General features: G+C 64.5%; 59 protein-coding genes (2 of these 59 only partly in view). 17 read left to right on the plus strand and 42 right to left on the minus strand.

Going from position 1 to position 55280, the window contains the following annotated elements; translation table 11 throughout:
• A protein-coding gene (gene glcC, locus BRO63_RS31215; protein ID WP_013396917.1) for a transcriptional regulator GlcC crosses the window boundary here: on the minus strand, window positions 1-375 show its start. The gene continues 390 nt to the left of window position 1, outside the view; the window shows 375 of its 765 coding nt (coding positions 1-375); it begins with the start codon at window positions 373-375; its stop codon lies off the left edge, out of view.
• Between the two features lie 239 nt (window positions 376-614).
• Between glcC and BRO63_RS31220 the strand changes: the two genes are divergently transcribed.
• The 3 genes from BRO63_RS31220 (at window position 615) to BRO63_RS31230 (ending at window position 4631) form a co-directional block, all read left to right on the plus strand.
• Window positions 615-2789, plus strand: a complete 2175-nt coding sequence (locus BRO63_RS31220; RefSeq protein WP_088143442.1) for a malate synthase G — start codon at window positions 615-617, stop codon at window positions 2787-2789.
• A 113-nt stretch (window positions 2790-2902) separates the two neighbouring features.
• Window positions 2903-3520 carry a TetR/AcrR family transcriptional regulator gene (locus tag BRO63_RS31225; protein ID WP_088143443.1) on the plus strand — a complete coding sequence of 206 codons (618 nt, stop codon included), beginning with the start codon at window positions 2903-2905 and terminating at the stop codon, window positions 3518-3520.
• Between the two features lie 250 nt (window positions 3521-3770).
• The gene (locus BRO63_RS31230; protein ID WP_088143488.1) at window positions 3771-4631 is read left to right on the plus strand and encodes a cysteine hydrolase; all 861 of its coding nucleotides are present in this window, start codon (window positions 3771-3773) and stop codon (window positions 4629-4631) included.
• 79 nt (window positions 4632-4710) lie between these two features.
• On the opposite strand, the gene BRO63_RS31235 is transcribed toward BRO63_RS31230, so the two are convergent.
• The 3 genes from BRO63_RS31235 to BRO63_RS31245 form a co-directional block, all read right to left on the minus strand.
• The gene (locus BRO63_RS31235; protein WP_088143444.1) at window positions 4711-5307 is read right to left on the minus strand and encodes a TetR/AcrR family transcriptional regulator; all 597 of its coding nucleotides are present in this window, start codon (window positions 5305-5307) and stop codon (window positions 4711-4713) included.
• A gap of 130 nt (window positions 5308-5437) precedes the next feature.
• A complete protein-coding gene (locus BRO63_RS31240) occupies window positions 5438-5743 on the minus strand; it encodes a DUF4148 domain-containing protein (protein WP_088143445.1) in 306 nt (101 codons plus the stop codon).
• Between the two features lie 84 nt (window positions 5744-5827).
• Window positions 5828-6133: a DUF4148 domain-containing protein gene (locus BRO63_RS31245; RefSeq protein WP_042795957.1), complete on the minus strand. Its 306-nt coding sequence runs from the start codon at window positions 6131-6133 to the stop codon at window positions 5828-5830.
• A 1020-nt stretch (window positions 6134-7153) separates the two neighbouring features.
• Between BRO63_RS31245 and BRO63_RS31250 the strand changes: the two genes are divergently transcribed.
• Entirely contained in the window at window positions 7154-9502 is a 2349-nt protein-coding gene (locus BRO63_RS31250; RefSeq protein ID WP_088143446.1) for a hypothetical protein, read from the plus strand.
• A 188-nt stretch (window positions 9503-9690) separates the two neighbouring features.
• Here BRO63_RS31250 and ssb read toward each other — a convergent pair whose 3' ends face one another.
• Both ssb and BRO63_RS31260 read right to left on the minus strand, forming a co-directional pair.
• Window positions 9691-10212 carry a single-stranded DNA-binding protein gene (gene ssb, locus BRO63_RS31255; protein ID WP_013396947.1) on the minus strand — a complete coding sequence of 174 codons (522 nt, stop codon included), beginning with the start codon at window positions 10210-10212 and terminating at the stop codon, window positions 9691-9693.
• Window positions 10213-10487: 275 nt separating this feature from the next.
• Window positions 10488-11705: an MFS transporter gene (locus BRO63_RS31260; RefSeq protein WP_088143447.1), complete on the minus strand. Its 1218-nt coding sequence runs from the start codon at window positions 11703-11705 to the stop codon at window positions 10488-10490.
• A 180-nt stretch (window positions 11706-11885) separates the two neighbouring features.
• On the opposite strand from BRO63_RS31260, the gene uvrA reads away from it, so the two are divergent.
• On the plus strand, window positions 11886-14747 hold the full coding sequence (gene uvrA, locus BRO63_RS31265; protein ID WP_088143448.1) for an excinuclease ABC subunit UvrA: 2862 nt from the start codon (window positions 11886-11888) through the stop codon (window positions 14745-14747).
• Between the two features lie 33 nt (window positions 14748-14780).
• Window positions 14781-15443: a glutathione S-transferase family protein gene (locus BRO63_RS31270; protein WP_088143449.1), complete on the plus strand. Its 663-nt coding sequence runs from the start codon at window positions 14781-14783 to the stop codon at window positions 15441-15443.
• A gap of 7 nt (window positions 15444-15450) precedes the next feature.
• Here the strand turns inward: BRO63_RS31270 and BRO63_RS31275 are convergent, their stop codons facing one another.
• Window positions 15451-16353, minus strand: coding sequence for a LysR family transcriptional regulator (locus BRO63_RS31275; protein ID WP_088143450.1), 903 nt, complete (start codon window positions 16351-16353; stop codon window positions 15451-15453).
• 128 nt (window positions 16354-16481) lie between these two features.
• On the opposite strand from BRO63_RS31275, the gene BRO63_RS31280 reads away from it, so the two are divergent.
• Together BRO63_RS31280 and BRO63_RS31285 are read left to right on the plus strand one after the other, a co-directional pair.
• Window positions 16482-17483, plus strand: a complete 1002-nt coding sequence (locus BRO63_RS31280) for a tripartite tricarboxylate transporter substrate binding protein (RefSeq protein ID WP_088143451.1) — start codon at window positions 16482-16484, stop codon at window positions 17481-17483.
• A 23-nt stretch (window positions 17484-17506) separates the two neighbouring features.
• A complete protein-coding gene (locus tag BRO63_RS31285; RefSeq protein WP_088143452.1) occupies window positions 17507-18700 on the plus strand; it encodes a M20 aminoacylase family protein in 1194 nt (397 codons plus the stop codon).
• Between the two features lie 33 nt (window positions 18701-18733).
• Here the strand turns inward: BRO63_RS31285 and BRO63_RS31290 are convergent, their stop codons facing one another.
• The 3 genes from BRO63_RS31290 to BRO63_RS31300 are packed head-to-tail and all read right to left on the minus strand — an operon-like array spanning window position 18734 to window position 21599.
• On the minus strand, window positions 18734-19861 hold the full coding sequence (locus tag BRO63_RS31290; protein WP_179215263.1) for a deoxyguanosinetriphosphate triphosphohydrolase: 1128 nt from the start codon (window positions 19859-19861) through the stop codon (window positions 18734-18736).
• A gap of 23 nt (window positions 19862-19884) precedes the next feature.
• Window positions 19885-20961 (minus strand): 3-dehydroquinate synthase, encoded by a 1077-nt coding sequence (gene aroB / locus BRO63_RS31295; protein WP_088143454.1) that lies wholly within the window; start codon window positions 20959-20961, stop codon window positions 19885-19887.
• Complete coding sequence (locus BRO63_RS31300; RefSeq protein WP_088143455.1) at window positions 20958-21599, minus strand: shikimate kinase; 642 nt, start codon at window positions 21597-21599, stop codon at window positions 20958-20960. The genes aroB and BRO63_RS31300 overlap by 4 nt, the downstream gene beginning before the upstream one ends.
• Window positions 21600-21713: 114 nt before the next feature.
• On the opposite strand from BRO63_RS31300, the gene BRO63_RS31305 reads away from it, so the two are divergent.
• Window positions 21714-24161, plus strand: a complete 2448-nt coding sequence (locus BRO63_RS31305) for a penicillin-binding protein 1A (protein ID WP_088143456.1) — start codon at window positions 21714-21716, stop codon at window positions 24159-24161.
• Window positions 24162-24220: 59 nt separating this feature from the next.
• Here the strand turns inward: BRO63_RS31305 and cyaY are convergent, their stop codons facing one another.
• On the minus strand, window positions 24221-24550 hold the full coding sequence (gene cyaY, locus BRO63_RS31310; RefSeq protein WP_056327082.1) for an iron donor protein CyaY: 330 nt from the start codon (window positions 24548-24550) through the stop codon (window positions 24221-24223).
• Window positions 24551-24604: 54 nt separating this feature from the next.
• On the opposite strand from cyaY, the gene lptM reads away from it, so the two are divergent.
• Together lptM and lysA are read left to right on the plus strand one after the other, a co-directional pair.
• Window positions 24605-24766, plus strand: coding sequence for an LPS translocon maturation chaperone LptM (lptM, locus tag BRO63_RS31315; RefSeq protein WP_256943442.1), 162 nt, complete (start codon window positions 24605-24607; stop codon window positions 24764-24766).
• Window positions 24763-26055, plus strand: a complete 1293-nt coding sequence (gene lysA / locus BRO63_RS31320) for a diaminopimelate decarboxylase (protein WP_088143458.1) — start codon at window positions 24763-24765, stop codon at window positions 26053-26055. The genes lptM and lysA overlap by 4 nt, the downstream gene beginning before the upstream one ends.
• A gap of 68 nt (window positions 26056-26123) precedes the next feature.
• Here the strand turns inward: lysA and ccsB are convergent, their stop codons facing one another.
• From ccsB to BRO63_RS31335, 3 genes are all read right to left on the minus strand, one after another.
• Window positions 26124-27491: a c-type cytochrome biogenesis protein CcsB gene (gene ccsB / locus BRO63_RS31325; RefSeq protein WP_256943443.1), complete on the minus strand. Its 1368-nt coding sequence runs from the start codon at window positions 27489-27491 to the stop codon at window positions 26124-26126.
• Window positions 27492-27508: 17 nt separating this feature from the next.
• Window positions 27509-29587 carry a cytochrome c biogenesis protein ResB gene (locus BRO63_RS31330; RefSeq protein WP_179215264.1) on the minus strand — a complete coding sequence of 693 codons (2079 nt, stop codon included), beginning with the start codon at window positions 29585-29587 and terminating at the stop codon, window positions 27509-27511.
• Between the two features lie 118 nt (window positions 29588-29705).
• Complete coding sequence (locus BRO63_RS31335; protein WP_041656906.1) at window positions 29706-30407, minus strand: c-type cytochrome; 702 nt, start codon at window positions 30405-30407, stop codon at window positions 29706-29708.
• On the opposite strand from BRO63_RS31335, the gene BRO63_RS34355 reads away from it, so the two are divergent.
• From BRO63_RS34355 to hemB, 3 genes are all read left to right on the plus strand, one after another.
• The gene (locus tag BRO63_RS34355) at window positions 30406-30558 is read left to right on the plus strand and encodes a hypothetical protein (protein WP_179215265.1); all 153 of its coding nucleotides are present in this window, start codon (window positions 30406-30408) and stop codon (window positions 30556-30558) included. The two genes, BRO63_RS31335 and BRO63_RS34355, sit on opposite strands and share 2 nt — an antisense overlap.
• Window positions 30559-30648: 90 nt before the next feature.
• Complete coding sequence (gene yihA, locus BRO63_RS31340) at window positions 30649-31272, plus strand: ribosome biogenesis GTP-binding protein YihA/YsxC (protein WP_008169015.1); 624 nt, start codon at window positions 30649-30651, stop codon at window positions 31270-31272.
• A complete protein-coding gene (gene hemB, locus BRO63_RS31345; protein ID WP_088143459.1) occupies window positions 31269-32285 on the plus strand; it encodes a porphobilinogen synthase in 1017 nt (338 codons plus the stop codon). The genes yihA and hemB overlap by 4 nt, the downstream gene beginning before the upstream one ends.
• A 57-nt stretch (window positions 32286-32342) precedes the next feature.
• Here the strand turns inward: hemB and BRO63_RS31350 are convergent, their stop codons facing one another.
• The 7 genes from BRO63_RS31350 to BRO63_RS31380 all read right to left on the minus strand — a co-directional run bounded on the left by BRO63_RS31350 (window position 32343) and on the right by BRO63_RS31380 (window position 40626).
• On the minus strand, window positions 32343-33227 hold the full coding sequence (locus tag BRO63_RS31350; RefSeq protein ID WP_088143491.1) for a DMT family transporter: 885 nt from the start codon (window positions 33225-33227) through the stop codon (window positions 32343-32345).
• Window positions 33228-33365: 138 nt separating this feature from the next.
• The gene (locus BRO63_RS31355; RefSeq protein WP_088143460.1) at window positions 33366-34076 is read right to left on the minus strand and encodes an ABC transporter ATP-binding protein; all 711 of its coding nucleotides are present in this window, start codon (window positions 34074-34076) and stop codon (window positions 33366-33368) included.
• Window positions 34077-34112: 36 nt separating this feature from the next.
• Window positions 34113-35885, minus strand: coding sequence for a branched-chain amino acid ABC transporter ATP-binding protein/permease (locus tag BRO63_RS31360; RefSeq protein WP_088143461.1), 1773 nt, complete (start codon window positions 35883-35885; stop codon window positions 34113-34115).
• Complete coding sequence (locus BRO63_RS31365) at window positions 35882-36805, minus strand: branched-chain amino acid ABC transporter permease (RefSeq protein ID WP_088143462.1); 924 nt, start codon at window positions 36803-36805, stop codon at window positions 35882-35884. Before BRO63_RS31365 ends, BRO63_RS31360 begins: the two co-directional genes overlap by 4 nt.
• 32 nt (window positions 36806-36837) lie before the next feature.
• Window positions 36838-38025: an ABC transporter substrate-binding protein gene (locus BRO63_RS31370; RefSeq protein ID WP_088143463.1), complete on the minus strand. Its 1188-nt coding sequence runs from the start codon at window positions 38023-38025 to the stop codon at window positions 36838-36840.
• A gap of 76 nt (window positions 38026-38101) precedes the next feature.
• The gene (locus tag BRO63_RS31375; protein WP_088143464.1) at window positions 38102-38869 is read right to left on the minus strand and encodes an SDR family NAD(P)-dependent oxidoreductase; all 768 of its coding nucleotides are present in this window, start codon (window positions 38867-38869) and stop codon (window positions 38102-38104) included.
• Window positions 38866-40626, minus strand: a complete 1761-nt coding sequence (locus BRO63_RS31380; protein WP_088143465.1) for an FAD-dependent oxidoreductase — start codon at window positions 40624-40626, stop codon at window positions 38866-38868. Before BRO63_RS31380 ends, BRO63_RS31375 begins: the two co-directional genes overlap by 4 nt.
• 153 nt (window positions 40627-40779) lie before the next feature.
• Here BRO63_RS31380 and BRO63_RS31385 point away from each other — a divergent pair, with 153 nt between their 5' ends.
• Window positions 40780-41628, plus strand: a complete 849-nt coding sequence (locus BRO63_RS31385; protein ID WP_088143466.1) for an IclR family transcriptional regulator — start codon at window positions 40780-40782, stop codon at window positions 41626-41628.
• 105 nt (window positions 41629-41733) lie between these two features.
• Here BRO63_RS31385 and dsbD read toward each other — a convergent pair whose 3' ends face one another.
• Window positions 41734-43623, minus strand: coding sequence for a protein-disulfide reductase DsbD (gene dsbD / locus BRO63_RS31390; protein ID WP_088143467.1), 1890 nt, complete (start codon window positions 43621-43623; stop codon window positions 41734-41736).
• Window positions 43623-43970: a divalent-cation tolerance protein CutA gene (gene cutA / locus BRO63_RS31395; protein ID WP_054457254.1), complete on the minus strand. Its 348-nt coding sequence runs from the start codon at window positions 43968-43970 to the stop codon at window positions 43623-43625. Before cutA ends, dsbD begins: the two co-directional genes overlap by 1 nt.
• 122 nt (window positions 43971-44092) lie before the next feature.
• On the opposite strand from cutA, the gene BRO63_RS31400 reads away from it, so the two are divergent.
• Window positions 44093-44530 (plus strand): HIT family protein, encoded by a 438-nt coding sequence (locus tag BRO63_RS31400; protein ID WP_088143492.1) that lies wholly within the window; start codon window positions 44093-44095, stop codon window positions 44528-44530.
• A gap of 72 nt (window positions 44531-44602) precedes the next feature.
• Here the strand turns inward: BRO63_RS31400 and rplQ are convergent, their stop codons facing one another.
• From rplQ to BRO63_RS31495, 19 genes are all read right to left on the minus strand, one after another.
• Window positions 44603-44995: a 50S ribosomal protein L17 gene (gene rplQ / locus BRO63_RS31405; RefSeq protein ID WP_088143468.1), complete on the minus strand. Its 393-nt coding sequence runs from the start codon at window positions 44993-44995 to the stop codon at window positions 44603-44605.
• A 184-nt stretch (window positions 44996-45179) separates the two neighbouring features.
• Window positions 45180-46166 (minus strand): DNA-directed RNA polymerase subunit alpha, encoded by a 987-nt coding sequence (locus BRO63_RS31410; RefSeq protein ID WP_006216514.1) that lies wholly within the window; start codon window positions 46164-46166, stop codon window positions 45180-45182.
• A gap of 215 nt (window positions 46167-46381) precedes the next feature.
• Window positions 46382-47005, minus strand: a complete 624-nt coding sequence (gene rpsD / locus BRO63_RS31415) for a 30S ribosomal protein S4 (RefSeq protein ID WP_088143469.1) — start codon at window positions 47003-47005, stop codon at window positions 46382-46384.
• A gap of 11 nt (window positions 47006-47016) precedes the next feature.
• A complete protein-coding gene (rpsK, locus tag BRO63_RS31420) occupies window positions 47017-47418 on the minus strand; it encodes a 30S ribosomal protein S11 (RefSeq protein ID WP_006216516.1) in 402 nt (133 codons plus the stop codon).
• A gap of 15 nt (window positions 47419-47433) precedes the next feature.
• Complete coding sequence (gene rpsM / locus BRO63_RS31425) at window positions 47434-47799, minus strand: 30S ribosomal protein S13 (RefSeq protein ID WP_006216517.1); 366 nt, start codon at window positions 47797-47799, stop codon at window positions 47434-47436.
• A gap of 43 nt (window positions 47800-47842) precedes the next feature.
• Window positions 47843-47956: a 50S ribosomal protein L36 gene (gene rpmJ / locus BRO63_RS31430; protein ID WP_003806928.1), complete on the minus strand. Its 114-nt coding sequence runs from the start codon at window positions 47954-47956 to the stop codon at window positions 47843-47845.
• Window positions 47957-47990: 34 nt separating this feature from the next.
• Window positions 47991-48209, minus strand: a complete 219-nt coding sequence (infA, locus tag BRO63_RS31435; RefSeq protein ID WP_003806927.1) for a translation initiation factor IF-1 — start codon at window positions 48207-48209, stop codon at window positions 47991-47993.
• 8 nt (window positions 48210-48217) lie between these two features.
• On the minus strand, window positions 48218-49543 hold the full coding sequence (secY, locus tag BRO63_RS31440) for a preprotein translocase subunit SecY (RefSeq protein ID WP_013397001.1): 1326 nt from the start codon (window positions 49541-49543) through the stop codon (window positions 48218-48220).
• Between the two features lie 14 nt (window positions 49544-49557).
• Window positions 49558-49998, minus strand: a complete 441-nt coding sequence (gene rplO, locus BRO63_RS31445; protein WP_013397002.1) for a 50S ribosomal protein L15 — start codon at window positions 49996-49998, stop codon at window positions 49558-49560.
• Between the two features lie 9 nt (window positions 49999-50007).
• Window positions 50008-50193, minus strand: a complete 186-nt coding sequence (rpmD, locus tag BRO63_RS31450; RefSeq protein ID WP_006216520.1) for a 50S ribosomal protein L30 — start codon at window positions 50191-50193, stop codon at window positions 50008-50010.
• Window positions 50194-50196: 3 nt separating this feature from the next.
• Window positions 50197-50718, minus strand: coding sequence for a 30S ribosomal protein S5 (gene rpsE / locus BRO63_RS31455; RefSeq protein ID WP_013397003.1), 522 nt, complete (start codon window positions 50716-50718; stop codon window positions 50197-50199).
• A gap of 15 nt (window positions 50719-50733) precedes the next feature.
• Window positions 50734-51099, minus strand: coding sequence for a 50S ribosomal protein L18 (gene rplR / locus BRO63_RS31460; RefSeq protein ID WP_013397004.1), 366 nt, complete (start codon window positions 51097-51099; stop codon window positions 50734-50736).
• A gap of 21 nt (window positions 51100-51120) precedes the next feature.
• Window positions 51121-51654 carry a 50S ribosomal protein L6 gene (gene rplF, locus BRO63_RS31465; RefSeq protein WP_088143470.1) on the minus strand — a complete coding sequence of 178 codons (534 nt, stop codon included), beginning with the start codon at window positions 51652-51654 and terminating at the stop codon, window positions 51121-51123.
• Window positions 51655-51666: 12 nt separating this feature from the next.
• Window positions 51667-52062: a 30S ribosomal protein S8 gene (rpsH, locus tag BRO63_RS31470; protein WP_006392029.1), complete on the minus strand. Its 396-nt coding sequence runs from the start codon at window positions 52060-52062 to the stop codon at window positions 51667-51669.
• Between the two features lie 10 nt (window positions 52063-52072).
• Window positions 52073-52378, minus strand: coding sequence for a 30S ribosomal protein S14 (gene rpsN / locus BRO63_RS31475; protein WP_006216527.1), 306 nt, complete (start codon window positions 52376-52378; stop codon window positions 52073-52075).
• A gap of 12 nt (window positions 52379-52390) precedes the next feature.
• Window positions 52391-52930, minus strand: coding sequence for a 50S ribosomal protein L5 (gene rplE, locus BRO63_RS31480; protein WP_054457265.1), 540 nt, complete (start codon window positions 52928-52930; stop codon window positions 52391-52393).
• A gap of 12 nt (window positions 52931-52942) precedes the next feature.
• Window positions 52943-53263: a 50S ribosomal protein L24 gene (gene rplX, locus BRO63_RS31485; protein ID WP_006389623.1), complete on the minus strand. Its 321-nt coding sequence runs from the start codon at window positions 53261-53263 to the stop codon at window positions 52943-52945.
• Between the two features lie 11 nt (window positions 53264-53274).
• Window positions 53275-53643 carry a 50S ribosomal protein L14 gene (rplN, locus tag BRO63_RS31490; protein ID WP_006216531.1) on the minus strand — a complete coding sequence of 123 codons (369 nt, stop codon included), beginning with the start codon at window positions 53641-53643 and terminating at the stop codon, window positions 53275-53277.
• Between the two features lie 352 nt (window positions 53644-53995).
• The gene (locus BRO63_RS31495) at window positions 53996-54748 is read right to left on the minus strand and encodes an aspartyl/asparaginyl beta-hydroxylase domain-containing protein (protein ID WP_088143493.1); all 753 of its coding nucleotides are present in this window, start codon (window positions 54746-54748) and stop codon (window positions 53996-53998) included.
• Between the two features lie 192 nt (window positions 54749-54940).
• Here BRO63_RS31495 and BRO63_RS31500 point away from each other — a divergent pair, with 192 nt between their 5' ends.
• Window positions 54941-55280, plus strand: the 5' portion of a protein-coding gene (locus BRO63_RS31500) for an NAD-dependent succinate-semialdehyde dehydrogenase (RefSeq protein WP_088143471.1). The gene runs 1088 nt beyond the window's last position; the window shows 340 of its 1428 coding nt (coding positions 1-340); it begins with the start codon at window positions 54941-54943; the stop codon falls past the right edge of the window.

The following is a 55280-nucleotide window of genomic DNA, read 5'->3' on the forward strand; positions in this document are numbered from 1 at the left end:
GATGAAGTCCGCCTCGGTGCCGCGTATGGCCGCCAGCCGGGCCGACTCGGCTTCCAGCAGCGAACGCACTTCCAGCAGGTCGTAGAGCGTGCGCGGCTGCGAATTGAACAAATGCATCAGCGGACCGGCATCCACCTTGGAGATGTGCGCCACATACGAACCCTTGCCCTGCGCGGTATGGATGATCTCGCGTGCGCGCAGCAGCTTCAGCCCTTCGCGCAAGGCGGTGCGCGACACGCCCAGCTTCTCGGTCAAGCGCCGTTCGGAAGGCAGCGCCTGGCCGGCCTTCAGCACCCCGTCCAGGATCAGGCGCTCGATCCGCTCGGCGACCTCGTCCGCCACCTGGCGGGGTTTTTCTTCAGTTTCCGCGTACATGCACTCTCCGCACCAGTGGTATGACCAAGTGCAGCTCCAATTCGAGCCCTTGCATCGCACCCCTGTAAGTAGCTGATATAAAACCATAAAAAATACGGCTTTGCCCATACGGCAGTGCACAAACTGGTATGACCAGTGGGTTTTGATATGGACATTGCGGCAGGCGCGAACGATGATGTCGGGACCAGATTTACGCCCGGCGCGCGGCGTCGGCCAGTCCCTTACCGCTAGAGAACCGCATGACTCAACGCATCCAGCACCACGGCCTGCAAGTGGCGGCCAATCTCAACCAATTCATCGAACAGGAAGCCCTGCCCGGCACCGGCCTGGATGCCGACGGCTTCTGGCAAGGCTTCGCGACCCTGGTGGACGACCTCGCTCCCAAGAACCGCACCCTTCTGGCCGAACGCGACCGCCTGCAGGCAGAGCTCGACGCCTGGCACCGCGCCCACCCCGGCCCCATCGCCGACCCGGCCGCCTACCGCAAATTCCTGGAAGGCATAGGCTACCTGCTGCCGCAACCCGCCAGCGTACGCGCCACCACCGACAACGTCGACACCGAAATCTCGCAGCAGGCCGGCCCGCAACTGGTCGTGCCCATGTCCAACTCGCGCTACGCGCTGAACGCCGCCAACGCGCGCTGGGGCAGCCTGTACGATGCGCTCTACGGCACCGACGCGATTCCCGCCACGCCCGGCGACACCGGCAGCGGCTACAACCCGGAACGCGGCGCCGCCGTCATCGCCCGCGCCCGCACCTTCCTCGATACCGCTGCCCCGTTGGCCCAGGGTTCGCATGCCGACGCCCGCGGCTATACCGTTGAAAACGGCCAATTGCGCGTGGCGCTGGCCAACGGCTCGACCGGCCTGAAGAATCCCGCGCAGTTCACCGGCTACCAGGGCGAGGCCTCCGCGCCCACGGCCATCCTGCTCAAGAACAACGGCCTGCACTTCGAAATCCAGATCGACCGCAGCCACAGCATCGGCGCCACCGACGCGGCCGGCGTCAAGGACGTGCTGGTGGAAGCCGCGCTCACCACCATCATGGACTGCGAGGACTCCATCGCCGCCGTGGATGCCGAGGACAAGGTCCACGTCTACCGCAACTGGCTGGGCCTGATGAAGGGCGATCTGACCGAAGAAGTCACCAAGGGCGGCAAGACCTTCACCCGCAAACTGAACGCCGACCGCGACTACACGCGTCCCGACGGCTCGCCGCTGACCCTGCACGGCCGTTCGCTCATGTTCGTGCGCAACGTCGGCCACCTGATGACCAACCCGGCCATCCTGGACCGCGAGGGCCGCGAGATTCCCGAAGGCATCCTGGACGCCGTGGTCACCAGCCTGGCCGCGCTGCAGGACCGCAAGCACAAGCTGAACTCGCGCACCGGCTCCGTCTACATCGTGAAGCCCAAGATGCACGGCCCCGTGGAAGCCGCCTTCGCCAGCGAGCTGTTCGATCGCGTCGAAGACCTGCTCAAGCTGCCGCGCAACACCCTGAAAATGGGCATCATGGACGAAGAGCGCCGCACCAGCATCAACCTCAAGGCCTGCATCGAAGCCGCCGCCGCGCGCGTGGCCTTCATCAACACGGGCTTCCTGGACCGCACCGGCGACGAAATGCATTCCAGCATGGAAGCCGGCCCGATGCTGCGCAAGGGCGACATGAAATCCACCGCCTGGATCGCCGCCTACGAACGCAACAACGTGCTGGTCGGCCTGGATGCCGGCCTGCGCGGCCGCGCCCAGATCGGCAAGGGCATGTGGGCCATGCCGGACCTGATGGCCGCGATGCTGGAACAGAAGATCGCCCATCCCAAGGCTGGCGCCAACACCGCCTGGGTGCCTTCGCCCACCGCCGCCACGCTGCATGCGCTGCACTACCACCAGGTCGACGTGCAGGCGGTTCAACAGGAACTGGAACGCACCAAGCTCGACAGCGTGCGCGACGATCTGCTGGGCGGCTTGCTGACCGTGCCTGTCGGTGACCCGTCCAAGTGGTCCGCGCAGGACATTCAGCAGGAACTCGACAACAACGTCCAGGGCATCCTGGGCTACGTGGTGCGCTGGATCGACCAAGGCGTGGGCTGCTCCAAGGTGCCGGACATCCACAACGTCGGTCTGATGGAAGACCGCGCCACGCTGCGCATCTCCAGCCAGCACATCGCCAACTGGCTGCGCCATGGCGTGACCAACCGCGAACAGGTCATGGAAACCTTCAAGCGCATGGCCAAGGTGGTCGACGGCCAGAACGCGGGCGACGCGCTCTACCGTCCGATGGCGGGTAACTTCGACACCTCGCTGGCGTTCAAGGCTGCCTGCGCGCTGGTGTTCGAAGGCCTGACCCAGCCCAACGGCTACACCGAGCCGCTGCTGCACAAGTACCGCCTGGAGTTCAAGGCCGCCCAGGCCTGATCCCGGCGCGCGTTGCCGCATCAAGACCGGACAGCATGGCTGTCCTTTTTTTTTGGGGCGCGACCCTGAAAAATAACGTCCATATATTCGCACGGTCGTGCTAAATTTGCCGCATGACTGCCAAAACCGAGAAAAGCGAGCTGACCTTCGCGGCCATCGTGGACGCGGCCCTGGACATGGCCGCGGCGCAAGGCATGGAAAGCCTGTCGCTCGGCCAGGTGGCCAAGCGGCTGGGCATCAGCAAGAGCGGCGTGTTCTCGCGCGTGGGCTCGCTGGAAGCCTTGCAGCAGGCGGTGCTGGACGAGTACGACCGCCGTTTCGTCGGGGCCGTGTTCACGCCAGCCATGGCCTATCCCCGCGGCCTGCCGCGGCTGAACGCCCTGGTCTCGCTCTGGATCGAGCGCGCCAGCAATGTCGAAACGCTGACCGGCTGCATCTATGTGGCCGGCGCCTTTGAATACGACGACGTCGAATCGCCGCTGCGCTCGGTGCTGGAAGGCAATTTGCGGCGCTGGCGCGCCGCCATGCTGCGCACGGTCAACCAGGCGCTGGAGGCCGGCCACGTCAGGCCGGACACGGATCCCGAACAGCTCGTGTTCGAGGTCTACAGCCTGATGATCGGGCTGATGCACGACGCTCGCTTCCTGCGGGACCCGAAGGCGCCCCAGCGCGTGCGGGCGGCTTATGAACGATTGATTTCCACGTACCGCAGTTTCAAGTATCTCGAGTAGTTGTATTTCCCAGCGCCGGCCTGTGCCGGCAATTCTTCACTTTAATTTCGCACGATCGTGCGAAATTATCCAGGAGCCTGACATGTGGATCGTTATCGCAGTGGTCGCAGTTTCAGCGGGGGCCAGCGTCTGGCTGCAGTGGCGCGCGTTGCTCAGGCAGTTGCCGGACTGTGCCGAGCATCTGGTACTTTTCTAGAATGACATGGCCATCCCGTTCTATATTTCGAGTTCGCCTGTCCCGAACGTCGTCATGCCGCGCTCCAATCATCTCCTGATCATCGATCCGCAGAATGACTTCTGCGATCTGCCTGAGTCCTACCTGCCCACGGATCCCGTGACGGGCGCGGCGCATGCGCCCGCCCTGCCGGTGGCCGGCGCGCACGCCGACATGCAGCGGTTGGCGCGCTTCATCGACGCCACCGCCCCCGCCCTCACGTCGATCACGGTGACGCTGGATTCGCACCATCGCCTGGACATCGCCCACCCGACCTTCTGGTCCACCGGCGACGGCCAGCCCGTGGCGCCGTACACGCAGATCACGGCGGCGCAGCTGCGCGCGGGCGCATACCGGCCGCGCCACGACGACGACCTGCCGCGCACCCTGTCCTACCTGGACGAACTGGAAGCGCGCGGCCGCTACACGCTGATGGTGTGGCCGCTGCATTGCGAGATCGGCACCTGGGGCCACAACGTCCACGCCGACGTGCGCGCTGCCTACAGCCGCTGGGAAGACGAACGCCAATTCATCGTGCGCAAGGTGCCCAAGGGCATGAACCCCTGGACCGAGCACTACAGCGCGCTGATGGCCGAAGTCCCAGACGCCGACGATCCGCGCAGCCAGCTCAACCGCGGCCTGCTGGATTCGCTGGACCGCGCCGAGCTCATTCTCATCGGCGGCCAGGCCGGCAGCCATTGCGTCAAGGCCACCGTCGAGCACCTGGCCGAGCACCTGCCCGGCCGCGACCTGTCGCGCCTGGTGTTGCTGACGGACTGCATGAGTCCCGTCGCCGGTTTCGAAGACGCGCAGGCAACATTCCAGCAACGCATGCGCGACCTGGGCATACAGGCGCGCACCAGCGTCGACATGGCGCGGGCGCTGCTCGCCGCCTGAGAACCCGCCGCGCAAAAGACAACGGCCGCCTGCTTGCGCATGGCGGCCGTGGCTGATGGGCTGCTTGGAGCGGGAACGCTCAGGCTGCGCCGCTGTGCTTGCCGTCGCACTCCACGTACAGGGCGCCGATGGCCTCGCACAACGCCGCGGGCTGTTGGAACAGGCGCGCCACCAATATGCAGCCTTGCACCGTCGCGAACACCGCGCGGCCGGCCGCCTCGGGCGTGCCGGAGAACTTCATCGTGCCCTGCGCCGCGCCTTCGGCCAGCACCCGGGCCAGCCAGGCTTCGTGCGCGCGGAAAAACCCTTGCAATGCGCCGCGCACGCGTTCGGGCAGCGAATTGACCTCGGCCGCCAGCATGCCGGCCAGACAGAGTTCGCCCGACCCGCAGGCGCGCGATTCCATCATCGACAGATATTGGTCGAGCTGCGCTTGCGCCGGCAGCGATGTGTCGATGCCGCGCATGGCTGCCAGCGCGCGAGCGCTGTAGGCTTCGACGGCCTCGTAGAGCAAGTCGTCCTTGCCCGGAAAGTAATAGTGGATGCTGGACGTCTTCACGCCCACGTGCTCAGCCAGGTCGCGGTAGCTGAAGCCGTTGCATCCGCGCGTGCGGATCAGCTTCTCGGCATGGGCCAGAAGCTGTTCGCGAGTGGTGTTGGAAGTAGGAGTGTCCATGGCTGAATATTACCTACTAATAGGTTGATTCGTCATCGGGCCCGGCAGCGTTGCCACTGCTCCAAAACCCTTGCGGACCCCGGCCGGGAATCATCCCGCCCCCCGGGATCCGCATGTACCGGCATGAAGCTCAGCCTTGCACGGGCGGGTAGTCCAGCTCGCCGCTGTCGGTCAGGCCATGCGCGCGGGCGGCAGCCAGTTCCTGCTGCACTTGCTTGCGGCTTTTGTCGCCGGCCGAGGCAAACATCGTCGCGGCGTAGCCTTCTTCGCCGGACACCAGTTCGCCATTGGCGCGGGCCTGGGCCAACTCTTGCTGCACCTGGGCGCGGGTCACCGTGCTTTCGGTGTTCAGGGGAGGCGGATAGTCCAGTTCGCCGGCTTGGGCGGCGCCGATGAAGGAAGCGGACAGGATCAGGGCGGATACGAGGGTCTTCATGGTGGATCTCCAGTAAGGATCAGGTGCTGCATCAGGGTTTCGATGGAGCTATCTACTTATAGATAGATATTAAGGGAAAAAAACTCAGCCTTGCACGGGCGGGTAAGCCAGTTCGGCGCTGTCGGTCAGGCCTTGGGCGCGGGCGGCGGCCAGTTCCTTCTGGACCTGGGCGCGGCTCTTGTCGCCGGAGGCGGCAAAAATCGTGGCGGCGTAGCCTTCTTCGCCAGATACCAGTTCGCCATTGGCGCGGGCCTGAGCCAGCTCTTGCTGCACTTGGGCGCGAGTTACCGTGCTTTCGGTGTTCAGGGCGGGCGGATAGTCCAGTTCGCCGGCTTGGGCGGCGCCGATGAAGGAAGCGGACAGGATCAGGGCGGATACGAGGGTCTTCATGGTGGATCTCCAGATAACGATTGCGTAGCGGTTCGAAAAACTATCTACTTATAGGTAGATGCCGAGGGAAATAAAAAAGCGGTCCTACTGTATTTCTGGTTTCGACGTCGGCGGGGGTTTGGTTTGCTGCGTCGATGGATGAATCTTATCTACTACTAGGTAGACAGCGCAAGGGGGTTTTATGAAACAAAATGATTCAGCCAACACCGGAGGCTTCATTTCGCCCTGCACCTGAATGGCGTCCCGCCCGCCCATCGGCCTTTGGACCGCCACTGCCCGCGCTACCGTCAGGGCAACAAAAAAACCCGCAAATCAGGAATTTACCGGGTTTTGCGGAAGCCTGATGCCAGGCTGCGGCTTAGAAGGGTTAGCGCTCCTTGCGACTGTCAATTTGCAGCCAACTCATTGTTTTATTTAAGCATTTTGTTTCCCACGGGGTTTTTGTCTAGTCCGGAAGGTTCCGACTTGTTGGTTGGCCAGATTGTGAGCTCCCCAACACCGGGCGGTCACTGGGAGCGGACTAGGACCTTCACTTCTGCAAGCACGTCGAGCGAGCCTCCTCCTTTGTGCAGACGTGGATGGGGATTAGTACCAGCCGACCCGCCGCTGGACGGATTCCAGCACATCAAACTCGAATAAACCCAGCTCGGCAAGGAGTGACAGAACGCCCACATCGAACAGCTCAACAGGCCCAGTCGGTATAAAAACTGTCCAAGTATCACGGTAACGGCCGAGGGCACGTCCAGCGCGACGTGGCGATTGCGCCAGCGCAGATTCGGCACGGCTTAAAGAGTTCGGCTGGGCTAGAGAATTACCATCGGAATTACCATCGGCCCTCGAATCGCAACATGCGTCCGCCCAGCAGGCTGAAATTCCTCGCGCCCCGAGAGGGCGCTCACGAAGCTCACCACTATAGGGATACCCCCCTCCTTTCCCATGTCGCCAATCTAATTTCCGTAAGCTAGACTAATTACGGATGGCACCGGCTCCAAGTAGCCCGGGATTCGCGCGGAGAACAATATGAAGCAGCTCCTGTGGGTTTCGATTATGGTCTGCTGCACGGTCGCGTACGCCGACCCAGATATTGATAAGCTTCTGGCGCTCTCAAATAATAACAACCAAAATATTATTGAGTATCCGATAATAATCGCTAGAGCCTATGACACGGAGGTCGCACTGGATGAAAATATTTCTGGGGCGACTCAGCAAAACAATACAATCACCCGATCCGTAAAGACCTCTCGCTCTCTCGAAATCAACAACACTGCCGACGATTCCTGGGAGCAGACCATTAAACGCTCGGCTGCCGCCGACGTGGGCGCCAACATAGGCAATGGTGGAAAAGGGTTTTCGCTAAAAGGCACCGCCTCCTACGCTGACGACGCCACATCGACGGCGAAACGTAGGTCCATACGGACGGAAATCAGCAAGGACAGCGAAGATCTGGACAGTCTGGAAAAAGTGCTGACGAACAAGACTGTCAGCTTCGACCCAAATTCGGGCAGGATTTCCACGGCGGTGAGACTTCAGAATATTTCAACCATCGGGGGCTACGTTGAAAATCTTCGCGTTTCGCTCAAAACAAAAAGCTTCGAAACTGGCACGGCCCAAGTGCTGGGGGCAGCATTTCTATGTAATAGCACGTCAAATTTGATTGACCTGAGTTGGACGACCGCAGGTGTATCCGCCAATAATGCATCGCAGACGCCAACACCAGCGCCCAACGCTGTCCTGCCGTCAACCACCCCACCGGCGTCCTGCAAAATCTCGGTCCCGCCTCAGGATCCCCTCGCGCCATATACAGACGTTCCAGTCTCCTTCATTAGGATTAACACGGGCAAGATACAGGACTTGCTGTCACAAGACGTCTGGATCGAAGTGGAATCTCTGACAGTAGGAAAGCAGGATGCCGCTATCCCTGCTGCCACCGCCATCGCCAAACTCAACGCCAACACCTACCGGTTCTTCATCATGCGGCCGGACGGACGAAACGACCTGATCTACTACGTCGTCGACGGGAAAACTTCGCCGAAAGCCGCCTTGGAAGACGCAAGAAAAGGGCAAATACTTTTCTCCGCGGATCCAATTCGTGTAACGGACATCAACCAATGGCAGTCAGATCTCTCCGACTGGGGACTGCCGAAGGACTTTATTACGAAGGACTTGGGTCAAGGCATGTGGGTCGTGGCATCACCCACGTTCACGCAGACCCTGGATAAACCCGGGCTTCCAGGACACCAGTTCGACCTCTTCTATGTCACGAAAGCGGATCTACTCACAACGCTCGACGAGAGCATTCGCAAGCCGCTCCTTGTAGGCGATCCACAGGTTTTCCCGGAAATCAATGGGCTTATCGCGGCTGATGCGATGTGCTCAACATCTACTGACCCTCAAAGACGCGTTCTCGTAGGAGACAAGATAAAAATCAGCATCTCCGTGCAAGAGAAGAGGAACAAGGCCATCGACATTGGACTGGCAGGATCTGATCCAAAATGGCATGCATTCTTGATGGATTTTTCAGGACAAAATCCAAAAGTTTTTCGCAATCAATTTCAACCTGTCACTCAGGTCGAAGCCAGGGATCTAAGCAAATACGGTGTGGGCTTTTCCCTATCAAACAAGATTCTTCCGAAATCGATCGCCGAATGGGCGAAGATGCCCGACGTCGTTATCGAACGACTGAACGGAGAGCTGACGCTGAGCTTCAGAATCACCGAGAAAATGATGCCCGATCGCAAAGGCGAAGCGTGTTTAACAATAATTCGTGAAACGGAAAAAATAGGCGTCGGAAGAAAATACGATCCATTTACACCGCCTCCATCCGGGCAGTACGCAACCGCGCCTGGCGGGCCTGTTCCCCCACAGATCGTCATGGCGAACTGGGCTAAGGAGGAGCCGTACGTGGAGAAGGACTTTCTTATCCAGCGGAAAACAACAGGCTATCTCGAGATTATACGTATCGGCCGTCCGAAAGATTCAACGGAGACTGCCTTCCGGGACAGTGACGATTTTTTTTACCTGCACTCGGTCTGCGCAACCATTGCCAAAGAGTTTGACACGTACAAGCCCAACTACGCGATGCTCCAAACTTGCGCCACAACCCCAGCCGCAAATTTCCACACCTGTCTGCGCACAGGAGCAAACGCGCCACCGATGGTGGGGGTTCCTCCATCTCCGGTTCCGCCTCCCCCTCCGGCGGGATCGAGCGCTCAAATCGCCCAACTGGCTCAGCAGACACTCCTACAGGCCTGCCAGAATCGAAAGGTACGAGCGGCATTCATTCGGACCTGCACAGCCAAAGACATTCCAAAGGAAGATCCGGAATGCGCATCGATCATAGCAACGACGGAGCCCAAGGGGGCCAATTAAAGTGAACGTCCGCGAGCACGAGAGCGGGCCACCACAGTTGAGTAACGCGGTGCATTCTTTACTGCCGGTGAAGTCCCGGCTAGCAATACCGACGCAGCAAGAAAACAGGGCCCTGCAAATTCTTATCTAACCTATTGGTTAAAAATGAATTCCAGGGCCCATCTTTACACTTCGGGGAAAAATTCCGGTTAGAACGGAATATCGTCGTCCATATCCGCCAGATTAGCGCCGCTGCTGGCCGGAGCCGCCGCGGGAGCCGGGCGCTGCTGCGGGGCCGGGCGCTGGGCCGGAGCGCGTTGCTGTGCCGGGCGCGAAGGCGCGTCGTCGTAGCCGCCACCGCCGCCAAAGCTTGCGCCACCGCCGCCGCCGTCTTCGCGGCCGCCCAGCATCTGCATCTGGTCGGCGACGACTTCGGTACTGTAGCGGTCAGCGCCGGTGTCCTTGTCTTGCCACTTGCGCGTCTTCAGGCGGCCTTCGATGTAGACCGAGCGGCCCTTCTTCAGATACTCGCCGGCGATTTCAGCCAAGCGGTTGTACATGACGACGCGGTGCCATTCCGTTTCTTCGCGGCGTTCGCCCGAAGCCTTGTCTTTCCAGGTGGAGGTGGTGGCAATGGACATATTGCAGATTGCCGCCCCTTCGGGGCTGTAGCGGACTTCCGGGTCGCGCCCCAGATTGCCCACGAGTATGACTTTGTTAACCGATGCCATGCCGTTGTCCCTCTGTTGTTGACAGCCTGCGTGTGCGTTGCCGCGGACGCGCCGGCAACAACATAAAAGCGATGTTGAAGACCGGCTTCATGAAACACGCCGGTCACCGCAACGATGACCGGCGACGCCGGGTTGAACCCTGAGAAGCCCTAATTTGATACGTATTATCGACGAAAAGCGTCTGTCGCGCCAAACCGGAATGTGACAAAGCCATCCACCCCGGCCATGGAATTTTCGCGTCTGTTGGGCGCTTTTCGGGGTGGGATCCCGACTTTTCAGCCAGCTCGCGCCGGCGCCTGGCGGTCCGGCTCGGGCAGCGGGCGCAGCGCCCAGGTCACCGCCAGCCAGATCGCCGAGAGGACGGCGGCGGCGATGAAAACGGCGCTGGAACCCGAGTGGGCGGCCAGCCAGCCGCCCAGCGCCCCGCCCGCGAACAGGCCGGCGGCCTGGGCGGTGTTGTAGAAGCCCAGCGCCAGGCCCTTGTAGGCCTGCGGCGCGACCCGCGACACCAGCGACGGCTGCAAGGCTTCCAGCACGTTGAAGGCCACGAAGAAGCCTGTCAGGGCGGCGGCCAGGGTGTAGAAGCCATGGCTGGCCGCGGGCAGCAAGGCGCACACCAGCACCAGCCCGGCCACGGCGGCGCGCAGAGCGCCGCGATGGGCGCGGCGCTTTTCCGCGACGAACACCACCGGCACCATCAGCACAAAGGAAACCAGGATGACCGGCAGATAGACCTTCCAGAGCTCGCGCGCGTCCAGGCCGCCCACCTTCGCCAGCAGGGCCGGCACCACCACGAACAGCGCCACCTGGATCAGGTGCAGCACGAACACGCCAAAGTTCAGGCGCAGCAGGTCGCTATGGGTCAGGACTTCGCGCGGCCTGGCTGCCTGCATGGTGCGGGCCTGGGTCAGCGGCACCACGGGCACGACCCAGCCGGCCACGGCCAGGCAGATCACGCCCAGGCAGGCGATGGTCCAGAACAGGCCGGACAGGCCCCACCAGCCCACCAGCACGGGCGACAGGACCAGCGACACGGCGAAGGACAGGCCGATCGACCCGCCCACCATGGCCATGGCGCGGGTGCGGACCTCGTCGCGGGTGGAATCAGCCAGCCAGGCGGTGACCGCCGCGGAAATCGCGCCTGCGCCCTGGATGGCGCGGCCGATGGTGATCCAGTACACGTCGGAGGCCTGCGCACAGACGATGCTGCCGGCCACGAACAGCAGCAGCCCGAACAGCACCACGGGGCGGCGGCCCCAGCGGTCGGACGCCAGGCCGAAGGGAATCTGCATGAAAGCCTGGGTCAGGCCGTACATGCCCAGCGCCAGGCCGACGCGGGCGGGGTCGTCGCCGCCGGGCATGCCGGCGGCGGCCACGGCAAAAACCGGCAGCAACAGGAACAGCCCCAGCATCCGCGCGGCGAACAGGCCGGCCAGCGCCACGCTGGCGCGGCGCTCGGACGGGGTCAACTTCAATTTTTTATCTGCCTGCATGCGAAAAATTCAACGATGACTAGGGCTCGTTCGCGCGCGTGGATGTCACACGCTCACGGTCTGATCTGGCGGTGCGGCGCCGCTCCCGGGGCAATCCAGGCGGAAGTACTGCCCCGTACGCTAGGGGATTCGGCGCGCTATAGTACCAAGTTGGCCTTTGAAACCGCTTAAAAGAGCCCGATGGACGTGACAATACGCATTCGGGGTGCGCGCACCCATAATCTCAAGAACGTCTCGCTCGACCTGCCGCGCCACAAGCTTGTGGTGGTCACGGGCTTGTCCGGCTCGGGCAAATCCTCGCTGGCCTTCGACACGCTGTACGCGGAGGGCCAACGCCGCTACGTGGAAAGTCTGTCCGCCTATGCCCGGCAGTTCCTGCAGCTGATGGACAAGCCGGACGTGGACCTGATCGAAGGCCTGTCCCCGGCGATTTCCATCGAGCAGAAGGCGGCGGGCCACAATCCCCGCTCCACCGTCGGCACCATCACCGAAATCCACGACTACCTGCGCCTCCTGTATGCGCGGGTCGGCACGCCCTACTGCCCCGACCACGGCCTGCCGCTGCAGGCGCAAAGCGTCAGCCAGATGGTGGACGCGGTGCTGTCCTGGACGCCCGAAACCCGCCTGGCGGTGCTGGCGCCAATCGCGCGCGGCAAGAAGGGCAGCTACGAGGACGAGTGCGCCAGCCTGCAGGCGCAGGGCTACGTGCGCCTGCGCGTGGACGGCCAGATGACCGAAATCGACGGCATGGCGCCGCTGAAGAAGACCGAGAAGCACGACATCGACGTCGTCATCGACCGGCTGCGCATCAAGCCCGAGAGCAAGCAGCGCCTGGCGGAAAGCTTCGAGACCGCGCTACAGCTGGCCGAGGGGCGCGCCCTGGCGCTGGACATGGACAGCGGCCGCGAGCAGGTCTTCTCCAGCCGCTACGCCTGCCCGGTATGCAGCCACAGCCTGCCCGAGCTGGAGCCGCGCCTGTTCAGCTTCAACAACCCCATGGGCGCCTGCCCCAGCTGCGACGGCATCGGCCAGGTCGGCTTCTTCGACCCCAAGCGCGTGGTCGCCTTCCCGGAGCTGAGCCTGGCGGCCGGCGCCATCCGCGGCTGGGACCGCCGCAACGCCTTCACCCATTCGCTGCTGACCAGCCTGGCGGCGCACTACGAGTTCGACATCGAGGCGCCCTTCGAGGAACTGCCCGAGGCGCTGCGCGACAAGGTGCTGTACGGCTCCGGCGACGAAGAGATCTCGTTCCTCTACCTGAACGAAAAGGGCCGCAGCACGGTCAAGCGCCACACGTTCGAAGGCGTGATCCCGAACCTGGAGCGCCGCTGGCGCGAAACCGATTCGGCCACGGTGCGCGAAGAACTCGGCAAGTACCGCAATATCAAGACCTGCCCGGACTGCGGCGGCTCGCGCCTGCGGCCCGAGGCCCGCAACGTACTGATCGGCCAGGATCCGCGCGGCGGCGAACGCCACGGCCAGGCCATCTACGAGGTCGAGGCCATGCCGCTGTCGACCTGCCTGACCTGGTTCCGCGACCTGAGCCTGACGGGCGCCAAGCAGGAAATCGCGCAGCGCATCGTGCGCGAGATCGAGGCGCGCCTGAGCTTCCTGAACAACGTGGGGCTGAACTACCTGTCGCTGGACCGCAGCGCCGACACCATCTCGGGTGGCGAAGCCCAGCGCATCCGCCTGGCCAGCCAGATCGGCTCGGGCCTGACCGGCGTGATGTACGTGCTGGATGAGCCCTCCATCGGCCTGCACCAGCGCGACAACGACCGCCTGATCGGCACGCTGCAGCACCTGCGCGACCTCGGCAACAGCGTCATCGTGGTGGAACACGACGAAGACATGATCCGTATGGCCGACTGGGTCGTCGACATGGGGCCGGGCGCGGGCGAGCACGGCGGCCAGGTCGTAGCGCAGGGCGACCCGGAAACCGTGCAGCGCGATCCCCAGTCGCTGACCGGCCAGTACCTGAGCGGCGCGCGCGCCATCGCCATTCCGCAGCGGCGGCCCGTCAACGAGGAGCTGTCCTGGCTGACCCTGACGGGCGCCAGCGGCAACAACCTGAAGAACGTGGACCTGCGCATCCCCGCGGGCCGGCTGGTGTGCGTGACTGGCGTGTCCGGTTCGGGCAAGTCCACGCTGGTCAACGACACGCTGGCGGTCGCCGTGTCGCGCCAGCTGCATCATGCGCAGAGCGAGCCCGCCCCCTACGTGTCGATGCTGGGGCTGGAGAACTTCGACAAGATCATCAGCGTGGACCAGAGCCCCATCGGCCGCACGCCGCGCAGCAATCCCGCGACCTACACGGGCCTGTTCACGCCGATCCGCGAACTCTTCGCCGGCGTGCCGGAGGCGCGCACCCGCGGCTACGATCCGGGGCGCTTCAGCTTCAACGTCAAGGGCGGGCGCTGCGAAGCCTGCCAGGGCGACGGCGTGGTCAAGGTCGAGATGCACTTCCTGCCCGACATGTACGTGCCTTGCGACGTCTGCCACGGCAAGCGCTACAACCGCGAAACGCTGGAGATCCGCTATCGCGGCCGCAACATCAGCGAGGTGCTGGACCTGACGGTCGAGCAGGCGCTGGAATACTTCGAGTCCGTGCCGGCCATCGCCCGCAAGCTGCACACGCTGATCGACGTGGGCCTGTCCTACATCCGGCTGGGCCAGAGCGCGACCACTCTGTCGGGCGGTGAAGCGCAGCGCGTGAAGCTGTCGCAGGAACTGTCGCGGCGCAGCACCGGCCGCACGCTCTACATCCTGGACGAGCCCACCACGGGCCTGCACTTCCGCGACATCGAGCTGCTGCTGCAGGTGCTGAACCAGCTGGTCGACAGCGGCAATACGGTGCTGATCATCGAGCACAACCTGGACGTCATCAAGACCGCGGACTGGGTGGTCGACATGGGTCCCGAAGGCGGCGACGGCGGCGGCCGCGTGGTGGCGCAAGGCACGCCGGAAGACGTGGCCGATACGCCCGCCAGCCACACCGGACAGTATCTGGGCAAGCTGCTGCGCCGCAGCTCGGGCGCCTGAACCATCACATCAACGGTTAGAGAGGATCGTCGCATGTACACCTTGATCATCGGCAACAAGAACTACTCGTCCTGGTCCCTGCGCCCCTGGATCGCCCTGCGCGTGGCGGGCATTCCGTTTACCGAGCAAAAGCTCGGCTTTTTCACCGAGGAATTCTCGCGCCGCGTCAACGCCGTATCGCCGGCGGGCCTGGTGCCGGTGCTGCTGGATGGCGAATTCGCGGTTTGGGACACGCTGGCGATCTGCGAATACCTGGCCGAGCGCCATCCCGAAGCCCGCCTGTGGCCGCAAGCTCCCAAGGCACGCGCCCGCGCGCGCTCGCTTACCGCGCAGATGCACAGCGGCTTTGGCGCGCTGCGCCAGGCGCTGCCCATGAACGTGGAGGCGCGGCTACCCGGCATCGCGTTCCCCGAGGCGGCGCAACAGGACATCTCGCGCCTGCAGGCCATCTGGCATGACACGCGCGCGGAATTCGGCCAGGGCGGACCGTTCCTGTTCGGCGACTTCTCAATCGCCGACGCTTTCTTCGCACCGGTGGTCTCGCGCTTCAACACCTATGGCATCGCGGCGGCGGGCCCGGTGCGCAGCTACATGGACGCGGTGCTGGCGCTGCCCGCCATGCAGGAATGGACCCGCGACGCGCTGGCCGAAGCCACCTTCGTGCCCGAGGACGAGCCCTACCGCAAGCACCGCTGACGCGCGTTCAATCGCGCAGGCGCTGGGCCACGAACTCACGCACCAGCGCCATCGCCGGCGCCTCGGTGCGGCCCGTCAGCGTCACCATCGCAAAGAGCGCGTGGCTGCGTAGCGGCGGGTCGGTGGACAACTCGGTCAATTCGCCTGCGGCGATGCCGACCCGCGCCGCGCCCACGATGCCCAGGAACACCGCGTCCGACACGCGCACCGCTTCCAGCACGCTGCCGATTTCATCGCAGCGCAGGCGCATCGAGGTCTGCGGGTCGGCCTCGATGCCGAAATGGTCGACCACGATGCGCACGGTATCGGCCGCCAGAAACGTGGACGCCAGGGGATAGGCCGCCACCTCCGCGAAGCGCGCCGGCCGTCCCGTCTGCGCCAGCGGATGGCCGCGGCGGCAGATGAATCCCGCGCGCATTTCCGAAATGGGTTCGATGCGCAGGTCAGCCGCCGGCACGATGCCGCGCGTATCGACCACCAGCGCATCCAGGCGCCGCTGGCGCAGCAGCGCCAGATGGGCCTCCGGCGAACCGCGCATCACGTCCAGCTTCAATTGCGGATAGTGCTGCGCCACGTGCGCCAGCAGCGGCGTCATGAGCATGACGCCCGGCCCCGACCCCAGCCCGATGCTGATGCTGCCCTGGTCTCCCTGGGTCAGCAGTTCCGCGCTGCGGCGCAGCTCGCCGGATTCGAACAGGATGCGCCGCGCGCGGCTGGCGACCGTCAGCCCCAGCGGTGTCAGTTCCGTGCGCTTGCCCATGCGGTCCAGCAGCCGCGCCCCCAGGTCATCTTCCAGCAGACGGATGCTGCGGCTGAGCGCCGACTGGGTCAGATGCAGGTGTTCGGCTGCGCGGCTGAAGGAACCTGCCTCGGCTACCGCCAGCAGATGTTCGAGCTGCTTGAGATTCATGCCCGGGTCCCCGTCTAATTATGAGTTTTTTTTCTAGCTTCCAGAATAACAATTCGTTAGACAACTAGCGAGGCCTGTCCCTAGCATGCGGATCACGACTAGATCATTCCAAGGGGAATTTCGTGAGCATGCTTTCCAATGGCCTGCGCCTGGCCGGCTGTGCGCTGGCGCTGGGCGCGGCGCTGCTGGCCCAGGGCGCCCGGGCCGCAGACTATCCCGACCGGCCCGTCATGATGATGGTGCCCTACCCGGCCGGCGGCGCGTCCGATTCCATCGCCCGGGTCGTGGCCTCGCCCGTGTCCAAGCAGCTGGGGCAGCCGGTGCTGGTGGAAAACCTGGGCGGCGTCAGCGGCGCGCTGGGCGCGCAAAAGGTGCTGGGGGCCAAGGCCGACGGCTACTACCTGTTCCAGGGCTCGCCCAACGAACTGATCCTGTCCCCAATTGCCAACCCCGCGGTCAAGCTCAAGAGCGAGGATTTCCGCCTGGTGCAGATGATAGGCATGGCGCCGCTGGTGATCGTGGCGCGCGCCGACCTGCCCGCCAACAATGCCGACGAACTGGTCACGCTGGCGCGCTCGCGCTCGGCCACGCAGCCGCTGACATTCGGCAGCGTGGGCGTGGGTTCGCTGTACCACGTGCTGGGCGAGCACATGGCCCGAACCATCGGCGCCAACATGATGCACGTGCCCTACAAGGGCGGCGCGCCGCTGATGCAGGACATCGGCGGCGGCCAGGTGGACCTGGCCATCCTGCCGCTGTCGCAGCAGCAGGTGGCGCTGGCCGAGCAGGGCCGCATCAAGCTGCTGGCCAGCCTGGACCCGCAGCGCAGCCAGCTGCCCGCGCTCAAGAGCGTGCCGTCGGTCAACGAAGGCCAGCTGCTCAAGGGCTTTAACTTCACCACCTGGACCGGCTACTTCGTCAAGCGCGACACGCCGCAAGACGTGGTGTCGCGGCTGAATGCCGCGCTCAACGCCGCCATGCAGGATCCCGCGGTGAAGGACAGCCTGGCGCACCAGAACATCGAAGTTTCCGCCCCCATGAGCGCGGAACAGGCCGACGCCATGTACCGCGCCGAGACCGAGCGCTTCCGCGAAATCTCCAGCCACGTAAAACTGGCAGGCAACCCGTGACCCGATTCCAGGACCACTCCGACATGCATCCCGTTCTGCAGGCCATGACCGCCCAGGCCGACGAATTCGTCTCGATCCGCCGCGACATCCACCGCCACCCCGAACTCGGCTTCCAGGAATTCCGCACCAGCGACCTGGTGGCGCAGTGCCTGACGCAATGGGGTTATGAAGTGGAACGCGGCCTGGGCGGCACCGGCGTGGTCGGGCAACTGCGTCGCGGCAGCGGCGCCAAGCGCCTGGGCCTGCGCGCCGACATGGACGCGCTGCCCATCCAGGAAGCGACCGGCCTGGAGCACGCCAGCTGCAACGAAGGCATCATGCACGCCTGCGGCCACGACGGCCACACCGCCATGCTGCTGGCGGCGGCGCACCATCTGGCCAGGCATGGCGACTTCGACGGCACGCTCAACCTGATCTTCCAGCCCGCCGAGGAAGGCCTGGGCGGCGCCAAGCGCATGATGGAGGACGGGCTGTTCCGCAAGTATCCCTGCGACGCCATCTTCGCCATGCACAACATGCCGGGCCATCCGCAAGGCCGCCTGCTGCTGCGCGACGGCGCCGCCATGGCTTCTTCGGACAACGTCACCATCGTGCTGGAAGGCGTGGGCGGACACGGCGCGATGCCGCATTGCGCCGCCGATCCGGTGGTGGCCGGCGCGGCCATCGTGCTGGGCCTGCAAAGCATCGTCGCGCGCAACATCGATCCCCTGCACATGGCGGTGATCACGGTCGGCGCATTCAACGCGGGTAAAGCCAACAACGTCATCCCCCAGACCGCCACGCTGAAACTCAGCGTGCGCGCGCTGGACCGCGGCGTGCGCGACACGCTGCAAGCCCGCATCACGGAGCTGGTCCATAGCCAGGCGGCCAGCTATCAGGTGCGCGCCACCATCGACTACGGCCGCGGCTATCCCGTGCTGGTGAACACCCGCGAAGAAACCGATTTCGCGCGCCAGGTGGCGGTGGAACTGGTGGGCGCCGACCAGGTGGAGCCCCAGACCCGGGCGCTGACGGGCAGCGAGGACTTCGCCTTCATGCTGGAAGAGGTGCCCGGTTCCTACCTGCTGGTGGGCAACGGCGATGGCTCGGCTGAGGGTTTCAACAGCGGGCACGGCGCCTGCATGGTGCACAACCCGGGCTATGACTTCAACGACCACAGCCTGCCCGTGGGCGCGGCCTATTGGGTGCTGCTGACGCAGCGCTATCTGGCGGGCTGAAGCCGCGGCGTAAGCCTGAGGCCCGCGCGGGCCTCAGGCCATCTCGAACAGGCGCCGGTGTTCGCGGATGGCGTAGCGGTCGGTCATGCCGGCGATGTAGTCGGCGATGGCGCGAGCCTGCTCATTGAACGCCGGCCGGCGGTAGTCCGGCGGCAAGAGGCGCGGATCGTCCAGGAATGCGGCGAACAGCTCGCGCACGATGCGCCGCGCCTTGGTCGTCATGCGCAGCACGCGGTAGTGGCGGTACAGGTTGTCGAAGAGGAATTTCTTCAGCTCGTCGGCCTCGCGCCGGATCTCGGGCGAGAACGTCGCCAGCGGCGGCGCGCGGCGCACGTCATCGACGGTGGCGGGCGCGAACTCGCGGATGCGCGAAAGCGAGGTCCGCGTCAGGTCCACGATCAGCGTATTGATCATGCGGCGTATGGTTTCCGCCACGGCGCGGCGCGCAGCCAGGCCGGGATAGCTTTCCAGCACATGGGCGTGATGGCGCTCGAAGATCGACACTTCCTTCAGCTGTTCCAGCGTGATCAGGCCCGACCGCAGGCCGTCGTCGATGTCGTGGTTGTTGTAGGCGACTTCATCCGCCAGGTTGGCCAGCTGCGCCTCCAGCGAGGGCTGGGTGCGGTCCAGGAAGCGCTGGCCCACGTCTCCCAGCTGGCGCGCATGCGCGGCCGAGCAGTGCTTCAGGATGCCTTCCCGCGTTTCGAAGCACAGGTTCAGGCCGTTGAAGTCCGCGTAGCGTTCTTCCAGTTCGTCCACCACCCGCAGGCTTTGCAGGTTGTGCTCGAAGCCGCCGGCCTCGGGCGCCAGTTCCCGCATGCAGGCGTTGAGCTCGTCCTGCCCGGCATGGCCGAACGGCGTGTGGCCCAGGTCGTGCGCCAGCGAGATGGCTTCGGTCAGGTCTTCGGACAGGCCCAGGCTGCGCGCCAGCGTGCGCGCGATCTGCGCCACTTCCAGGCTGTGGGTCAGGCGGGTGCGGAACAGGTCGCCTTCGTGGTTCACGAAGACCTGGGTCTTGTACTCCAGGCGACGGAAGGCGCCGGAATGGACGATGCGATCGCGGTCGCGTTGGAACTCGGTCCGATTTTCTGGCGGCGGCTCGGCATAGGTCCGTCCGCGCGATTGAGACGGGTGGGATGCATAGGAAGCCAGTTCTTTCATCTGCAACGCCGTCTCCATCATGGCTATTGGGTCGTGCGGGCCAGGACGGCGCGCACGGCGTCGTCGGGAGCCGCGCGCATCATGGCCTCGCCGATGCGGGTCATGAGCACGTAGCGGATCGAGCCGCCTTCGGTCTTCTTGTCGACCTGCATCAGGTCCAGCCAGCGGTCGGCGCCCAGGTCAGGAGCCACCACGGGACAGCCGATGGCGGTCACCAGCGCGCGCACGCGCTCCACGTCGGCGCGCTCAAGGCCCGCGACGTCGGCCGACAGCTCAGCCGCTTGCACCATGCCGCAACCCACGGCTTCGCCATGCAGCCAGGCGCCGTAGCCCAGGCCGGATTCGATGGCGTGGCCGAAGGTGTGGCCCAGGTTCAGGATGGCGCGCAGGCCGGACTCGCGCTCGTCCTTGCCCACCACCTGCGCCTTCAATTCGCACGAACGGCGGATGGCGTAGGCCACCGCGTCCGGGTCCAGCGCGCGCAGCTTCTGCGCGTTTTCCTCGCACCAGGACCAGAAGTCCGGATCCAGGATCAGGCCGTACTTGATCACTTCGGCCAGGCCCGCGGACACCTCGCGCGCCGGCAGCGTGTTCAGCACGTCGGTGTCGATCTCGACGGCGACCGGCTGGTAGAACGCGCCGATCATGTTCTTGCCCAGCGGATGGTTGACGGCGGTCTTGCCGCCCACCGACGAATCGACCTGCGACAGCAGGGTCGTGGGCACCTGCAGGAAGCGCACGCCGCGCATGTAGACCGCGGCCGCGAAGCCGGTCATGTCGCCGATGACGCCGCCGCCCAGCGCCACCAGCACGCAGCGGCGGTCCAGGCGGTTGCCCAGCAGCGCGTCGAAGATCAGGTTCAGCGACTGCCAGTCCTTGTAGGCCTCGCCGTCGGGCAGTTCGATGCGCAGCACCCGCTTGCCGGTCCGGGCGAGCGCCGCCTCGGCGCGCTCGCCGTACAGGGCGGCGACGGTCGGGTTGGTCACCACGGCGATCGCGGTGGCGTCGGCGGGGATGCACTGGTCCAGGGCGTCCAGCCGGCCGGGGCCGATATGGATCGGGTAGGCTCCGCCCGGGGTGTCGACGTGTACTACGTTCATATGCGCTTCTCGAAGGCTTGCAGTTGCGGCAGCAGCGCCTTGACCAGGGTGTGTATGGGCATGGCGCCCGTCTCCACCACCAGATCGGCCACTTCCTTATAAAGGGGTTCCCGCAGGGTCATGAGGTCGCGCAGCGTGCCGCGCGGGTCGGCGGTCGCCAACAAGGGACGGTTGCGGTCGCGGCAGGTGCGGCGGAACAATTCGTCCACGCTGGCCCGCAGGTACACCACGATGCCGCGCTCGCGCAGGCGCTGGCGGTTTTCCGGCGCCAGGATGGCGCCGCCGCCGGTGGCGAGAATTATGTTGCGCCGTTGGGTACACTCTTCCAAGGCGGCAGATTCCCGGCGACGAAAACCGGCTTCGCCCTCGATTTCGAAGATTACCGGCACCCGCACGCCGCAACGCGCCTCGAGCTCATGATCCAAGTCCATAAACTCGCGCCCCAGCGCACGCGCCAGGCCACGCCCTATGGTGGTCTTGCCCGCGCCCATCATCCCGACCAGGAAAACCGGCAGGTCATGCGGCAACGTGACGGCCTTGCCTGTGCACTCGATCGCGCAAGGCAGGTTTTCGGGCGTCTCGCCGGAGGACGCCGGGTCCGGGTCAGCCTCCGGACATGAGTTAGCGGAAAAGTTCATGACGGCATTATCACATCAGCCGCCAGTTGCCCGCCTACCACACTGAACGATTTTGTTACAGAAACCGGTACCCCGTGCCAAGACGGACCCGGAGATACCCGTAAAATCGCCGCGATGAGCAAGCCCCAGAATTCCTCCAAGAAAGACAAGCCCGCCAAGAGCGGTTCCCCGATACTGCGATTCTTCGTAAAGACCGGCATTTTCTTTGCCGGCCTGTTCCTGTGCGGCGTGCTGCTGGCTGGAATGGCGTTGGCGCTGGCCTGGCCCAACCTGCCCGACCTGAACGCCATGACGGACTACCGCCCGCGGGTGCCGCTGCGCGTCTTTACGGCGGATCGCGTCCTGATCGGCGAATTCGGCGAAGAGCGCCGCAACGTGCTGCGCTTCAATGAAATCCCGGACGTCATGAAGTCCGCGGTGCTGGCCGCCGAGGACGACCGCTTCTATCAGCACGGCGGGATCGACTGGATGGGCGTCGCGCGCGCGGGCCTGACCAACCTGGTCAACATGTCGAAGACGCAGGGTGCCAGCACCATCACGATGCAGGTGGCGCGCAACTTCTACCTGTCGTCGGAAAAGACCTATTCGCGCAAGTTCTATGAACTGCTGCTGACCTTCAAGATCGAGTCGGAGCTCACCAAGGACCAGATCCTCGAGCTCTACATGAACCAGATCTACCTGGGCCACCGCGCCTACGGCTTCGCGGCCGCCTCGCGCACCTACTTCGGCAAGCCACTGTCCGAAGTCACGCCCGCGGAAGCCGCCATGCTGGCCGGCATCCCCAAGGCCCCGTCGCGCTTCAACCCGATCGCCAACCGCCCGCGCGCCGAGCTGCGCCAGCGCTACGTGCTGGGCCGCATGCATTCCCTGGGCTACCTGACCGAACCGGAATACCAGCAGGCGCTGGCCCAGCCCATCGTCATGAAATCCGCGGAAGGAACCCCGGCCGGCGGCTATTCGATCCATGGCGAATACGTGGCGGAACTGGCGCGCCAGCTGCTGTTCAACGTGTACCAGGACAACGTCTATTCACGCGGCATCAACATCTACACCACCGTGCAGTCCAAGGACCAGGAAGCGGCCTACCGCGCCGTGCGCGAAGGCGTGCTCGAGTACACGCGCCGCGCCCCCTACCCCGGCCCCGAGGAACAACTGGACCTGCCGCCGGGTACCGAGAACAACCCGCAAGCGCTCGACGAATTCCTGGACGGCGTGTTCGACAAGTTCAGCGACAGCGGCGACCTGCTGACCGCGCTGGTGCTGTCGGCCAGCCCCACTGAAGTGAAGCTGGCGCGCAGCTCGCGCGAGATCATCACCGTCACCGACAAGAAGGTGCTGGGCGTCGTGGCGCGCGCGCTGAACGACAAGGCCAAGCCCGAGCAGCGCATCAAGCGCGGCTCGGTGGTCTACATCCGCAAGTTCGGCGACAACTGGGAAATCATCAACCTGCCCTCGGTGCAGGCGGCCTTCGTGGCGCTGTCGCCGCAGGACGGCGCCATCCGCGCCATGGTTGGCGGCTTCGACTTCTACCGGGGCAACTTCAACCGCGTGACGCAGGCGTGGCGCCAGCCGGGCTCGAACATCAAGCCCTTCATCTATGCCGCTTCGCTGGAACGCGGCCTGACTCCCGGCACGCAGATCTCGGACCAACCCTTCGAGCTGACGGCCGCGCAGACCGGTTCCAAGGCCTGGAACCCGAAGAACTACGGCAACCAGTACGAACCCATGCTGACCCTGCGCCAGGGCCTGTACAAATCCAAGAACATGGTGTCGATCCGTATCCTGCAGGCCATCGGTCCGCAATATGCGCAGGACTACCTGACCCGTTTCGGCTTCGACAAGGCCCGCCAGCCCGCCGTGCTGCCGCTGGCGCTGGGCGCAGGCTCGGTCACGCCGCTGCAGCTGGCCGGCGCCTTTTCGGTGTTCGCCAATGGCGGCTACCGCGTCACGCCCTACCTGATCGACCGCGTCACCGACAGCAACGGCAAGGTCATCATGCAGTCCAAGCCGGTCGTGGCCGGCGACGCCGCGGCCCGCGCCATCGATCCGCGCACCGCCTGGGTCATGGACGACATCCTGCGCGGCGTGGCCACCTACGGCACCGCGGCGCGCGCCCGCGTCCTGCTCAAGCGCAACGACATCGCAGGCAAGACCGGCACCACCAACGAATCCGTGGACGCCTGGTTCTCCGGCTACACCCCATCGCTGGTCGCCACCGCGTGGCTGGGTTTTGACCAGCCGAAGTCCCTGGGTTCGCGCGAAACCGGCGGCGGCGTCGCCATGCCGATCTGGGTCGATTACATGCAGACGGCGCTCAAGGGCGTGCCCGAAGAGAAGCCGCGCCCCCGTCCCGACGGCCTGCTGGTCGAAAACGGCGAGTTCTACTTCTCTGAATTCCCGCCCGGACAGGCGGTGGCGCGCCTGGGCCTGCCCGAAGCCGACACGCTGGGTGAGTTCCTCAACGGCCTGAACGGCAGCACCAGCGAGGAAACCAGGATCAAGGTGGCGCCGGGCGTGGGCACGCAAGGCAACACGCCCTGGTCCCAGAAGATCCCGTTCTGACGCGCAAATGACAAGGCCGGCCCGATGGGCCGGCCTTTTTTTCGCCTGAGCCTGGCGTTTTACAGGCGTATCGTTACGGGCACGCCAGCTGCCGCGGAACAGATCTGCGACAGGGCATCCGGCAGCTGCGGGCCGCCTCGGGTATCGTTCCAGTGCTGGCCGTCGTAGCGGTAGTGGAAGCCGCCGCTGCGCGCCGCGACCCACAGCTCCTGCATGGCAGCCTGGCTGTTCACCACCACGTGGGTGTTGTCCTCGAAAACCATCGTCAGCACATTGCCGCTGCGGCTGGTTTCGACATCGACATCGAGCGAAGCCGCCCAGTCATCGGCCTGGCTTTCGATGCTGTCCAGCACCTGGTCGATCAACGCAAGAAATTCGGTTTCGGTCATAATCGAGCCTGCAAGATTTAGGAGTTCCCAGTGTTCCACTTGGCATTTCGCCGCATGGTCCTTCGCATTGTAGCCACGCTGCTGGCGACCGGCATGGTTGCGGCTTGCGGCTACAAGGGCCCCTTGTACATGCCCACGCCGGACGGCAAGCCGCCCTCGCGTACGCAGTCGCAACCCCAGCCGACGGTCATTCCGCCGGCGCCAACGCTGCCATGACTTCCCGATTCCCCGCGCAGCCTGAACTGGCCGGTCACCCGTACTTCCAGTTCCGCAACAATGTCCTGTACGCCGAGGACGTGCCGCTGGATCACCTGGCCGAAAAGCTGGGCACGCCGCTGTACGTGTACTCGCGCGCCGCGCTCAAGGCTGCCTGGGAATCCTACCGCAACGCCGTCGGCCAGCACCCCGTGCTGGTCTGCTACGGCATGAAGGCCAATTCCAACCTGGCCGTCCTGAAGGAATTCGCGCGCCTGGGCGCGGGCTTCGACATCGTTTCCGGCGGTGAGCTCAAGCGCGCCCTGGCGGCGGGCGCGGACCCGTCCAAGATCGTGTTTTCGGGCGTGGGCAAGCAGGCCTGGGAGATGCGCGCGGCGCTGACCGCCAAGGTCAAGTGCTTCAACGTCGAATCCGAAGCCGAACTGCGCCGGCTGTCGGAAGTCGCCCATGGCATGGGCCTGCGCGCGCCCGTCTCGTTGCGGGTCAATCCGGACGTGGACGCGCAGACGCATCCCTACATTTCCACTGGCCTGAAGGAAAACAAGTTCGGCATCGCCATCGAGTCGGCGCTGGACGTTTATCGCAGCGCCCAATCGCTGCCGGGGCTGGACATCGTGGGCGTGGACTGTCACATCGGTTCGCAGCTCACAGACATCAGTCCCTATTTCGATGCGCTGGAAAAGCTGCTGGACCTGATCGAAAAACTGGACCAGGCTGGCATCAAGATCGCCCATCTGGACCTGGGCGGCGGCCTGGGCATCCGCTATACGGATGAGATCCCGCCTTCGCCCCAGGCCTTGTTGGACCGCGTCTTCGAACGCCTGAATGCGCGCGGCTTCGGCCATCTGCATCTGGTGCTGGAGCCCGGCCGCTCGCTGGTGGGCAATGCCGGCGTGCTGCTCACCCGGGTCCAGTACCTGAAGCACTCGGAAGCGCGCAACTTCGCCATCGTCGACGCCGCCATGAACGACCTGCTGCGTCCCGCGCTGTACGAGGCCTTCCACGGCGTGCGCCCCGTGCATCCACGCGCGGGCGACGAGACCCTCTACGACATCGTCGGCCCGGTCTGCGAAAGCGCCGACTGGCTGGCCAGGCAGCGCAAGCTGGCCATCCAGCAGGGCGACCTGCTGGCGGTGGAATCCGCGGGCGCCTACAGCATGGCCATGGCCAGCAATTACAACGCGCGCCCGCGCGCGGCCGAAGCCATGGTCGATGACGACAAGTACTACGTGGTGCGCCAGCGCGAAACGCTGGACGACCTGCTCAGGGGCGAATCCACCCTGCCCTGAAGCGGCTTGCCCCCAAATGAAAAATGCCCCGAAAGGGGCATTTTTCATTGCGCTGGCGGACTATTGCGTCACAGTTCGCCGTAGGAGTGCAGCCCCGACAGGAACATGTTCACGCCCAGGAAGGCGAAGCCGGTGATCAACAACCCCATCAGCGCCCAATAGGCCGCCATGGTGCCGCGCAGGCCCTTGATCAGGCGCATGTGCAGCCAGGCCGCGTAGTTGAGCCAGACGATCAGCGCCCAGGTTTCCTTGGGGTCCCACTGCCAATACGCGCCCCAGGCGTCGGCCGCCCACAGCGCGCCCAGGATGGTGGCGACGGTGAAGAACGCGAAGCCGATCGCGATGGCGCGATACATGATGTCGTCCAGCACTTCCAGCGACGGCAGCGCCGCAGCGATGCGGCGGCGGCCCAACAGGATGGCGCCCACGATCACCGCCCCCACGCCGAAATACAGCATCCAGGTGGCCGACAGGCCGTCGGTGCGGAACACCATGGGCTCGGCGCACAGCAGCACGCCCAGCACGAACAGCGGCGCCAGCTTGGCCCAGGACGTGGTCTGGCCATGCTGCTTGACCAGGTAGGCAAAGCCCACCATGGCGGCCAGCGAGAAGGTGCCGTAGCCGATGAAGTTGGCCGGAACGTGCAGCTTCATCCACCAGCTCTTGAGCGCCGGCACCAGCGGCTGGATCTGCCCGGCATCGCGCGTGAACGAGTACCACAGCAGGAACACCACGGCCGACGTCACCACCAGCATCACGAAGCCGCCCAGCGCGCGCGTGGCGTACTTGCGTTCGTAGTAGAGGTAGAACAACGCCGTGATCAGCGCGAAAAGCACGAACACTTCATACAGGTTGCTGACCGGGATGTGGCCCAGGTCCGGCCCCATCAGGTGCCCTTCGCGCCAGCGCACCAACAGGCCCGTGACCCCGGCGAACACCGCGCCCCAGCTCAGCGCCGTGCCCAGCCAGGCGGCCGTGGGGCTGAAGAAGCCGATCCAGTAGCAGACCATGGCCAGCGCAAACAGCGCGCACATCCACAGAATGGCCGATTGCGAGGAGAACAGGTACTTCAGGAAGAACACCTGCTCGGCCCGGGCCAGGTCGTTGCCATACAGCATCAACGCCAGTCCGGCCGCAATGGCACAGGCGACCATCAGGTGGCGCAACGGACGCCACAGCCAGCCCATCCAGGCCAGCACTGGCACGGTGCCGCACAGGATGATCTTCTCGTAATAGTCCATCGCATTGCTGTAGCGGGTCAGCGCGTAACCCGCGCCCACCGCCAGCAACAGAAAGAAGACGACGTCGGTCCAGTCGGGCCTGCCGCGCTGCGCGCGGCTGTCGCCGGTTTCGGACAGGGCGTCCTGCCAGAGCGTTTCCGGCGAGGCGGCCTGCGCCTGCGGCGACGAGGGATGCGTGGTGGTCGTAGTGGTCATGGTGGACATAGGAAACCTTAGGACCTCTTCTGGCGCAGCAGCGCCTGCTTGAAGCGTTCAAACTCCTGATTGAAGTCGAGTGTACGCTTCTGGGACGTCATGGCCGCCAGGACGCAGCTGCCGCCGTCTTGCGGCTTGATCCAGATCCAGATGCGGCGGTCTCGAATATAGAACATCGAGAACACGCCCAGGACCAGCAGCAGGCTGCCCAGGTAGACGGTGTTCTTGCCCGGCGTGCGGCTGACCTGGAACACGCTGGCCTGCACATGCTTGAAATCCGCCAGCGACAGGAACACCGGCGCCGGGTAGACGGTCAGGTCCGACAGCGCCGCCACGGACAGGCGCGACCACACGGCCGCGCGTTCCGCCTCCGGGCCCTCGGTGGCCACGGGCGGCAGGCCGGCGCGCTCGCGTTCGATGGCGCGCAGTTCGTTCATGCTGGCGCCGATCAGGCGGATCACCACGTCGGCCGCCCGCTCCAGGTCCTGCGGCGGGGTGTTGGCCTGCAGGAACGCCGCCACGGCTTGCAGGCCGCCAGAGGCAAAGGTTTCCAGCGCGCGCTCGGCGGCGGTTTGCAGAGGCTGGCGATCCGCCCCCGCAGGGCTGTTGCGTTCCGCGAAGCGGCGCGCGGCTTCCTGGCGCGCCGCGGGGTCGGCCAGGGTCGCGCGCAGGCGCATGAATTCGGCGATCGAGCTGTCGTCGTCGGCCGGAATACGCAGGTAGCGGAAGGGTTCGGAGGCGTTGTTGCGCACCCCGGCCAGGAACACGGCGGCGCCGTCCAGTTCGACGGGCAACATGTAATTCTGGAATTCGTGAGCCTGCCCCGCGTCGTCGATCAGCTTGTATTCGACGCTGGGGCCGACGTTGCGCAGGTTTTCGTTCTTCTTGCCCGCGGCGCTGCCGGATACCGACGCGACGTGATCGGCGAAGCTCTGGTTGCCGCCCTTGGGATCGCCGCGGGTCAGGTCCTCGACGTTGATGGGCCGCAGGGCCGTGATCTCGATGCCCATGCTGCGCGCACCACGAGCAGTGTGAGCGGTTACTTCGCTGGTCTTGCCCACCGTGCCGTCAACCGCGAAGGTGGCGGCCTCAGATCCTACTAGCGGATAGCCTTTCAGCGTCACCGCGCTGCCGCCGTCGTCGAAGCTGGACTGGTAGACCGTCATGCCCTTGAAGCGCAGCGGCTCGTTGACCTCGATGGTGGAATCAAAGCTCTTGCCGGTATCCGGGTCGGTGACCTCGACCTCGCTGGCAAAGCGGCTGGGCATGCCGGTGGAGTAATAGTCGACCACGAACTTCTTGAGCTTCAGCGTGAAGGGCATGGGCTGCACCAGGGCGCCGTCGCCCACCATCACGACCGCGGTGCTGGCCTGGCCGCCCTCGGGCACCAGCACGCTGGCGCGAAAGCTCGGGTTATCGACCGACAGGCGGCCGCTTTCCGGCACTTCCGAGATCAGCATGTTCTCGACGATGGGCTGCTTGCCGCCGAACATGACCTGCAGGCGCACTGGCAACTCGCTGTCCAGGAGGCCGCCGATGCAGATGATGACCATGGCAGCATGGGCGAACACATAGCCCAGCCGGTTGGCGCTGCCCTTCTTGGCCGCCAGCAGCACGCCGTCGGCGTCCTGGCGTTCGCGCACGGCATAGCCCAGCCGGCCCAGCAGGGATTTCAGGCCTGCAGCCGTCTGCGGCACGTCGGTGGGCTCGTCGGTTTCCACGCGGTGCGGGAAGGCGCGCAGACTGCTGGCCCGCACATGTTCGCGGAACGAGCGCGCATCGCGCAGCATCTTGGGCGCGTTGCGGATCAGGCAGACCGAGGTCGACACGACCAGGAACCCCATGATCAGCAGGAACCACCAGCTGTTGTAGACGTGCCAGATGGAGAACTTGTCGAACACTTCGAACCAGAACGGCCCGAACTGGTCGATGTAGTTGTTGGACGAGCGGTTCTGCTGCAGCACCGTCCCGACCAGGCTCGCCACGCAGATGAACATCAGCAGGCTGACGGCGAAACGCATCGAACCCAGCAATTCGAAGAAATCGCCGGGCAGGCTGCGCAGGGAGGGACGGGAGTGTGTACGGGTCGAATTCATGAAAAAAGGGGGGCCGCGCTATCGGCTACCCCCCTCATAGACAGCGCGCGGCGGAACCAGGTTCCGCTGCGCCAGGTTTTCAGAACGCGGACCAGCCGCGCGCGTGGCAGGCTCGCGCCTACCGCAGGCCGGCGGCGTAGTCCGACACGGCCTTGATGTCGGCATCCGACATGCGATCCGCGATGGCGAACATGACGTCGTTCTTGCGGTCACCGCTGCGGAACAGCTTCAGCTGCTCTTCGATGTACATGGGGAACTGGCCCGACAGCCGGGGGTACTGGCTGGGGATGCCCGCGCCATTGGCAGAATGGCACGAGGCGCAGGCCGGAACCTTGCGATCCGGCAAACCGCCGCGCCAGATCTTTTGACCCAGATCAACCAGCTTCTCCTGGCCGGCCGTGGCGGGCTCCTTGAGCGGCTGCTGCGCCAGGTACAGCGCAATGTTCTGCATGTCGGCGGGCGTCAGGTTCTGCGCCATGGCCGTCATCGGGGTGGGATTGCCGCCCGCGCCATTGCGCACCGGCAGCTTGGCGCCAGGCTTGATCTGGAAGTCCGCCAATTGCTTGGCCAGGTATTCGTGGGACTGCGCGGCCAGGTTGGGGTTCACCGGGATGGTGCTATTGCCCGCCGCGCCATGACAGGACGCACAGGCGATGATGCCCCTGGCCGCATCGCCCTGGTCAAACAGCTGTCCGCCCTTGGCGGCATCTGGTTTTACCGGGCCCGCAGCGCCTTCGGCGGCGAAACTCGTAGTAGATAAGGCGGAGGCGCCGAGCAACAGCCCGCTCGCAACCAACATCCGGGACAGCACACGCTTCATGAAGACCTCGACGATCGCATCGATCAAGGCGCAAAAAGGCGCCCACGCCTGCCCGCACACCCTGGAATGCCGTATCGAACCTGTTTTGCCTTCCTGCCTGCGATGTTGCTGCGAACCTGCTGGAAAAAGCATTCAGCAAGCGAAACAGTAAGCAAAAAAGACGGCTCCGCGCACGGGGACCACTGTTGCAAACGCCGGATTATACAATAGGGCTCGAAACCAACCGTATCCAAAGCCACCCGTGTCCCTCCTACATCGCGCCTCTTTCCTCACTTCCGCGGCTCGCCTCGACCAGTTGCCGGCCGCCGGCGCTCCCGAGGTCTGCTTTGTCGGCCGCTCCAACGCCGGCAAATCCACGGCCATCAACGTGCTGTGCAACCAGCGCCGCCTTGCCTTTTCCAGCAAGACGCCGGGCCGCACGCGCTTGATCAACATGTTCGGCTTGCCCGACCCCCTGGATCCGGAAGGCCACATCGGTTATCTCGTCGACCTGCCCGGCTACGGCTACGCGTCCGTGGCCCGCAACGAAAAGGAAAAGTGGGCCGACATCCTGGGCGGCTACCTGCGCGACCGCGAATCGCTGGTCGGCATCGTGCTGCTCATCGACATCCGCCGCGGCGTCACCGAACTGGACCGCCGCCTCGCCAATTTCATCGCCCCCACCGGACGCCCGGTGCTGGCGCTGCTGACCAAGGCCGACAAGCTGCCTTACGGCCAGCGCATGCGCACCGTGTTCTCCGTGCGCAAGGACCTGGCCGACATCGGCGCCTTGCACACCATTCCCTTCTCCGCGCCCGAACGCATCGGCCTGGAAGAGGCCGGCGCGCACATAGAAAACTGGATTTCTCCCAAGGTCGTACCATGAACCCGCAGATCATCTCCCCTGAATTCCCGGTATCCCGCCCGCGCCGCCTGCGCCGCGACGACTTCACCCGCCGCCTGGTGCGCGAGAACGCCCTGACGGTCAACGATCTGATCTACCCCGTGTTCGTGGCCGAAGGCACCGGCCTGCAGCAAGCCGTGCCGTCCCTGCCGGGCGTGGTCCGCTATTCGCTGGACACGCTGCTGCCGGTAGCCCGGGAATGCGTGGAGCTCGGCATTCCCGTGCTGGCGCTGTTCCCCGCCATCGACCCCGCGCTCAAGACGCCCGACGGCATCGAAGCCACCAACCCCGACGGCCTGATTCCGCGCGTGGTGCGCGAACTGAAGAAGCACGTCCCCGAGCTCGGCATCCTGTGCGACGTGGCGCTGGATCCGTACACCAGCCACGGCCAGGATGGCGTCATCGACGAGAACGGCTACGTCATCAACGAAGCCACCGTCGAGATCCTGGTCAAGCAGGCACTCACCCAGGCCGAGGCCGGCGTCGACATGGTCGCCCCCAGCGACATGATGGACGGCCGCATCGGCGCCGTGCGCCGCGCGCTGGAAGCCAACGGCCACATCCACACGCAGATCATGGCCTACTCCGCCAAGTACGCCAGCGCCTTCTACGGCCCGTTCCGCGACGCCGTGGGGTCGGCCACCAACCTGGGCAAGTCCAACAAGATGGCTTACCAGATGGATCCGGGCAACCTCGACGAAGCCCTGCGCGAAGTGGCCGCCGACCTGCAGGAAGGCGCCGACATGGTCATGGTCAAGCCCGGCATGCCCTACCTGGACGTGCTGCGCCGGGTCAAGGACACGTTCCGCGTGCCCACCTTCGCCTACCAGGTCAGCGGCGAGTACGCCATGATCAAGGCCGCCGCCGCGAACGGCTGGCTGGACCACGACAAGGTCATGATGGAAGCGCTCCTGGCGTTCAAGCGCGCCGGCGCCGACGGCATCCTGACGTACTTCGCGGTCGAAGCCGCAAAGCTGCTGAAGAGCCAGCGTTAAGCGCTTGCGGCATCGCGGGCCGGGCCGCCCTGGGCCGCCCGCGACGCATGCCGCGAATCAGGTCTTGGCGGCCGCACTGCGGCCCGCCGCCGGCGCCCCGCGCCGCAATCCCAGCCAGGTTCCTCCCAGCACGCAGGCCAGCCCCGCAACGTGCGTGGGCGTGACGTGCTCATCCAGGAACAGGGCCGCGAACAGCAGGCCGAAGATCGGCAGCCAGTTCACGAACAAGGCCGCGCGGCTGATGCCCAGCCGCGCGATGCCGGCATTCCAGACGATATTGCTGACGCCCGAGGCGATCACCGCGGAAAACAGCAGCACCAGCCACGGCCACCACGTCATCTGCCAGGTATCTCCCTGATAGGTCGCTGGCGTCAGCGCCGCATGCACCACCAGCATCAGGCCGCCGGCCAGGTACATGTACCAGAGCATGCCCAGCGGATCCATGCTGCGCGACATGCGCTGGATCACCAGGCCGCCGCACACGAACACCAGCACCGCCACGAACACGATGGCATCGCCCCAGCCCGTCAGGCCGATCCGCGCGCCGCTGCCGACCACCACCATGCCCACGCCCAAGAGGCCCAGTAAGGCGCCGGAAATCCGCACCAGCGTCAGTTTCTCGCGATAGAAGATGGCGGCCAGCAGCGCCGACAGCAAAGGGCTGGTCGCCATGATCAGCGTGCCGTTCGCGGCCGAGGACACCCGCAGGCCCGTCACCAGCGCCATCTGGTGCGCGTACACCACCAGGAAGCCCGCCAGCGCGACCCAGCCCAGCTCCGCGCGGCCCAGCCGCGGGATGCGGCCGCGGCGGGCCTTGATGATGAGGGTGACGGTGATGAACGCGATGACGATGCGCACGGCCGCCAGGGCCTGCACATCCATGTGCAGCGTCAGGTACTTGACCGAGACGATGTTCAGGCCCCATGTGGCCATCACGAACATCAATTGAAGATAGATAAGACCTGTGCGGTCCTGGCTTGCATCAACTGTCGGGGACGTCACGGGCGCCGGCCTGGAAGGGAAATGGAACGCGCCGCCCACGCGACGCCGCGGACATGGTATCGCGCCTGGGGCCTGGACTCAATGCGCGCCGAGGTAGGCCGCCCGCACGTTGGGGTCGCGCAGCAGTTCCGCGCCGGAGCCGCTCAGCGTGATGCGCCCGGTCTCAAGCACATAGGCCCGGTCCGCCACGCCCAGCGCCTGGTTGGCCATCTGCTCAACCAGCACGATGGTCAGGCCGTCGTCGCGCAGCTTGCAGATCGCCGCGAAGATGTCCTGCACGATCAGCGGCGCCAGCCCCAGCGAAGGCTCGTCCAGGCACAGCAGGCGCGGCTCGCTCATCAGGGCGCGCGCCATCGCCAGCATCTGCTGCTCGCCGCCGGACAAGGTACCGGCCAGCTGCTCGCGCCGTTCCCGCAGCCGCGGAAACAGCCGGTAGCCGCGCTCCACGCCTTCGGCCACCGCCGCGGGATCCCTGCGCCGCGTGTAGCCGCCCAGCACCAGGTTGTCGTAGACCGTCTGGTCCGCGAACACGCCGCGCCCTTCCGGCGACAGCGCCAAGCCCAGGCCCACGCGCTGATGCGCCGCCACCTGCGTGATGTCGCGTCCGTCGAAGGTCACGCGTCCGCCCTGCAAGGGCTCCAGGCCCGCCACCCCCTTCAACAGCGTGCTCTTGCCCGCGCCGTTGGCGCCGATGATGGTCACGATCTCGCCCGCGCGGATCTCCAGCGACACATCGCGCACCGCCTGGATGGCGCCATACGAAATCTGCACGGATTCTAGTTTCAGCATCGTCTTGTTGCCTGTTCCTACGCCCATGGCCTGGCCTCAGGCCATGCCGGTTCCGAGATACGCCTCGATCACCCGCTTGTCCGCCTGCACCTGCGCCGGCTTGCCCTCGGCGATCTTGATGCCGTAGTCCAGCACGATCACGTGGTCGGAAATCGCCATCACCAGATCCATGTGGTGCTCGACCATCAGCAGCGTGATGCCGCAGGACGCGCCGATGCGCACCAGCAGCTGGCCCAGTTCCGCGGTCTCCTGCGGGTTCAGCCCGGCCGCCGGCTCATCCAGCAGCAGCAAGGTCGGTTCGGTCGCCAATGCGCGCGCCAGTTCCACGCGCCGCTGCAGGCCGTAGGGCAGGCTGCCCGCCGGCGTGTCGGCCAGATGCTCCAGGCCCACCATGCGCACCAGCCGATAGGCGTGCTCGCGCGCGCGCTCCTCCTCGCTGCGCGCGCCGGGCAGCCCCAGCAGCGACGCCCAGAAGCCGTTCTTCATGCGGCTGTGGCGGCCCAGCAGCACGTTGTCCAGCACCGACAGGTCGCCGAACAGGCGCAGGTTCTGGAAGCTGCGGCCTATGCCCAGCTTGCAGATCACGTGCGCCCGCTCGCCCGCGATGTCCGTGCCCTGGAAGCGGACCACGCCCGCGTCCGGCAGCACCACGCCGCTGAGCATGTTGATGAGCGTGCTCTTGCCCGCGCCGTTCGGCCCGATCAGCGCATGCACGTGGCCGCGCCTCAGGCAGAAGGAAATGTCCTGCGCCGGCTTCACGCCGCCGTAGGCCTTGGAGAGGCTCTCCACCACCAGCAGCAGGTCTTCCTGCGCCGGAACCGCCTGCCTGGCCATGGCCGGCGCGGCCGCCTCGCCCCCGCCTTGCGGCCGCGCATCCGCGACCCGGCGCGTGCGGCGCGAGAACAATCCCATCACGCCGCCCGGCATGAAGTACAACGCGAACAACAGCAAGGCGCCGTAGAAGAAATGCTGCACCGACGGCCAGCGCGCCAGCATCGCGTCGATGATGGTCAGCGCAATCGCCCCTACGGCCGGCCCCGCCTTCGAGCCCGCCCCGCCGAACAGCACCAGCAGCAGGATGAAGATCGACAGGTTGAAACCGATGAAATCCGAGTTGATGTACTGGTTCTGCTGCGCCACCAGCGCGCCCGCGATGCCGCAGGTCACGGCTGCCACCACGAACGCGATGACCTTGGCGCGATACACCCGCACCCCGACGGAAGACGAGGCGATCTCGTCGGCCTGCACCGACAGCAGCGCGCGCCCGAAGCGCCCGTCCAGCACGTTGCGCAGCAACAGTTGCGTCGCCACGCACAGCAGCAGCGCGAACCACACCCACTGCTGGTTGGTGAACGCATTGCCGCCCCATGTCAGCGGCATGATGCCGAACAGGCCCGAAGGGCCGCCGAACACGTCGACCCATTCGGTGACGATCTTCTCCATGACAATGCCGAAGGCCAGCGTCACCATGGCCAGGTAAGGCCCCTTCACCCGCAGCGACGGCAGGGCAATCAGCACACCGAACACGCCGGCCACCACGGGCGCCGCCGCCAGGGCCAGCCACGGATCGACCTGCCAGCGCGAAGTCAGCAAGGCTGCGGTATAGGCGCCGGCCGCGAACAGGCCCGCCTGCCCCAACGACTTCTGCCCCGCATACCCCACCAACACGTTCACGCCCGCCGCGCACAGGTAGTACACGCAGGCCATGAATACGATGCGCAGGTAGTAATCGTTGTCCACCAGGGCGGCGAATACGGCGAGCGCCGCCGCCAGCGCCACGGTGATCAGGGCCTGCCCGTGCCGCTTCATACCTTCTCCACCAGGCGCTTGCCGAACAGGCCGGTGGGCTTGACCGCCAGCACCAGGATCACCAATCCGAAGATCGCCACTTCGCGCCATTGCGACTGCCAGAGGTTCACATAGGATTCCAGCAGACCCAGCACGAAGCCGCCCAGCACGCAGCCGCGCGGATTCGACAGGCCGCCTATCATCGCGCCCGAAAAACCCTTCAGGCCGATGGCCAGGCCCATGAATATCGAAGCCGACGTGATCGGCGCAACCAAAAAGCCCGCCAACCCGGCCAGCGCCGAGCTGGCGAAGAAGGCCCCGGTCATCACCGCGTTCACGTTGATGCCCATCAGGTTGGCGACCGCGGGATTGGCGGCCACGGCCCGCATCGCCTTGCCCAGCACGGTGCGGTTCATGACGCGGTCGAACAACACCATCACGGCGACCGCAACGGCAAGCAGCAGCAGCTCCTGGCTGCGCACGCCCGCGCCGAACACGCGGATCACGTCATCGCCGAAGGGCGCCGGCACCGTGACGGGCGCGGGTCCCCAGACCGCGAACGCGGCGCTCTGCAACAGGATGCCGAAGCCTAGCGTGCTCATGACCCATGCCATGCCCGGGCGCGAAGCGAACGGCCGCACGCCGAACACGTACAGCAGCACGCCCAGCAAACCCATCACCAGCACCGCCACCAGGCCGGCCAGCAGGTACTCCCAGCCGCTCAGTTCCAGGCCTGTGAAGGCCGCAGTGGTGACCGGCTTGCCGGCAAACAGGAACAAGGCGCCCACGCCGATGAACGCCCCCACGGACACGAACTCCCCATGCCCGAAGTTGAGCGTGCGCGTGGTGGTGAACGTGATGCTGAAGCCCAGCGCCACCAGCGCATAGGCGCCCCCTACGGCTAGCCCGCTGACGAGCGCCTGCAACAATGTCGCCAACATGATGGCCTCCTGTCCCTGTCGCCTTCCTGCTTCTACTTGGCAACGGCGACGGTCACGTCGTCCGCGTAGGGAACCAGCTTGCCGTCCTGCCAGTGCGCCCACTTGTAGTCGCTAACCAGCAGCGCGTCATGCACCGTGGCCGAGAACGGCTTGGTGTAGGTCTTCATCGCGCCTTCGTAGGTACCGTCCAGGTTCTCCAGCGCCAGACGCACCTTGTCGCCATCGGTGGAATTCGCCTGCTTGATCGCCATGCCCAGCAGGTTCATGCCGTCGTAGGCGTGCGCCAGGAAGCCGAACGCGGTGGGCGAGGTCATCTTGGCCGACACGCGGTCATACAGCTTCTGCTGCGCGGGCGTACGGTTGTCGGTAATGGTGCGCAGGAAGAAAGGCTTCTCCGACAGCGTCTTGCCCGCCGTGTCGTAGAAGGCAATGTTGTCCGCCGCCCACGAGGTCAGCGTCAACGGGAACCAGTTGATCTTCTCCATGCTGCGGAACACGTGGGCGATCGGCGTGCTCTGCGCCCAGATCACCACCGTGTCCACGCCCGCCGCCTTCAGCTTGTTCAGCTGCGAGGTCATGTCGGTATCGGCGACGCCGAACTTCTCGACCGCGACGGCCTTGATGCCCTGCGCCGCTCCCACTTCCTCCAGGTCCTTGAGCGCGCTCTGGCCATAGCCGGTGGTCTCGATCATGAAGCCCACGTTCTTGACCTTGGGATTCTTCTTCAGGTAGCCGATCACGCCGTCCACCTGTTCGCGATCCACCATGCCGACGCGGAACATATAGTTCTCCGCGCCTGCGCGCATGGGCTTGGTGATGTCGGTGCCCGACCCGATGGCGCCCATGACCGGGATCTTCTTCTGGTTCGGGATGTGCTTCCAGGCCAGCGCGTTGCCCGAATTGGTGGGGCCCACGATGGCCACGACCTTCTCGTTGTCGATCAGGTCCGCCATGTTCTGGATCGACTTGGGCGGCTGCGACAGGTCATCGCGCACCACCAGCACCAGCTTGCGCCCGAGCAGGCCGCCATTGGCATTGATGTCGTCAATGGCGGTGCGCAGGCCCAGCACCGCGGCCTGCCCGCTTTGCGCGGACGGCGACGCCGACAGGTCGCCATTGAAGCCGATCTTGATGTCCTGGGCGTAGGCCTGCGCGCCAAGCGCCAGCGCGCACAAGACGGCCGCCTTCGACAAGGTGGAAAAAATCCCCGTTGCTTTCATCGTTGTCTCCTGTGTTTTTCAGATGTGCTGCACGTCGATGATTCTTCTTTCTGCCCCTCGCCCGTGGAGCCTGGCGCTATACCGCGAGGTAGCCGCCATCCACCGGCAGGGACACGCCTGTCACGTACTGCGCCATCGGCGAAGCCAGGAACACGGCGGGGCCCACCAGGTCTTCGGGCTGTCCCACCCGTCCCAGCGGTATGCGCTGCATGAAACTCGCGAGGCGCGCGGGATCGTCGCGCGTGAACTGCGTCATCGGCGTTTCGATGACGCCCGGCGCGATCGCGTTGACCCGTATGCCGTCAGGCGCGAGGTCGCGCGCCATGGCCTGCGTCATCATCTTCACGCCGCCCTTGGATGGTGAATAGCCCAAGGTAGCGCCCACCCCGGCAAACGACGCGATGGAACCCACGTTGATGATGACGCCGTGCGTGGCGCGCAGCGCGCCCAGGAAAGCGTGGATCATGTTGAAGCTGCCGTTCAGGTTCACGTCCAGCACGCGGCGCCAGTTCTCGGCGGCGCGCGGACTGTCTATGCCTTCGCGGATCAGGATGCCGGCGTTGTTGACGAGTACGTCGATCGGCCCCACTTCCAGTTGCACCTGCGCCGCGACTGCCGCGCAAGCATCGGGGTCCGTCACGTCCAGCGCGTGGCTCCACGCCTCGCCGCCCGCGCCGATGATGGCGTTTGCCGTCTGCATCGCATGATCAGCCTGCACATCGGTCGCCACCACGCGCGCGCCCGCGGCCGCCAGGCCCAGTGCCAATGCCCGTCCGTTGCCCTGCCCCGCTCCCGTCACCAGGGCGAGCTTGCCCTGCAGCAGTCCCGCCGGCGCGGCGCTCATGCGGCTGCCTGCGCCGAAGCGGCTGGTACGCCCGCAGCCGGCACGCGCGCCGCGGCCTTGCCGGTAGCTGCGATGCTCTGGCCCGCGATGTAGCCGAAGGTCAGCGCCGGCCCCAGAGTGATGCCCGCGCCCGGGTAGTTGCCTCCCATGATGCTGCAGGCATCGTTGCCCACGGCATACAGGCCGGGTATGACGTCTCCGGTTTCGCTCAGCGCGCGGCCCTGGCCATCGACCTTCAGGCCGGCAAAGGTGCCGATGTCGCCGATCATGACCTTGATCGCGTAATACGGCCCCCGCACGATAGGCGCCACGCAGGGATTGGGACCGTGCATCGCGTCGCCCTGATAGCGGTTGTAGGCCTTGCTGCCCTTGCCGAACTGCGGATCACGTCCCAGCGCGGCCTCGCGGTTGTAGGCCTCGACCGTCTGGCGCAGGCTGCCGGCGTCGATGCCGGCTTTCCGCGCCAACTCCGCCACCGATGCGCCGCGCATCAGATAACCCGTATCCAGATAGCGCTTGATGGGCAACGGAAACGGCGCAACGCTGCCCAGGCCGTACTTGCGCAAGGCCTTGTGGTCGCAGATCAACCAGGCGCAAGTCTCGCCCTGCCCCTCGCATGCTCGCACCATCTCCTGCACGAAGTCATGATACGAACTGCCTTCGTTGGTGAAGCGGCGGCCATTGCGCGTGACGGCGATGACACCCGGCTTGGCGCGGTCGATGAAGTGCGGCATGTAGCCCGGACTGCCGTCCTTGCGCGTCACCACGGACACCGGCACCCATGCGGCGGCATTGGGCAAACCTGTGTTGACCTGGCCGCCCGCGCTCTCGGCCAGGCGCAGCCCGTCGCCGCTGTTGCCGGTGGGCGACGGCGAGTAGTGCTCCGTGCCGTTGGGCGCGTGCGCATACAACTGCTTGCGGCGTTCGATGTCGTACGGAAAGCCGCCGGAAGCCAGCACCACGGCGCGCGCGGCGCGCACGCGCACCGTCGCGCCATCGCGCTGCACCACCGCGCCGCGCACGGCGCCATCTTCGATGATGAGCGACCTGGCCGGCGCGTTCAACCACAGCGGCACGCCCAGCTTGAATGCGGAGGCAGCCAGCCGGCCCGCCAGCGCATTGCCGTTGGTCAGCGTCATGCCGCGCCCATGCTTGGCCACGTCCAGGAAATGCCGTGTCAGACGCTTGGCCACGTACCAGGCCGAGGCCACCGAGCGCGTGGCGCGCATGAAGTGCACGATCTCCTTGCCCGAGCCCAGCATCATGCCGAACACGGTCAGCTCGGGCAGCGCGGGCGCCAGGTCCCTGACGTGGGCGCCGAGCTTGCGGCCATCGTAGGGCCGCGCCACCATCGAGCGTCCGCCCTGCTTGCCGCCGGGCGCTTCCGCGTGATAGTCGGGGAACACCAGCGGCATGTCGAACTGCACTTCGGTGTTCGACGTGAAGAAATCCACGGCGCGCGGACCCTGCTCCAGAAAGGCATCCACGCGTTCGGCGTTGTAGCTGTCGCCGGCTTCGTGGCGCAAATAGGCGCGGCCTTCGTCCGGCGTCTCATGGATGCCCTGCACCTTGGCCAGCGACGTGCCCGGTATCCAGAGCCAGCCGCCCGAACGCGCGGTGGAGCCGCCGAAGCGCGGCTCTTTTTCAACGATAAGGACCTTCAGGCCGGCGCTGGCCGCGGTGATTGCGGCAGCCATGCCCGACGCGCCCGACCCGACCACCAACACGTCGCAGTCGTATTGACGAGAATCTTCCACGTTGTCTCCATACCCTTGGGGCGGCCGGCTCCCGATCGCGAAACCGGTGCGGCCTTCTTATTCGTTCGACTGTAGATAAGGCATTTGATAATGTCAATATGGTTCACGATTAGCGAAAGTACTAACATAGGCAACCTCATTCGATAAAAGAAAATGGCCACCAGATCCAGCTCCGGCAAGCGCAATGCCGACGCCACTCCCGCCGCGCCGCCACGCAGGCGCGGCATCCAGTCCATCGAAGTCGGCGGCAAGATCCTGTTGGCGCTGCTGGAACACTCGTCCTCGCTGCCGCTGGGCGCGCTGGCCAAGGCGGCCGGCATGTCGGGCGCCAATGCCCACGCCTATCTCGTCAGCTATGGGAATCTGGGCCTGGTCAGGCAGGACCCGAACACCGGCGAGTACGAATTGGGGCCGCTCGCGCTGCAGTTGGGACTGGCCGCGCTGCACCGGCTCGATCCCATCAAGATTGCCATCCCGATGACGCGCGAATTCGCCGAGAGAAGCGGGCAGACCGTCGCCATCGCGGTGCTGGGCAACCTGGGGCCGGTCATCGTGCACCTGCACGAATCCAACTACCCCATCCACGTCAACATGCGCACCGGCACGGTCATGTCGCTGACCAACACGGCGACGGGCAAGGTGTTCGCGGCGCTGCTGCCGCCCAAGAAGATAGAAAGCCTGCTGCACGAGGACCATCTGCGCCTGGGCGCAGTGCCTTCATTGGGCCAGACCGAGAAGTTCGAACGCACCCTGCGCGAAGTCCGCCAATGCGGCGTGGCCCGCGCCGTGGGCGATCCCATCCCTGGCATCAATGGCCTGAGCGCACCCGTGTTCGACTCGAATGGCAACGTCGTGCTGGCGATCACCGCAATCGGCGCGGTGGGCGTATTCGACGTGCGTTGGACCAGTCCGCTGATCGACGACATCAAGCGTTGCGCCGACGCCATCTCGGCGGAACTGGGCTGGCAGAACCGCGATGCGCGCGCGACGCGACAGGGTTAGGACCGGCAACGCAGAATCGCCACACGGCAAAAGGCCGCTGCATGGATGCATCCGTGCAGCGGCCTTTGTGTATTTGGAGTCAGCCTTGCGGCAAGGCTGCGATGCTCAACGCAGCAACACCTTGTCCAGCGATTCGGTGAAGCGCTTGGCATCCTGGAAGCCCACCACGCGAGCCTCGGGCAGCTCCTTTCCGCCCGGTTCGAAGAACATGATGCCCGGCGGGCCGAACAGGCGGAAACGCTTGAGCAACGCGCGGTCGTCGGCGTTGTTCGCGGTCACGTCGGCCTGCACCAACAGCATGCCCGACATGCGCTGCGCAACGCCCGGATCGGTAAAAGTGAAGCGCTCCATCTCGCGGCACGACACGCACCAGTCGGCGTAGAAATCCAACATTACCGGCTGGCGGCTTTGCGCGAGCAAGGCATCCAGTTCGGCGCTATTGCGCACGCGCTGGAAATGCACTTCGCCGCTGCTCGCCGCCACGCCCGCGGGCGCATCGCCGCGCGCCGCCAGATGCGACAGCGGCTGCAGCACGTCGCGCCCGCCGCTGGCCGCGCCGATCAGCCAGGCCGCGGCCGCCAGCGCCAGCAACAGGCCCAGGCCCTTGCCGAACATGCGCGCCGCGCCCGCGCTTTGCGGCAAGGCATCGAAGGCCCGCAGCATCACCGCGGCAACCACGGCCAGGAAGGCCCAGCCCGTCATCTGCACCCAGGTCGGCACCACCGGTATCAGCATCCACCAAGCCGTGGCCAGCAACAGCATGCCGAACATGCGTTTCACGCCGTCCATCCAGGGCCCGGCCTTGGGCAGCAAGGCGCCCGACGACGCGCCCACGATCAACAGCGGCACGCCCATGCCCCAGGCCATTGCGAACAGCGCCGATCCGCCCAACACCACGTCGCCGGTCTGCGAGATGTACAGCAGCGCACCCGCCAATGGCGCGGCCACGCAGGGGCCGACGATCAAGGCCGACAAGGCGCCCATCACCAGCGCGCCGGTGTAACGCCCGCCCGGGATGCGCGCCGAGCGTTGCGACAGCCAGCCCTGAATGCCTGCAGGCATCTGGAACGTGAAGGCGTCGAACATGGCCAGCGCCAGCACGGCCAGCAGGATGGCGAACAGGGTAAGGATCCACGGCGTCTGCAGCCAGGCGGCTAGCCCCGCTCCGCTCAACCCCGCAGCCACGCCCAGCGCGGTATAGACCACGGACATGCCCAGCACGTAGGTCGCGGCCAGTGCCAGGCCGCGGCCGCGCGAAGGCTTGGCCTGCGCCGCGCCGCCCACCACGATGGACGACAGGATGGGAATCATGGGCAGCACGCAGGGCGTGAAGGCCAGCAGCAAACCCAGCACCAGGAACACGCCCGCGGTCTTGACCCAGCCCAGTCCGCCCAAGGCGTCAGCCAGGCCGGTATCGCCGGCATTGACCAGCGCGCCGAGACCGCTCGATGCGCCAGACGTGGCTGCCGGGATGCCTCCCGGTCCGGCCAGGGCATAGCCGCCAGCCACCGGAGTGAGCTTCACGCTGCTGTCCATGGGCGGATAGCACAGCCCGGCATCCGCACAGCCCTGTGCGGTCAGCGTCAGGGTGAAGGGCTGTCCGCCCGCGGCCACCGGCACGCGTATCGCCACGTCCTGGTGGAAGACTTCCATGTCCTTCTCGAAGGTCGGGTCGTACTTGACCTCGCCCTTGGGATAGACAGCTTCACCCAGCGTGGCGGCGCCGATGGGACTGATGGTGATGCCGAAGCGCTCGCGGTACATGTAGTAGCCGGGCGCAACGCGATAGCGCAGTTCCAGCGTTTCAGGCGCCACCATCTCGGCGCTGAACACGAAGGCCTTCTCGGGATCCAGGAACTCTGCCTCGGCGCGCGCAGCGGCTTGCCAGCCCAGCAACAGCAGCATCATGGCCAGCAAGGCCAACCACTGCCTGAAGAAGGCGCGCGACGCGCGGGACTCGCGCCGAAGCGCGCCGAAACCGGCTAGTTGCAACATCAGTCTCTCTTGTTCTGCGTGACGGCCGTCTGCTCACGCACCCAGTCCAGATAGGGCGCCGCGCCGCCGATGACGGGCAGCACGATGATCTCGGGCACATCGTAGGGATGCATCTGCGCCAGGGCCTGCACTACAGCCTGGTGGCGCGCGTATGTGGTCTTGATGTGAATGGGGATTTCCTCCGCCCCTTCGACTTCTCCTTTCCACATGTAGATGGACAGGCCCGGCGCGCCAAGGTTCACGCACGCGGCCAGGCCGTCTTCAACCAGGACATGCGCAATCCGCTTGGCCAGCAGCAGGTCGGGCGCATTGCTGATGACCAGCACAACGTCGTCATCTCGCAACATGGAGGCTCCTCGGAATACCCGTATGGGATGTAACTCGGGGTATTTTATCGGTATTGCGGCCATCGCCCGGATCCGCCGGACTTGAACGCGCCGCCATGCAACCCGCTCCCACCGAGGCACGCATGTCCGACAACTGCCTGTTCTGCCGCATCGCCCGCCACGAAATCCCCGCGCACGTGGTGCACGAGGACGAACGCCTGCTGGCCTTTCTCGATATCCACCCGGTGCGCCCCGGGCACGTGCTCATCATCCCCAAGCAGCACTATCCCTATTACGAGGACATGCCGGCCGACCTGGCGGGCAGCATTCTCAACCTGGGCCAGAAGCTCGGCCGCCACATGAAGCGCCTGTACGACGTGGAGCGCGTGGGCTTCGCCTTCACGGGCATCCACGTGGCGCATGCGCACGCCCACGTCATCCCCATGCATCATCCGCAGGACGTCACGTCCACCCAGTACATCGAGCAGCAAGACCTGACTTTCAAGATGCCGCCTCAGCCCGCCGCCGAAGCGCTGGCCGCGACCGCCGCGCAATTGCGGGGCGAACTGCACGCCTCGTAACGCGGCGCGGGCGCGCAAAAAAACAAGGGCGGGTCCGAAGACCCGCCCTTGTCGCTTATCGAGCTACCGAAATTACTCGGCGCTGCCCTCAGCGGCTTCATCGACTTCCGGACGGTCAACCAGTTCCATGAAAGCCATGGGAGCGTTGTCGCCTTGACGGAAGCCCATCTTCAGCACGCGGGTGTAGCCGCCGTTACGGGCCGCGTAGCGCGGGCCGATTTCGGCGAACAGCTTCACCACCGCGTCGCGATCACGCAGACGGGCAAATGCCAGACGCTTGTTCGCGAGCGTGGGCTCTTTGCCCAGCGTGATCAGGGGTTCGATGACGCGGCGCAATTCTTTCGCCTTCGGCAGCGTGGTCTTGATGGCTTCGTGGGTGATCAACGAAACGGCCATGTTGCGGAACATGGCAAGACGGTGACTGCTGGTGCGGTTGAGCTTACGCAAGCCATTACCGTGACGCATGATAAGTTTCCTTTGAATCTAAAGATGGCGTCAGCCATCGGGTTGCCGGCTCTTCTATCAACCTGCAATCAGGCCGCGGTCCGGTAGAAAACGGTGCATTTTACGACGGTTTCGCAAACTATCCGGCGCAAGGCCGGCTGCTTGCGGGAACCGCCCCTTTTCAGGGGCGGCACCCTGTCAAGACTTAGGGACGCTCCAGGCCCAGGGGGGGCCAGTTTTCGAGCTTCATGCCCAGCGTCAGGCCGCGTGCGGCCAGGACTTCCTTGATCTCGTTGAGCGACTTGCGACCCAGGTTCGGGGTCTTGAGCAGCTCGTTTTCGGTACGCTGGATCAGGTCGCCGATGTAGTAGATGTTTTCGGCCTTCAGGCAGTTGGCCGAACGCACGGTCAGCTCCAGGTCGTCGACCGGGCGCAGCAGCACCGGATCGATCTGCGGCGTGCCGCGGACCGGGGCTTCGTACGAATCGCCAGCGCCTTCCAGGGCGGCGAAGACCGAGATCTGGTCCATCAGGATGCGGGCCGACTGGCGCACCGCTTCCTCGGGCGAGATCACGCCGTTGGTTTCGATGTCCAGGACCAGCTTGTCCAGGTCGGTGCGCTGTTCCACGCGGGCGCTTTCAACGGCGTAGCTCACGCGGCGGACCGGGCTGAACGAGGCGTCCAGAACGATGCGGCCGATGGTGTGAGTGCGGTCTTCCGACAGCGCGCGCACGTTGCCCGGCACGTAGCCGCGGCCCTTTTCGACCTTGATCTGCATTTCCAGCTTGCCTGCGTCCGTCAGGTTGCAGATGGCATGGCCGGGGTTGATGATCTCGACGTCATGCGGCAGCTCGATGTCGCTGGCCAGCACGGTGCCCGCGCCGGTCTTGCGCAGAACCAGGGTCACTTCGTCGCGATTGTGCAGCTTGAAGACCACGCCCTTCAGGTTCAGCAGGATGTCGACGACATCTTCGCGAACGCCCGGGATGGTCGAGTATTCGTGCACCACGCCCGTCATCTGGACTTCGGTCGGCGCGTAGCCGGTCATCGAAGACAGCAGGATGCGGCGCAGGGCGTTGCCCAGCGTGTGACCGTAGCCACGCTCGAACGGCTCCATCACGATCTTGGCATGGTGCGTGCCGACCGGTTCGACTTCAATGGAGCGCGGCTTCAGGAAACCTTGAGTGGACATTTACTGTGTTCCTTTTCAATACCCTCGGCTCGTTACACCGATAAGGCTGATGGACAGGGTGAAACTTGAAACGCGGACGGCGCGAAAAACACCGGCCGATACTTACCGCAAAGCCCGCTCCGCCAAAAAGCGGAAAGCGGGCTGCTGCGGGACGTGCAAACGGGTCGCGAGACCAGCTCGCCGGCGCACTGCGAAGGTAGCGCCGGCAGGCCTGATTAACGCGAGTACAGTTCGACGACCATCGATTCGTTGATGTCGCGAGCGACGTCAGCGCGATCGGGGGCCGACTTGAACGTACCGGTCAACTTGGTCGTGTCGACTTCCACCCACTGGGGGATGCCGATGCTGGTGGCCAGGTCGAGCGATTCCTTGATGCGGCCTTGCTTCTTGGCCTTTTCGCGGACCGACACGACGTCGCCAGCCTTGACCAGCATCGAAGCGATGTCAGCCGTGTGGCCGTTCAGTTCGATGGCGCGGTGGCTCACCAGCTGGCGAGCTTCGGCGCGCGTCGAGCCGAAGCCCATGCGGTAGACGACGTTGTCCAGGCGCGATTCCAGCAACTGGATCAGCGTTTCGCCGGTGTTGCCACGGCGACGCTCGGCTTCAGCGAAGTACTTGCGGAATTGCTTTTCCAGCACGCCGTACATGCGCTTGAGCTTTTGCTTTTCGCGCAGCTGCAGGCCGTAGTCGGAAGTGCGGGCACCCGAAGTGCGGCCGTGTTGGCCAGGCTTGGAATCCAGCTTGCACTTGGAATCCAGCGAGCGGCGGGCGCTCTTCAGGAACAGGTCAGTACCCTCGCGGCGCGAGAGCTTGCATTTGGGTCCAATATAACGTGCCATGTGGATTCCCTTTAGATACGACGACGCTTCGGCGGACGGCAGCCGTTGTGCGGAACGGGCGTGATGTCGGCGATGGACGAAATCTTGATGCCCAGCGCGTTCAGAGCGCGGACCGACGATTCGCGGCCAGGACCGGGGCCCTTGATACGCACTTCCAGCGTCTTGATGCCGTACTCCAGCGCGACGCGGCCAGCCGTTTCAGCAGCGACCTGCGCGGCGAACGGGGTCGACTTGCGCGAGCCCTTGAAACCAGCACCGCCCGACGTGGCCCACGACAGCGCGTTGCCCTGACGATCGGTGATGGTGATGATGGTGTTGTTGAACGAAGCGTGAACGTGCGCGATGCCGTCCGAGACGTTCTTCTTGACCTTTTTGCGCACGCGCGAAGCGCCGCTGGTGGAAGCTTTCGCCATAATCCAGTTCCTCGATTATTTCTTCAGGGACGCAGCAGCACGACGCGGGCCCTTGCGGGTCCGGGCGTTGGTGCGAGTGCGCTGGCCGCGCACGGGCAAACCGCGCTTGTGACGCATACCGCGGTAGGTTCCCAGGTCGATCAAACGCTTGATCGAGAGCTGTACTTCACGACGCAGGTCGCCTTCAACCGTGAACAGACCAACATGTTCGCGGACGCGTTCCAATTCAGCGTCGTTCAGATCCTTGACCTTCTTGTCAAAGGGTACGTTTGCCGCTTCGCAAATCTTGCGAGCGCGCGTACGACCGATGCCAAAAATGGCGGTCAGTCCGATCTCGGCGTGCTGTTGCGGCGGGATGTTAATGCCAGCAATACGGGCCATGACTATTCCTTGAATAAATCTGTTGCGTAGTCGCTAACCCGAGTTAGCCTTGACGCTGCTTATGACGCGGGTCGGTGCAGATAACGCGCACCACGCCGTGACGTTTGATAACTTTGCAGTTGCGGCAGATCCGCTTAACCGATGCCATTACTTTCATGGTTGACTCCTAATTTTCCGTAATCCGGTTCCGCTCATTTGGAGCGGAAAACTATCCTGGCTCGCGTCAGATCATAGGGCGTGAGCTCCACTGTGACCTTGTCACCCGGCAGGATCCGGATGTAATGCATACGCATCTTGCCGGAAATATGGCCCAACACCACGTGGCCGTTTTCGAGCTTGACGCGAAATGTCGCGTTCGGGAGGTTCTCAAGAACCTCGCCTTGCATCTGAATGACGTCGTCCTTGGACATTCTTTTGCTTACCGCATCGGCAAACCCGCGCCCTTGAAGTTAGCCTTCTTGAGCAACGAGTCGTACTGGTGAGACATCATGTAGGCCTGAACCTGCGCCATGAAATCCATCGTCACCACCACAATAATCAACAGGGACGTACCACCGAAGTAGAAGGGAACGTTCCAGCGCATCACCAAGAATTCCGGCAACAGGCACACCAACGTGATGTAGATGGCACCTGCGAGCGTCAGACGCATCAGGATCTTGTCGATGTAGCGCGCTGTTTGTTCGCCCGGACGGATGCCCGGAACAAACGCACCACTCTTCTTCAGGTTGTCCGCCGTTTCGCGGCTGTTGAACACCAGAGCCGTGTAGAAAAAGCAGAAGAAAATAATCGCGACCGAGTACAGCGTGATGTAGAGCGGTTGACGAGGCGACAGGGCCGCAGCCAGGTCGCTAAGCCAGCGCATGTTCTCACTGCTGGAGAACCAGCTCGTGATCGTGGCCGGGAACAGAATGATCGACGACGCGAAGATCGGCGGAATCACCCCTGCCATGTTCAGCTTCAGCGGCAAATGCGAGCTTTGACCACCGTAGACCTTGTTGCCGACCTGACGCTTGGCGTAGTTCACCGTGATCTTGCGCTGTCCGCGTTCCACGAACACCACAAAAGCGGTAACCAGCACCACCAGAGCCACGATGAACAGTGCCGAAAGCACGGACATCGAGTTGGTGCGGACCAGGTCCAACAGTGCAGCCAGCGCCGCGGGCAGACCCGCAACGATACCTGCGAAGATCAGGATGGAAATCCCGTTGCCCAGACCACGTTCCGTGATTTGCTCACCCAGCCACATGACGAACATGGTGCCGGTGACCAAGGTCACGACGGTCGTGAAGCGGAACAGCATGCCCGGATCGATCACCAGTCCCTGCTGGGACTCCAACGCTACCGAAATGCCCACAGCCTGCACCAGCGCCAGCACGACCGTGCCGTAGCGGGTGTATTGGGTGATCTTCCGACGGCCGGCTTCGCCCTCTTTCTTGAGCGATTCCAGCGACGGCACCACCACAGACATCAGCTGCATGATGATGGATGCCGAAATGTACGGCATGATCCCCAGGGCAAAAATCGAGAAGCGCGAGAGCGCCCCGCCCGAGAACATGTTGAACAGGCCCAGGATCCCGCCCTGGTTCTGACGGAACAAGTCCGCCAGCGCATCCGGGTTGATGCCCGGTACGGGGATGTGTGTACCCAAACGGTAAACCACCAGGGCGAGCACCAGGAACACGAGGCGGCGCTTCAAATCGCCGTACCGTGCTCCGGTTTTGCCCAATGCCTGCGCGTTAGCCACTCGTCACCTCGTGATCAAGCAAGCGAGCCGCCCGCGCCTTCGATGGCGGCGCGAGCGCCGGCCGTCGCGGTAATGCCCTTGAGCACGACCTTGCGCGAGAGTTCACCCGACTTGATGACCTTGGCGTAACGAACCGCCTGGCCAATCACGCCAGCGGCCTTCAGCACTTGCACGTCGACTTCGTCGATGGGCAGGGCTTGCAGGTCCGACAGACGGACTTCGGCGTACAGGTGCTGGCCGAGCGGGGTGAAACCACGCTTGGGCAGACGACGCTGCAGCGGCATTTGACCGCCTTCGAAGCCAACCTTATGGAAACCGCCCGAGCGCGACTTCTGACCCTTGTGACCACGGCCGGCGGTCTTACCCAGACCCGAACCGATGCCACGGCCGACGCGGCGCTTGGCGTGCTTGCTGCCCTCAGCGGGCTTCAGCGAATTAAGTTGCATATCCGACATGGTGATTCCTTAGGCTTCCGAGACGGAAACGAGATAATCCACCTTACGGATCATCCCACGCACCTCGGGCGTATCGACCAGCACGCGGCTGCTGTTGATGCGGCCCAAGCCCAAACCGCGAACCGTATCACGGTGCGATTGCTTGGTACCGATCACCGAGCGCACGAGGGTCACTTTGATCTGCTTCTGAGCCATGATTTACCCCAGGATTTCTTCGACCGACTTGCCGCGCTTGGCAGCAACATCAGCCGGGGTCATGGAGGCGCGCAGGCCGTTCAACGTGGCGCGAACCATGTTGTAGGGGTTGCTCGAGCCCAGGCTCTTGGCAACCACGTTACGCACACCCATCACATCAAAAATAGCGCGCATCGGGCCGCCGGCGATAACGCCGGTACCTTCAGCAGCGGGCGAGATCAGCACGGTAGCGGCGCCATGCTTGCCAACCACGGTGTGGTGCAGCGTGCCGTTCTTCAGAGCGACCTTGAACATGCCGCGGCGGGCTTGTTCCATAGCCTTCTGAACGGACACCGGCACTTCACGCGCCTTGCCCTTACCCATGCCGATGCGGCCATCGCCATCGCCAACCACGGTCAGCGCGGCAAAGCTCATGGTGCGACCACCCTTGACCACTTTGCTCACGCGGTTGACCGCGATCATCTTTTCGCGGAGGCCGTCATCGTTCTCTTTTTCCGCGGCGTTCTTGCCTTGTACTTTAGCCATTTGACAGATCCTCGCTTAGAACTTCAGGCCGGCTTCACGCGCGGCATCGGCCAGCGCTTTCACGCGGCCATGGTAACGAAAGCCCGAGCGATCGAAAGCGACCAGTTCGATACCGGCGGCCTTGGCCTTTTCGGCCACGCGCTTGCCAACCAGCGACGCAGCGGCTTTGTTGCCGCCCTGACCGGTTTGGCCGGCCAGTTGCGCGCGCACTTCGGCTTCGACCGTCGAGGCGCTGACCAGAACGCGATCGCCTTCCGGCGAAATGATGTTGGCGTAGATGTGCTGGTTCGAGCGGAAAATCGAGAGGCGATGAACGCGCAGCTCGTTGATCTTCCGGCGGGTCGGAACCGCACGACGCAAACGGGAAACTTTTTTGTCCATGATTCGTCCTTGCGTGCGCCGTTATTTCTTCTTGGTTTCTTTGATGACGACGCGTTCGTCCGAGTAACGCACGCCCTTGCCCTTGTAGGGTTCGGGTTCGCGGTACGCGCGGATTTCAGCGGCCATCTGACCGACGACTTGCTTGTTGGCGCCCTTGATGACGATTTCCGTCTGGGTCGGGCACTCGGCCTTGATACCGGCCGGCAACTGGTGCAAAACGTCGTGCGAGAAACCGAGCTGCAGCTTAACGGCATCGCCTTGGATCGAGGCGCGGTAACCCACGCCAACCAGGGTCAGCTTGCGCTCGAAGCCCTTGCTCACGCCGGTGACCATGTTGGCCACCAGAGCGCGCACGGTACCCGACATGGCGTTGGCGTGACGGCTTTCGTTGGCGGCGACAAACGTGAGTTTGCCGTTGTCCAACGCAACCGTGACGTCGCCGGTCAGGGCTTGGGTCAGGGTGCCCAGCGGGCCCTTGACGGTGATCTGATCCTGCTTGATGTCAGCTTCGACACCCTTGGGCAGTTCGACCGGATACTTAGCGATACGTGACATTCGAATTTCTCCTTAGGCCACGTAGCACAGCACTTCGCCGCCGACGCCGTTGGCGCGAGCCTTACGGTCGGTCATGACGCCGCGCGAGGTCGAAACGATAGCCACGCCCAGGCCGTTCATGACCTGAGGAATGCTGGTACGGCCCTTGTAGATACGCAGACCGGGGCGCGAGACGCGTTCGATGCGCTCGATGACCGGACGGCCAGCGTAGTACTTCAGGGTGATCTCGAGCTCAGGCTTGGCCTGGGTGCCCTTGATTTCAAAGCTGTCGATGTAGCCTTCGTCCTTCAGCACAGCGGCAATGGCCGCCTTCAGCTTCGAGGAGGGCATGTTCACCGTAACTTTGTCCACTTGCTGCGCATTGCGAATGCGGGTCAGCATATCGGCGATGGGATCGCTCATGCTCATATTGTTTCTCCTACCAGCTGGCCTTGGTGATGCCGGGGATTTCACCCTTCATCGCCATTTCACGCAGTTTGTGGCGCGTCAGGCCGAACTTGCGGAACACACCGCGCGGACGACCGGTGACCACGCAACGGTTACGTTGACGCGTCGGGTTGGCATTGCGCGGCAGCTGTTGCAGCTTGAGCCGAGCTTGGTAACGTTCTTCGTCGGTCTTCGACTGGTCGTCGATGATCGCCTTCAACTCAGCGCGCTTGGCGGCGAACTTGTCAGCCAGCTTGGCGCGCTTGATGTCGCGATTGATGAGGGAAAGTTTAGCCACGTCATCAGCCCCTTAGTTACGGAACGGGAAGCTGAAGGCCGTCAACAGCGCCTTGGCTTCTTCGTCGGTCTTCGCGGTGGTGGTGATGCTGATGTTCAGCCCACGCAGCGCGTCGATCTTGTCGTACTCGATTTCGGGGAAAATGATCTGCTCTTTCACCCCGATGTTGTAGTTGCCACGGCCGTCGAACGCACGACCCGAGATACCGCGGAAGTCGCGCACGCGAGGCAGCGCAACCGCCACCAGGCGATCCAGGAATTCGTACATGCGTTGACCGCGCAGCGTGACCATGCAACCGATCGGGTAGTTTTCGCGGATCTTGAACCCGGCGATAGCCTTCTTGGTCTTCGTCACGACGGGCTTCTGGCCAGCGATCTTGGTCAGGTCGCCAACAGCGTGCTCGATGACTTTCTTGTCCGACACCGCTTCCGACACACCCATGTTCAGGGTGATCTTGGTGATGCGCGGCACTTCCATCGTGCTCTTGTAGCCAAACTTGGCTTGCAGGTCGGCAGCGACCTTGCTCTTGTAGAGATCTTGCAAACGAGACATGTCTATCGCCCCTTACGCCTTGGCGCCGACAACGGCACCATTGGAACGGAACACGCGAACCTTGCGGCCTTCGACTTCTTGCACGCCCACGCGGTCGCCGCGGCCGGTGGCCGGGTTGAACAGCGCGACGTTCGAGATGTGAATCGGCATGGTCTTTTCGACAATCCCGCCCGGGTTGTTAGCCATCGGGTTGGCTTTCACGTGCTTCTTGACGACGTTGACGCCTTCGACCAGAACGTGGTCGGCATCGACGCGCGCCAGCACGGTACCGCGACGCTTCTTGTCGCGGCCGGTCAGGACGATGACTTCGTCGCCTTTACGAATGTTGTTCATCGTAGGGCTCCTTACAGCACTTCCGGGGCCAACGACACGATCTTCATGAACTTCTCGGTACGCAGTTCACGCGTAACGGGTCCGAAGATGCGGGTGCCGATGGGCTCCAGCTTGGCGTTGAGCAACACGGCGGCATTGCCACCGAAACGAATCAGCGAACCGTCTTTACGGCGCACGCCCTTGGCGGTACGAACCACCACGGCATTGTAAATTTCGCCTTTCTTGACGCGTCCGCGCGGAGCCGCATCTTTGACGCTCACCTTGATGATGTCGCCGATACCGGCATAACGGCGCTTGGAGCCACCGAGCACCTTAATGCACATGACATGACGCGCACCAGTGTTATCGGCCACATCCAGCGTGGTCTGCATTTGGATCATGATTTTTCCTGTTCCAACTTAACTGGAAATACGGTTTTCCCAACAAGGGAACACTGCAATTCCTGCCAGTTTTGGTCCCGTCAGGTCTGCCGCCCTGCTTTTGTGTTGGCATGTATTGAGCTTTCGCCCTATTCACGCAACTGGTTGGCAACGCAACGACCCTGGGTTGAAATCCTGCGGGTATTCCCCCAACACGTCGGGCTAACCTGCATAGGCGCGGGCCAACTCGATCGACAATCTGGGAAAGCTGATAATTCTAACGTGGTTAATTTTTGAGCGCAAGCACTTTGTGTGGATAACCCACAAAAGCGACGCTTTCCCCCGAGAAGGGGGCACCGAGGCTATCTGCCCCCTATTTCTGGCGGTAGTAGCCCTTCTCCCAGGCGTCATGATTGGCCTTCCCGCGACGGATCTCGTCCGTGAACGGGGCGGCCATGAGCACCAGGCGGTTCAACCATTTTACAGGAGCGCGGCAGGGGCGTTCGAAGTCCACGAAAAGCACGGCGCGCAGCCCGGAGGTGTCGTTATGGACCTGGTGCGGATAGAGGTCGTCGAACACCACCGCCCGGCCTTCGCGCCAGCTGTAGCGCTCGCCCCCGACCTCGATCCAGCATTGTTCGGCGGGCTCCGGCACCACCAGCCCCAGATGCAGGCGCAGGACGCCGTTGTACGGGCCCGTGTGCAAGGGGATGCGCTTGCCGGCCTCCAGGATGGAGAAGAATGCCGTGCGGATGCCCGGGATCTCCTGCAGCGCCCGGGCGGTCTGGGGACAACGCGCCAGGTTGCGTTCGGAGCGCAGGCCGTAACCCATGAACACAAAAGTCTTCCATTGGTCGTCCGAGGTGATCTGGCCGACGTCGGGGGAGATTTCGTGGAAGGCGGGCAGATGCTGGCGCTCGGAGAGCAGGCCGGCCAGCTCGGTGCGGATGGCGGGCGCCTGGGCCTCGAGCGCCGCGACCCAGGGAAACTGGCCGTTGTCGAAAATGGGGCGGTCGCCGACCAGCGAGGCCTGGGCGATGCGGTTGCGCAACCAATCTATGAAGCGGAAAAAGACGCGCGAGTAGAAACTGGGCTTGCTGGGCGGACGCGCATCGACGGGTTGCACAATAAGTAGCCGGATAGACAGCCAAAGATGCACCATTTTGTCCATGCCAGCGCGGGCACGCAAGACTTGCGCCTGCATATTGGCTCCAATGCGCCACCGGGCATTGGCCCTCCCCGCCGCGGACAAGCTGGTTTAGACTGGCGTGGGCGACAGTGATCGCTATCCACTCCTATTTCGCAAGGGAAGACAGGCATGTATGAACAGTTGGCGCTGTATATCGACGGCGAATTCGTCGCCGGAGAGGGCAGGCGCACCCAGGACGTCATCAACCCGGCCACGCTGGAAGTTCTCGGCCAGCTGCCCCACGCCACCGAAGCGGATCTGGATCGGGCGCTAGCCGCCGCCCAGCGCGCCTTCGAGTCGTGGAAGAAATCCTCTCCCATGGACCGCTCGGCCATCCTGCGCAAGGTCGCGACGCTGTCGCGCGAACGCGCCCAGGAAATCGGCCGCAACATGACGCTGGACCAGGGCAAGCCGCTGGCCGAAGCCGTGGGCGAAGTCACCTCCTGCGCCGAACACGCCGACTGGCACG

This window comes from Achromobacter xylosoxidans (genome assembly GCF_002192695.1).
Taxonomy (GTDB): Bacteria; Pseudomonadota; Gammaproteobacteria; order Burkholderiales; family Burkholderiaceae_B; genus Achromobacter; species Achromobacter xylosoxidans_C.

What these genes read in the sequence shown, in the direction of transcription:
- dsbD (WP_088143467.1), bottom strand. Translation starts at nt 43,623, where the DNA reads ATGTTGCAACTAGCCGGTTTCGGCGCGCTTCGGCGCGAGTCCCGCGCG.
- cutA (WP_054457254.1), bottom strand. Translation starts at nt 43,970, where the DNA reads ATGTTGCGAGATGACGACGTTGTGCTGGTCATCAGCAATGCGCCCGAC.
- BRO63_RS31305 (WP_088143456.1), top strand. Translation starts at nt 21,714, where the DNA reads ATGAGCAAGCCCCAGAATTCCTCCAAGAAAGACAAGCCCGCCAAGAGC.
- rpmJ (WP_003806928.1), bottom strand. Translation starts at nt 47,956, where the DNA reads ATGAAAGTAATGGCATCGGTTAAGCGGATCTGCCGCAACTGCAAAGTT.
- rplQ (WP_088143468.1), bottom strand. Translation starts at nt 44,995, where the DNA reads ATGCGTCACGGTAATGGCTTGCGTAAGCTCAACCGCACCAGCAGTCAC.
- BRO63_RS31300 (WP_088143455.1), bottom strand. Translation starts at nt 21,599, where the DNA reads ATGAACTTTTCCGCTAACTCATGTCCGGAGGCTGACCCGGACCCGGCG.
- BRO63_RS31240 (WP_088143445.1), bottom strand. Translation starts at nt 5,743, where the DNA reads ATGAAGACCCTCGTATCCGCCCTGATCCTGTCCGCTTCCTTCATCGGC.
- rpmD (WP_006216520.1), bottom strand. Translation starts at nt 50,193, where the DNA reads ATGGCTCAGAAGCAGATCAAAGTGACCCTCGTGCGCTCGGTGATCGGT.
- rplR (WP_013397004.1), bottom strand. Translation starts at nt 51,099, where the DNA reads ATGGACAAAAAAGTTTCCCGTTTGCGTCGTGCGGTTCCGACCCGCCGG.
- BRO63_RS31225 (WP_088143443.1), top strand. Translation starts at nt 2,903, where the DNA reads ATGACTGCCAAAACCGAGAAAAGCGAGCTGACCTTCGCGGCCATCGTG.
- BRO63_RS31280 (WP_088143451.1), top strand. Translation starts at nt 16,482, where the DNA reads ATGCTTTCCAATGGCCTGCGCCTGGCCGGCTGTGCGCTGGCGCTGGGC.
- rpsE (WP_013397003.1), bottom strand. Translation starts at nt 50,718, where the DNA reads ATGGCTAAAGTACAAGGCAAGAACGCCGCGGAAAAAGAGAACGATGAC.
- ssb (WP_013396947.1), bottom strand. Translation starts at nt 10,212, where the DNA reads ATGGCATCGGTTAACAAAGTCATACTCGTGGGCAATCTGGGGCGCGAC.
- infA (WP_003806927.1), bottom strand. Translation starts at nt 48,209, where the DNA reads ATGTCCAAGGACGACGTCATTCAGATGCAAGGCGAGGTTCTTGAGAAC.
- uvrA (WP_088143448.1), top strand. Translation starts at nt 11,886, where the DNA reads ATGGACGTGACAATACGCATTCGGGGTGCGCGCACCCATAATCTCAAG.
- rplE (WP_054457265.1), bottom strand. Translation starts at nt 52,930, where the DNA reads ATGTCTCGTTTGCAAGATCTCTACAAGAGCAAGGTCGCTGCCGACCTG.
- ccsB (WP_256943443.1), bottom strand. Translation starts at nt 27,491, where the DNA reads ATGACCACTACGACCACCACGCATCCCTCGTCGCCGCAGGCGCAGGCC.
- rplN (WP_006216531.1), bottom strand. Translation starts at nt 53,643, where the DNA reads ATGATCCAAATGCAGACCACGCTGGATGTGGCCGATAACACTGGTGCG.
- BRO63_RS31235 (WP_088143444.1), bottom strand. Translation starts at nt 5,307, where the DNA reads ATGGACACTCCTACTTCCAACACCACTCGCGAACAGCTTCTGGCCCAT.
- BRO63_RS31385 (WP_088143466.1), top strand. Translation starts at nt 40,780, where the DNA reads ATGGCCACCAGATCCAGCTCCGGCAAGCGCAATGCCGACGCCACTCCC.
- BRO63_RS31335 (WP_041656906.1), bottom strand. Translation starts at nt 30,407, where the DNA reads ATGAAGCGTGTGCTGTCCCGGATGTTGGTTGCGAGCGGGCTGTTGCTC.
- BRO63_RS31290 (WP_179215263.1), bottom strand. Translation starts at nt 19,861, where the DNA reads ATGAAAGAACTGGCTTCCTATGCATCCCACCCGTCTCAATCGCGCGGA.
- BRO63_RS31370 (WP_088143463.1), bottom strand. Translation starts at nt 38,025, where the DNA reads ATGAAAGCAACGGGGATTTTTTCCACCTTGTCGAAGGCGGCCGTCTTG.
- BRO63_RS31400 (WP_088143492.1), top strand. Translation starts at nt 44,093, where the DNA reads ATGTCCGACAACTGCCTGTTCTGCCGCATCGCCCGCCACGAAATCCCC.
- BRO63_RS31365 (WP_088143462.1), bottom strand. Translation starts at nt 36,805, where the DNA reads ATGTTGGCGACATTGTTGCAGGCGCTCGTCAGCGGGCTAGCCGTAGGG.
- cyaY (WP_056327082.1), bottom strand. Translation starts at nt 24,550, where the DNA reads ATGACCGAAACCGAATTTCTTGCGTTGATCGACCAGGTGCTGGACAGC.
- BRO63_RS31360 (WP_088143461.1), bottom strand. Translation starts at nt 35,885, where the DNA reads ATGAAGCGGCACGGGCAGGCCCTGATCACCGTGGCGCTGGCGGCGGCG.
- BRO63_RS31220 (WP_088143442.1), top strand. Translation starts at nt 615, where the DNA reads ATGACTCAACGCATCCAGCACCACGGCCTGCAAGTGGCGGCCAATCTC.
- BRO63_RS31375 (WP_088143464.1), bottom strand. Translation starts at nt 38,869, where the DNA reads ATGAGCGCCGCGCCGGCGGGACTGCTGCAGGGCAAGCTCGCCCTGGTG.
- rpsK (WP_006216516.1), bottom strand. Translation starts at nt 47,418, where the DNA reads ATGGCGAAAGCTTCCACCAGCGGCGCTTCGCGCGTGCGCAAAAAGGTC.
- rplF (WP_088143470.1), bottom strand. Translation starts at nt 51,654, where the DNA reads ATGTCACGTATCGCTAAGTATCCGGTCGAACTGCCCAAGGGTGTCGAA.
- BRO63_RS31245 (WP_042795957.1), bottom strand. Translation starts at nt 6,133, where the DNA reads ATGAAGACCCTCGTATCCGCCCTGATCCTGTCCGCTTCCTTCATCGGC.
- BRO63_RS34355 (WP_179215265.1), top strand. Translation starts at nt 30,406, where the DNA reads ATGAAGACCTCGACGATCGCATCGATCAAGGCGCAAAAAGGCGCCCAC.
- rpsM (WP_006216517.1), bottom strand. Translation starts at nt 47,799, where the DNA reads ATGGCCCGTATTGCTGGCATTAACATCCCGCCGCAACAGCACGCCGAG.
- rpsH (WP_006392029.1), bottom strand. Translation starts at nt 52,062, where the DNA reads ATGAGCATGAGCGATCCCATCGCCGATATGCTGACCCGCATTCGCAAT.
- BRO63_RS31350 (WP_088143491.1), bottom strand. Translation starts at nt 33,227, where the DNA reads ATGTTCGTGATGGCCACATGGGGCCTGAACATCGTCTCGGTCAAGTAC.
- BRO63_RS31410 (WP_006216514.1), bottom strand. Translation starts at nt 46,166, where the DNA reads ATGTCCACTCAAGGTTTCCTGAAGCCGCGCTCCATTGAAGTCGAACCG.
- rpsD (WP_088143469.1), bottom strand. Translation starts at nt 47,005, where the DNA reads ATGGCACGTTATATTGGACCCAAATGCAAGCTCTCGCGCCGCGAGGGT.
- rplO (WP_013397002.1), bottom strand. Translation starts at nt 49,998, where the DNA reads ATGTCGGATATGCAACTTAATTCGCTGAAGCCCGCTGAGGGCAGCAAG.
- rplX (WP_006389623.1), bottom strand. Translation starts at nt 53,263, where the DNA reads ATGAACAACATTCGTAAAGGCGACGAAGTCATCGTCCTGACCGGCCGC.
- hemB (WP_088143459.1), top strand. Translation starts at nt 31,269, where the DNA reads ATGAACCCGCAGATCATCTCCCCTGAATTCCCGGTATCCCGCCCGCGC.
- BRO63_RS31260 (WP_088143447.1), bottom strand. Translation starts at nt 11,705, where the DNA reads ATGCAGGCAGATAAAAAATTGAAGTTGACCCCGTCCGAGCGCCGCGCC.
- lysA (WP_088143458.1), top strand. Translation starts at nt 24,763, where the DNA reads ATGACTTCCCGATTCCCCGCGCAGCCTGAACTGGCCGGTCACCCGTAC.
- BRO63_RS31285 (WP_088143452.1), top strand. Translation starts at nt 17,507, where the DNA reads ATGCATCCCGTTCTGCAGGCCATGACCGCCCAGGCCGACGAATTCGTC.
- BRO63_RS31230 (WP_088143488.1), top strand. Translation starts at nt 3,771, where the DNA reads ATGCCGCGCTCCAATCATCTCCTGATCATCGATCCGCAGAATGACTTC.
- BRO63_RS31250 (WP_088143446.1), top strand. Translation starts at nt 7,154, where the DNA reads ATGAAGCAGCTCCTGTGGGTTTCGATTATGGTCTGCTGCACGGTCGCG.
- BRO63_RS31270 (WP_088143449.1), top strand. Translation starts at nt 14,781, where the DNA reads ATGTACACCTTGATCATCGGCAACAAGAACTACTCGTCCTGGTCCCTG.
- aroB (WP_088143454.1), bottom strand. Translation starts at nt 20,961, where the DNA reads ATGAACGTAGTACACGTCGACACCCCGGGCGGAGCCTACCCGATCCAT.
- BRO63_RS31330 (WP_179215264.1), bottom strand. Translation starts at nt 29,587, where the DNA reads ATGAATTCGACCCGTACACACTCCCGTCCCTCCCTGCGCAGCCTGCCC.
- BRO63_RS31275 (WP_088143450.1), bottom strand. Translation starts at nt 16,353, where the DNA reads ATGAATCTCAAGCAGCTCGAACATCTGCTGGCGGTAGCCGAGGCAGGT.
- BRO63_RS31355 (WP_088143460.1), bottom strand. Translation starts at nt 34,076, where the DNA reads ATGCTGAAACTAGAATCCGTGCAGATTTCGTATGGCGCCATCCAGGCG.
- lptM (WP_256943442.1), top strand. Translation starts at nt 24,605, where the DNA reads ATGGTCCTTCGCATTGTAGCCACGCTGCTGGCGACCGGCATGGTTGCG.